Here is a 51,527-nt window from a genome sequence, read left to right on the forward strand (position 1 = left end):
GGGTGAAGGGGAGTGGGTGAATCGACAGGACCTAGGTTACTGGTTCCATTTCGATAAGGACAATGCATTGATTACATCTATTTGATAGATGCAGTCTATTGATGTGCGCTGAGCCGGCAATGAATCAGGCCACCTGCATCCTGCAACCCGCTGTATGACAAGGGAAATCATCAGCGGCTGCGGAAACCGGTCGATAGGTCTCTCATATCCCACCGCAGCGAATCCCGCCCCAGCGAACCTGAACGGTATCCAGACTCTACAATTGCGGGCCCACCGCCCGCGCCAGTGCCTGCCATGCCCGCCGATTCCGAACCGTCCCTGCGCCAGGTCGTGGCCGACGCCAGCGGCCGCCTGGGGGGCGTAGAGGCCCGTCATGAAGCGGAGCTGCTGCTGCTGCATGTGCTGCAGCGACCGCGCAGCTGGTTGTTCGCGCACGCCACCGATCCACTGCCCGCCGCCGAGCAGGCCGCGTTCGAGGCCTTGCTGGGCCGGCGCCTGGCTGGCGAGCCGGTGGCCTACCTGATCGGCCGTCGTGGTTTCTGGACCCTCGATCTGGAAGTCGACCCCGCCACCCTGATTCCGCGCCCGGAAACCGAACTGCTGGTGGAACTGGCGCTGGATCGCCTGCCGCCGGACCGTGCACTGCGGTTGGCCGATCTTGGCACCGGCAGCGGCGCGATTGCATTGGCCCTGGCCAGCGAACGACCGCAGGCGCAGGTGCTGGCCACCGACGCCAGTTCCGCTGCGCTGGCGGTGGCGGCCCGCAACGCCGCGCGCCACGAGCTGGGCAACGTGCGTTTTGCCGAAGGTGGTCACGACTGGTACGCGCCGCTGCACGGTGAACGCTTCGACCTGATCGCCAGCAATCCTCCCTATATCGCCAGCGACGACCCGCACCTGCAACAGGGCGACCTGCGCTTCGAGCCGGCCACGGCGCTGGCCTCGGGCGTTGATGGGCTGGACGACATCCGTCGCATCATCGTCGGCGGCGGCGACCACCTGCAGCCCGGCGGCTGGCTGCTGATCGAGCACGGCTGGGACCAGGGCGATGCCATCGGCGCGCTGTTCGAGCAGGCCGGCTACATCGACGTGCAGACCGTGCAGGACCTGGAGCAGCGCGACCGGGTCACCCTGGGCCGGCGACCGGCCTAGAATGGGGGTTCTCCTGCCAAGGGCAGGGCACCACCACGGAGCTGCAAGCATGCGTACGCTGTACCCCGCCATCACCCCTTACGACGTCGGCACCCTGAAGGTCGACGACCGCCACACGCTGTACTTCGAACAGTGCGGCAACCCGGACGGCAAGCCGGTGGTGATGCTGCATGGTGGGCCCGGCGGCGGCTGCAGCGACAAGATGCGCCAGTTCCACGACCCGGCCAAGTACCGCATCATCCTGTTCGACCAGCGCGGTGCCGGTCGTTCCACCCCGCATGCCGATCTGGTGGACAACACCACCTGGGACCTGGTGGCCGACATCGAGAAGCTGCGTGAGCACCTCAAGGTCGATCGCTGGCAGGTGTTCGGTGGCAGCTGGGGCTCGACCCTGGCGTTGGCCTATGCGCAGACCCATCCGCAGCGCGTGACCGAACTGGTGCTGCGCGGCATCTTCATGCTGCGCCGCTGGGAGCTGGAATGGTTCTACCAGGAAGGCGCGAACCGCCTGTTCCCGGATGCGTGGGAGCACTACCTCAAGCCGATTCCGGCGGTGGAACGCCACGACCTGATTTCCGCCTTCCATCGCCGCCTGACCAGCGAAGACGAAGCAACGCGCCTGGACGCGGCCAAGGCCTGGGCGGTGTGGGAAGGCGCGACCAGCTTCCTGCACGTGGACGACGACTTCATCAACAGCCATGAAGACCCGCACTTCGCGCTGGCGTTTGCCCGCATCGAGAACCACTACTTCGTCAACGGCGGTTTCTTCGAGGTGGAAGACCAGCTGCTGCGCGACGCGCATCGCATCGCCGATATCCCGGGCGTGATCGTGCACGGCCGCTACGACGTGGTCTGCCCGCTGGCCAATGCCTGGGACCTGACCAAGGTGTGGCCGAAGGCGAAGCTGGAGATCACCCCGGCCTCGGGGCATTCGGCGTTCGAAGCAGAGAACGTCGACGCGCTGGTGCGTGCCACCGATAGTTTCGCCTGATCGGGTGGTGGTGGTGCCGGCCGCTGGCCGGCAACGCCTTACCGGTAGCGCCGGGCCATGCCYGGCKGCTTTTGCRTTGAAACGYTCATCCACGCRYGGCGTGGATCTACYACGGCCCGGTAGCGCCGGGCCATGCCCGGCGGCTTTTGCGTTGAAACGYTCATCCACGCRYGGCGTGGATCTACCAATCCCCGGCCAACAACGCTTCGGCCAGCACCTGCAGTTTCGGTGAGTGCTGGCGCGAGGGCGGGTAGATCAACGACAGCGCGCGGCTGCGGCCTTCAAACGGCTGCAGCACGCGCTGCAGGCGGCCATCGGCCAACGCGTCGGCCACCGCGAAATCCATCACCTGCACGATGCCGATGCCCGCAATCGCTGCCTCCACCAACGGGTCGCCGCAGTCAAACACCATCCGCGTCGGCGGCGTGACTTGGCGCAGCTGCCCGTCCTGCAGGAACTGCCAGTCCACCAGCCGGCCGCTGCGCAGGTTGCGCACCGCCAGGCAGGCATGGTTCTGCAATGCCGCCACATTAGCCGGCTCACCCTGCGCGGCCAGGTAGGCCGGGCTGGCCACGGTCACCCAGCGCAGTGGCTTCAACGGACGCGCCACCATGCGCTGGTCGGCGATGGTGCCGGTGCGCAGGGCGGCGTCGAAGCCTTCCTCCACCAGATCCACCAGGCGGTCGCTGAGCACCGCTTCCACCTGCAGCTGCGGATGCTGCTGCAGCAACGGTCCCAGCAACGRCACCAGCACCTTGCGCCCGAACATCGACGGAGCGCTGATCTTCAACGTGCCCGATGGCGTGCAGGGGCGGTCGGCCAGCAGCCGCTCGGCGTCTTCCATCCCGCACAGCAACGGTCCCACCTGCTCGACGAACTGCTGGCCATCCGGGGTCAGCGCGACATTGCGCGTATTCCGCTGCAGCAGCTTTACCCCCAGCGAGGCTTCCAGCCGGCCGATCGCGCGTGACAGCCCGGACTGGCTCAAGCCGAGCTGGCCGGCGGCGACGGTGAAGCTGCGCGCCTCAGCCACCTGCACCAGCATGCGCACCGCGTTGAGGTCCATCGAGGATCCATTCATGCGAAAAATCATGACAGAAATCGCGCTGAGGGGGTTTATTGATTCACCTGCATCAATGAGACTGCCGTCCCCCCTCCGAACCGGGCGCCGCRTGCCTCCCCTGAAATACCCGCGCTGGGCGCTGACCCTGCTGGCCACCGCGCAGCTGATCATCGCTCTGGACGCCACCATCATCTTCGTCGCCCTGCACGACATGGGCCGCGCGCTGCAGATCAATGCGCAGCAGCTGCAGTGGGTGGTCAGCGCCTATACGGTGGCCTTTGGCGGCAGCCTGCTGCTGGGCGGGCGTGCGGCCGATCTGCTGGGCCGCCGCCGCTTCTACCGGCTGGGCATGCTGCTGTTCGCGCTGGCCTCGCTGCTGGGTGCGCTGGCGCCCAGTGCCACGCTGCTGATCGTGGCACGTGCGGCGCAGGGCATCGGTGCGGCGCTGCTGTTTCCGGCCACCCTGGCCCTGATCAATACGCTGTATGCAGAAGGCCCGGTGCGCAACCGCGCGCTGGCAATCTGGAGCATGGCCAGTGCGGCGGGCCTCGCGCTGGGGACGCTGCTGGGCGGCGTGCTGACCCAGGCGTTCGGCTGGCCGGCGGTGCTGGCGGTGATCGTGCCGTTGGCCACGGCCTGTGCGGTCGCCGCGGGCGCGTGGCTGCCGGCCGATGGCCCGCGCGTGCGCGGCCGTTCCTTCGATCTGGCTGGTTGCCTCACCGTCACCGCCGGCGGCAGCCTGCTGGTCACCACCCTGGTGCAGGGGCCGGAATGGGGCTGGGCCGCACCGGCCACGCTCATCTGCCTGTTGCTGTCAGCCGTGCTGCTGACGGTGTTCGTACAGATCGAAAAGCGCAGCCGCGACCCGCTGATGCAGTTCGCGCTGCTGCGCCTGCCCGGCCTGCGTGCAGCACTCGGCCTGACCTTCGCGTTCATGAGCAGCTATGGCGTGCAGTACTACTTCCTGGCGCTGTACTTCCAGGATGGCTATGGCTGGAGCCCGCTGCAGGCCGGCATGGCCTTTCTGCTGCCGACGCTGGTGTGCACCTTCGGCATCCGCATTGCCGAGCGCATGCTGCAGCGCCGTTCGCCGCGGCAGGTGCTGGCTTGGGGCTTCGCCGCCGGTGCAATCGGCATCACCGCGGTGGCGCTGGCGATGCCGCACGGCGCCAGCTACTGGCCGCTGCTGCCCGGCATCGTGGTGCTCAGCGTGGGCCAGGGCATGAGCTGGACGGCGATGTGGATCGTGGCCGGGCAGGGCGTGCCGGGGCCGCAGCAGGGTGTGGCGTCCGGCATGGCGGCTACCGCACAGCAGATCGGCGGCGCGTTGGGACTGGCAGTACTGGTGATGGTGGCCAACGCCGCACGCGGCACGCAGGCGGCAACCAGTCCTGATGCCCTGCAGGGCATGATCAATGCACAGTACGGCGCAGCGCTGTTTGCCGCGCTCGGCGTGGTCATCGCGCTGGGCCTGCGTCCGGCACGGGTAGACTGCAGCTCTCCCGACGCCCTGCCAAACGACGCATGATTGCACTGCTGGATCTTCGCCAGACGCTGGACGCGTTTGCCGCCTGCAATGACGACCACGACGTATGGGCGTCGTTCGGCTGGGTGCATGCCAGCGAGGGCGATCTGCTGGCGGCGCGTTTCTGGTTGCCGGCAGATGAAGACGCCGCGTTCGATGATGACGGTGAAGTGCCCGAGGCCGTGCAGGCGCTGGGCCTGTCGGCCTGCCTGGAACCGGCCACGTTCGCTGACGTACTGGATGTGCAGAAGCGCCAGCGTCCGCTCTCATCCCTGCAGGATTACGCCGAAGCGCTGGCGTACTACGCCGAGTACGACGCCTTCCTGCAGGTGGACGGTGTCGATGAAGCGCTGGGCGAGGCGGGTGCCGCCGAGCAGGACGCTGCGCGCGCAGCCGGTGTCGGGCCGGGCATCTTCGCCGCGTTCGAGTTGACGCTGGCGTGTGCGGGCGAACAGGTCAAGGCTGCGGCACAGCGCGTCGCGCAGCTGCTCGACATTCCGGTGGGCGAAGCGCTGGCACGCTGTCGCGCGCTGCCGGTGTTGCTGGGTGAAGCACTGGATCGGCGTCGTGCGCAGGCGATCAAGGACGATTTTGAAGCGATCGGCGTCCGCGTGCAGGTGCGCGGATTCAAACCGTTCCCGTGGATGGATGTTCCCGTGCTGCGTTGACGAAAATCATCCACGCATGGCGTGGATCTACTGGGAACCGGCCTCGTTCTTTCTTTTCGCCGAATGCGGATGTCCGCCAGCGCTGCAGTAGATCCACGCCATGCGTGGATGGGGGTTATCCCAACGCCAACAACTGCGGCTGCAAGGCGCTGAAAATACGCGCCAGCCGCTCCGCCCATGCATGCTGCCCGGCGGCATCGGCGATCAGGTCCTGGCGGATTTCCAGTTCCACATGCACCAGGCCGCGACCTTCGCCATGCACGGGCACCGCGTAGTCGCTGCTGCTGTTGACCGAATACGGTTCGTTGTCGCCCACCGCCAGGTCGCCTTCATCGCGCAGTGCCTGCAGCAAGGCGTGGGCAAAGCGTGTGTCCTGGTGGTACAGCACGCCGGCGTGCCAGGGGCGCTGCATGCCGTTCATCACCGGGGTGAAGCTGTGCATCATCACCAGCAGCGTCGGCCGTCCCGTATCGCGGCGCGCATCCAGTTCGGCATCGATGCGTGCATGGTAGGGCGCGTGGATCGCATCGATGCGCTGCTGCCGCTGCGCGGGCGACAGCCCGGCATTGCCCGGCACCAGGGTGTGGTCGCTGACCTCGGGAATCAGCGTGGGCGAAACCAACGGCCGGTTGCAGTCGATCAGCAGCCGCGAATAGGTCTGCTCGATCGCCCACGCATCCAGCCGCTCGGCCAATGCACGGGTGGTGCCGCCGATGCCGATGTCCCAGCCGATATGCCGGTCCAGTTCGGCCTGCGGCAATCCAAGGTCGGCCAGTGCACGCGGCACCTGCTRGCCGGCATGGTCGGCCAGCAGCAGGAACGGTGAGGCGCCCTGCGCACGGTGCACGCTGAAGATCGCCGGATCGTCGGCGCCCAGCAGTGCCTGCAGCATGTGCAGGCCGGCGTCAGCCACGGGGCCGGCCGTCCAGGTGGTGCTCGATCATCCACAGGCCGGCCCACAGCTTGGCATCGGCTTCATAGCCTTCGGCCATTTTCTGCACCAGCCAGGCGGCCGCCTGCGTGCGCGGCACTTCATGCACGGTGATGTCCTCGCTCTCGTCGCCGCCGCCTTCGCCGATGCGACGCAGGCCGGTGGCACGCACGAAGGCGATCTTCTCGCTGCTGGCACCGGAGGAGGTGGGGCCGATCATCAGCACTTCGGCGTGCTCGGCGGTCCAGCCGGTTTCCTCTTCCAGCTCGCGTACAGCGGAAACTTCGATGGACTCGCCCGCATCGATGTCGCCGACCAGCCCGGCCGGCATCTCGATGGTCGACGCCTGCAGCGGCACGCGGAACTGCTCGACGAACAGCACCTTGTCCTCGGGGGTGACGGCAATGATGATTGCGGCCAGGCCGCCGGCGTGGGTGCGTTCGCTGTATTCCCAGCTGCCACGCACGACCATGCGCTGGTACTTGCCTTCGTAGACGACACGCGGTGCTTCGGTGTTGCGCTGGCTCATGCGGGCTCGCTGGAAGTAGGGACGGGGTCGGAAATGCCGGCGGCACTGAACAGCCGGCGGCGGGTCATGGGGCCGAAGCGCAGGGTCTGGCACAGGCCGCCGAGCACCTCTGGATCGGCCGCCTGGCGCGGCATGCCGGGCTGGCAACCTTCCAAGGGTGCGTCCAGGGCGATGGTGGTCAGCTGGCGCCAGAGCTGGGCGTGCTCGCGCTGCTCGCGCAGGCGCACGGCCATCTGCGCCGCGCCGCGCAGGCGCAGGAACGGCACTTCGTCCAGGCGTTCGTACAGCACGTCCATGCTGCCGAAATGGGCCAGCAGCACGGCCGCCGACTTGGCGCCGACACCGCTGATGCCCGGAATGTTGTCGACCGCATCGCCGCACAGCGCCAGGTAATCGGCGATCTGGTGCGCGTGTACGCCGTGCCGGGCCTTGACCCCGGCCACGTCCCAGCGCTGGTTGCGTGCGTAATCCCATTGCTCGTCATGGTCGAGCAGCAGCTGCGACAGGTCCTTGTCGGCGGAAATGATCACGCCGCGATGGCTGCTGCGGTGGCCATGCAGGGCGCTGCCGATCAGGTCGTCGGCTTCGTAATCATGGTGGGCAAGCACCGCCAGGCCGAGCGCTGCGCACAACGCCTTGCAGTGCACGAACTGACGCTTGAGCGCTTCTGGCGCCGGGTCCCGATTGGCCTTGTAGGCCGGGTACAGGCGGTGGCGGAAGCCGCTGTCCAGTGCTTCGTCGAAGGCGATGGCGATGTGCCGGGGGCGTTCGCGCTCCAGCAGGTCCAGCAGGAAACGGGCGAAGCCGTGCACGGCGTTGGTCGGCCAGCCCTGGCTGTCCTGGAATTCGTCCGGCAGCGAATGCCAGGCGCGGAACACGTAGATGCTGGCGTCGACCAGGTACAGCGGCGGCGGTATCGCCACGGGAATCACGGCGTTCACTGGCCGGTCCAGTCCTGCAGCAGGGCCGCGGCATCGGGGCGCTCGCGCTCGGGGACTTCGGCCTTGGGCGTGCCGATGTGGATGAAGCCGGCAATGCCTTCGCCCTCGGCCAGCCCCAGGTGGGCGTGCACGGCAGGATCGAAGGCCATCCATGCGGTCAGCCACTGCGCGCCGAAGCCCAGCGCCTGTGCCGCCTGCAACAGAGCAAAGCACACACAGCCGGCGGTCATCAGCTGTTCCTGTGCCGGTACCTTCGGGTCCGGGCGGGGGCTGGCCACCACCACGATCACCAGCGGTGCATGGCTGAAGCGCTGGCGGTCCTTCTCGAACACGGCGTCGCCGGCATGCGGGTCGCGCTCACGGCTGCGCGCGGCCAGGAAGTCGCCCAGAGTGTGACGCGCATCGCCGGCGATCTTCAGGAAGCGGAACGGTACGCGCTTGCCGTGGTCGGGCACGCGGACCGCCGAGGTCAGCATCCGCTGCAGGGTGGCCGGGTCCGGTCCGGGCTCGCCCAGTTGCCGCGAGGGCACCGAGCGGCGGGCATCCAGGGCAAGCAGGGCGGCAGGGTCGGGCATGGAGTCTGAACCGGTCATCACGGGTCGCTGATTATAGTCGGGGAGGTAGATGACGCCGTTTGTGTCGCGTCAGACCCCTGAATAGCAAACTGTGATGAACATCATGCCACTGGCGGATCACGGAGCCCCGCTTCCCCTCGCCTCGCAGGCCCCGCACGGCTTACGATACGTAATATTGCCGGGCCGCCGTTCATGAGGTTTGAAGTGAGGACTGTTTCACTGTCCGCGATGGGCTGGGCGGCCTACCATCGAAGGACCGGTGCATGGGGTGTACCGGCCGTCGCGATGTCCATGATGTCTGTCGCACCAGAGAAGGTGGGGAGCCTTCCCGAATGATGAGCGCGCCCACTCCGATGGGATCGCCGGGCCGTGACCCGGCCCAGCTCCAGCTTGCCCGGGACATCGTCCTGCCGGCGTTGTGCCAGGCCTTTGGCGCGGCACTGGCCCGCTTCGACGATGCCCTGTTCGACCGTGCCGGCAATGCCGGCTCGTCGCAGTTGCTGTTCCTGGACGCGATGCGCGAGCTGCGCCGCCGCCGTGAAGAGATCGCCGGTGCTTTTGCCGCCCATCTCGGCCATGCCTGGGCCGGCCTGGCGGCGGGCGAGCCCGTCTCTGCCGAGCTGACCCTGGCCGGGCAGGCCCAGGATGGCCTGAGCCTGGTGCCGGAACATGTACTGGAATCACGGCTGGCGGTGCGCAACTTCGCCACCGTGCTGCTGCGCGACTTCAAGCCGGTGCTGGCGCGGCTCGACCGCCGCCTGGGCTGGCTGGGCGGCGGTATCGAACTCGACGCTGACCGCAACCCGATCAGCCCCGAGCATCTGGGCGTGGCCATCCACGAAGCCTTCGCCGGCTGCGAGCTGGCCCCGGAAGTACACCTGGTGCTGATCAAGCTGTGCGAGCGCGACCTGCGCGCGCCGGTGGGCCGCATCTACGAGAAGCTGGACGAGCACCTGGCTGCGGCCGGGGTGATGTCGCAGATGGGTGCGCCGCGCCGACCACTGGCGCCGGCCCCGGCGCAGCACGTTCCGCATGGCCTGGATGATCTGGTCGAGCAGCGCACGGCGCCGGGCGTTGACAACGAATTCAATGACGACGAACAGGCCGCGCCGGCCTGGGCGCAGCGATTTGCCGCGCGCTGGTCGGAGCGTCGTGGCCACATGCAGCAACATGCTGGTGGCGAAGAGAGCCCGTCCGGTGAAGCCTATTCCGGCCAGCAGGGCATGCTGCTGGAAGCCCTGCACGAACTGCTGCAGCAGACCCGCCACGTGCGCGACGACGCAACCTCTGCGGCGCAGGTCGCGGTCGGCCAGCATCGCCCGTTGAGCCAGCGCGAAATGATGTCGGTGCTGTCGCTGCTGCAGGCCACGCCCAGTGCGACCCTGCGTGCGGCGATCGGCGAGGACGGCGAATCGTTGGCGCAGCGGCTGAAGAGCGAAGTGCTGTCCAGCGCTACCCGGCTGGGCGTCGACCCGGGCCAGACCCGGCTGGACGCGCAGGACGAGGATGCGATCGACCTGGTCGGCATGCTGTTCGACGTGATGCTCGATGAGCGCGAACTGGAAGGCCGCTCGCGTGAGCTGATCGGCCGCCTGGTGGTTCCGTTCGTGAAGGTGGCGATGCTGGACCGCCGCATGTTCGTGCAGAAGACCCATCCGGCGCGCAAGCTGCTCAATTCGCTGGCCGAAGCCTGCGAGGGCAACACCGGCGAAAGCCAGGCCGAACGCATGCTGATGGCCAAGGTGGAGGAGATCATCGAGCGGCTGGTCGCCGAGTTCAACGAGAACCTGGCGATCTTCCTGACCCTGGAAGAAGAATTCCGCGATTTCCTGGTACAGCACCGCCGTCGCGTGGAAATCGCCGAGCGGCGGGCCGCCGAGACCCAGCGCGGCCAGGAAAAGCTGGAAATGGCCCGCACCCGTGCCGGTGCCGAACTGGATCGCCGCATCGGCGATGCCACCCTGCCGCCGGCCATCGCCGAGTTCCTGCGCCAGCCCTGGCAGCACCATCTGACCCTGGCGCTGCTGCGCGAGGGCGAGGAGGGTGCCTCGGTGGCCGAGGCGCTGACCCTGGCTGACGGCCTGCTTGAGGAAGTGGCCGAGGCCCGCCGGCAGATCGTCGGCAAGCCGTGGCTGCAGGCCTGGCAGCCGATGCTGGCCAAGGTGTTTGCCAGCGTCGGCGTGCATGGCGACGCAGCCACCGCAGCCATCGATGCGCTGCACGACACATTGCAGGGCATCGCCGAATCGCGACCGGAGCTGCAGCGCGCGTTGCCGGAGCTGCCGCAGGTGGTGCTGCCCGCGCCGCCGGCACCGGAAACGCCGGCAGTGGAACTGGGCGGTACYTTCAATACCGACGATTTCGACAATGCCGATGCCGACCGCTTCCGCCGGATGGAGATCGGCAACTGGCTGGACTTCGTCGACAAGGATGGCAAGGTGCAGGCGGGCAAACTGTCCTGGATCAGCCCGATTTCCTCGCGCCTGCTGTTCGTCAACCGTCGTGGCGTGCGCTTCTGCGTGGCCTCACCCGAGGAACTGGCGGTGATGGTGCGGCTGGGTCGCCTGCGTCCCCACATCGACGATGGCGCCTTCGACAGCGCCATGCAGGGCGTGCTCGACCGCCTCGACCCGGGTGGTGCGACGCTGCACTGAGCCACGTACGCCTGCTAGGATCGGACCCACTCACCGATCAGCGGGAATCTGCATGGCCGTGGCGTTGCTGGGGATCAAGGAGACCGCGCCGGGCGAACGACGCGTTGCGCTCACGCCGGAAACGGCGCGCAAGCTCGGTGCGCTGGGCATCACCGTGTGGTACCAGCCCGGTGCGGGCCAGGCCGCCGGTTTCACCGATGCCGCCTACGACGACGCAGGTGCCCGCGCCTTCGACGCCGCCCGTTGGGCCGAGATCGACATCCTGCTGTGCGTGCAGGCGCCACCGGCCGAGGTGCTGGCCCAGCTGAAGCCGGGCGCCAGTGTGGTCGGCCTGCTGACCCCGGCGGCCGACCCTGCGTTGGCCGCATTGGCTTCGGATGACCGCCTGCACCTGTTCCCGCTGCAGCAGTTGCCGCGCACCACGCGCGCGCAGGCGATGGACGTACTCAGTTCGCAGGCCGGCATGGCCGGCTACAAGGCGGCATTGATTGCTGCCGAACGCGCGCCGCGCTTCTTCCCGATGCTGACCACGGCGGCCGGTACCGTGCGTCCAGCCAAGGTGCTGGTGATCGGCGCCGGTGTCGCCGGCCTGCAGGCCATTGCCACCTCACGCCGCCTGGGTGCGCAGGTGGAGGGCTTCGACGTGCGCCCGGAAACCCGCGAACAGATCCAGTCGCTTGGTGCGCGCTTCCTCGACCTGGGGGTGAGCGCGGTAGGCGAGGGCGGTTATGCGCGGGCGCTGACCGATGAAGAGCGTGGTGAACAGCAGCGCCGTCTTGGCGACCACCTGCGCAGCGTGGACGTGGTGATCTGCACTGCCGCGGTGCCGGGACGTCAGGCGCCGACGATCGTCACCGCCGCGATGGTCGAAGGCATGGCTGCCGGCAGCGTGATCGTCGATCTGGCCGCCGAGAGCGGTGGCAACTGCGCGTTGACCGAGCCCGGCCAATGCATCGAGCACCAGGGCGTGACCATCGATGGCCCGCTGGGCCTGGCCAGCCGGGGTGCAACCCAGGCCAGCGAGATGTATGCGCGCAACCTGATGAACTTCGTCGCCCTGTTCGTGCGCGACGGCCAGCTGGGCTTCGACTGGGAAGATGAGCTGTTGGCGAAAACGCGCTGGCAGGCGTAAGCCGGTAGCGCCGGGCCATGCCCGGCGGGTGCAGCGACATCCGGTGAACCCGCGGGCATGGCCCGGCGGTCCGCCTTCGATGGCGGGTTACCGCGGCTTCGCCGGCGGCGGGTTGTCCCGCACCCATTCCCTGCGTTCGTCTGCGGTCATCTGCGACCAGCGCTCGCGCATGGCATCGCGCTGGGCCGGGCTGAGGTCACGCATCTGGCCGAACAACGCCCGGGCCTGCTCGCGCTGTTCCGGGCTCATGTGCTCGAAGCGGCGCAGGCCGCGGCGGGCCTTGTCGCGCTCTTCCGGGCTCATCGACTGCCAGCGCTGGCCGTGCGACAGCATGCGCTGGCGCTGCGCGGGATCGGCGCCGTTCCAGCGGTCACGCAACGGGGCCAACAGCGCTTCGCGCTGGGCCGGGCTCAGCTGTTCCCAGTTCGGCAGCGGCGCGGCAGCAGGTGCCGGCCGCGCGGCAGGCACCGGCGCGGTGGCCTGCGCCAGTGCCGATGCAGCGGGCAGCAGGGTCAGGGCGATCAGCAGGGGCAGGGAGGGGTATCGCAGCATGGTTCACTCCATCGCCAGGTCGTTGTCGCCCAGCCACAGGTACAGATCGGGATTCTCGTCGTACAGCACGCCATTGTCTTCTTCCGCAGCGACGATCGGCGTGCTGATCGCGCCCTGATGATCGCCCGGGCCGACGAACTGGACGCCGATGCCCAGCGCGATCACCAGCGAACAGGCGCTGGCCAGCCACCAGCGCCAGCGACCGGCGTGCGCCGCACCGGCGCTGTGACGGGCACTGCGCAGGCGTGCCAGGGTGGCCGGCGACAGCGCCTGCAGCGACTGCGCGTGCAGGCTGCGCAGGGCGTCATCGGAAGGCAGGGGGCGGTTCACGGGTGCATCTCCAGTTGATTCTGCAGCGCCTGTCGGGCGCGCGCCAGATGGGTCTTTACCGCGCCTTCGCTGCAGCCCATGGCGCGGGCGGTGGTGGCCCCGTCCAGGTCCTGCAGCACGCGCAGGGTGAATGCCTCGCGCTGGCGGGCGGGCAGGTCGCGCAGTGCCTGCACCAGCTGCTGGTACTGCTGGCGCTGCTCGTGCGCCTGCGAAGGGTCCGGTGCGGGGTCGGCCCAGTCGATCTCGCCGCCATCGGCATCCTGGTTGTCGCGCCAGAACGGCAGGCGGAAACGGCGGCGGCGCTGCAGGTCGATCACGCGCCGGCGCAGGATGCTCCAGAACAACGGCGCCCACTCGGCGGCCGGCTTGTCGGCATAGTCCAGCATGCGCAGCAGCGCGTCCTGCACCGCATCCAGCGCGTCATCACGCTGGCGCAGGCCGGCCTCGGCGAAGCGGAAGGCGCGCGGCCCGACGCTGGCCAGGAACGCTTCCAGCGAGGCCGGAACGGCGTCGGCATCGGTGGTTGAGGGGACAGGGCTGCTCACCAGCACAGGGTACGGTTCCTCGGCAGGGGTCACCATCGACAACGCGTGAGCGCGGCCGTGGTTGACCGGGACGCGCGCAGGGTTCAGCCCATGGTTATGATGGGGCGACGAAGACAGAGCAGGAGCGTTGCCGGTGAGTGACGGGTTCGTGGCGCTGTACATCTTCATGCTGGCCGCCATTGCCGGCCACGTGATCATTTCCCGGGTCCCGGTGATCCTGCATACCCCGTTGATGTCGGGCTCCAACTTCATCCATGGCATCGTGCTGATCGGCGCGATGGTGGTGCTGGGGCACGCACAGACGCCGTTGGAGAAGGTGCTGGGGTTCCTTGCCGTGGTGCTCGGCGCCGGCAACGCCGCCGGCGGCTATGTGGTCACCGCGCGCATGCTGGAAATGTTCAAGCCGAGCGTGCGCAAGGCCGGCAACGATGAACCGAAGGAGCCGCAGGCTTGAACATCAGCACCGTCGAACTGCTCGATTGGCTGGTCAAGGCCAGCTACCTGGTCGCCGCCACCCTGTTCCTGCTCGGCCTGCAGCGCATGGCCTCGCCGATGACCGCAAGCAGCGGTATCCGCTGGGCGGGGCTGGGCATGTTGCTGGCCACGGTGGCGACCTTCTTCCTGCCCGAACTGCACAACGTGCCGCTGATCCTGGTGGCACTGCTGCTGGGGGCCGGCCTCGCCTGGTGGTCGGCGGGCAAGGTCGCCGTCACCGACATGCCGCAGATGGTCGCGCTGTACAACGGCATGGGCGGCGGCTCGGCGGCCGCCATCGGTGCGGTGGAACTGCTGCGCTATGCCTTCCTGGCCAACCGCGATACCACCCACTGGAGTGCGCAGGCGCTGGCCGATCTGGCCGCGCGGCAGCCGTCCGGCACGGTGCTGGTGCTGGCGGTGGTGGGCGCGGCGATCGGTGCGGTGTCGCTGTCCGGCTCGGTGATCGCCTGGGCCAAACTCGATGGCCGCCTCGACAAGCGCGTGACCTGGCCGGGCCAGCAGGTGATGAACCTGCTGGTGGCGCTGGCCGTGGTGGTGCTGGGCATCATCGCCGCCAGCACGCTCAGCACCTGGGCGATCGTCGCCTTCTTCGTGCTGGCACTGGCGCTGGGCGTGTTGATGACGTTGCCGATCGGTGGCGCCGACATGCCGGTGGTGATCTCGCTGTACAACGCGTTCACCGGCCTGGCGGTGTCGTTCGAAGGCTACGTGCTGGGCAACGAGGCGCTGATCATCGCCGGCATGATGGTCGGTGCGGCCGGCATCCTGCTGACCCGGTTGATGGCCAAGGCCATGAACCGGCCGATCCGCAACGTGCTGTTCTCCAACTTCGGTGGTGGCGCCGGTGGTGAGGCGCAGGCGATTTCCGGTTCGCAGAAGCCCATCGAAGCGGCCGACGTGGCGGCGATGATGGGCTTTGCCGAACGCGTGGTGATCGTGCCCGGCTATGGCATGGCCGTGGCCCAGGCCCAGCACAAGATCTGGGAGCTGGCGCAGCGGCTGATCACGCGCGGGGTGAAGGTCAAGTTCGCCATCCACCCGGTAGCCGGGCGCATGCCCGGGCACATGAACGTGCTGCTGGCCGAAGCGGGGGTGCCGTACGACCTGATCGCGGACATGGACGACATCAATCCCGAGTTCGCCACCACCGACGTGGTGCTGGTGATCGGCGCCAACGACGTGGTCAACCCGGTGGCGCGCACCGATCCGGCCAGTCCGATCTACGGCATGCCGGTACTGGACGTGGTCAATGCCCGCAACGTGGTGGTGATCAAGCGGGGCAAGGGCACCGGCTTTGCCGGTATCGAGAATGCGCTGTTCTATGCCGACAACACCCGCATGCTGTACGGCGATGGTGCCGAGGCAGCGGCGTCGCTGGTCAGCGAGCTGAAGGCGCTCGACGGCGGGCATTGAGGGTTGGGGTCGGATCCCTTTCCGCAGGAAAGGGCTCTGACCCCGGATCCAACCACCCCATCCACGCATGGCGTGGATCTACCAGGGCATCACCGGCGCGATCAACGCGCCAGCCAGGCGCCTACGGCGACGCTCACCGCCAGCCACAGCCATTCGATCACGCCATTGGCCAGGGTGATCAGCGTCCAGGCCAGGTGCGGGCCCATCCGCAGCGAGGCGTCCCAGGGGTTCAGGCCCATCGAGCCGCCCATCCAGGCACTGGCGATCGCCCAGTTCGAGATCGCGGCCACCAGCAGCGTGCCCAGCACGACCAGGGCGATGCGCAGCTTGCCGGGACCGAGCGTGCCCAGACGCAGCATGAACACCAGTTCCAGGGCGGTCAGTACCGCCATCCAGCCGACCGGACGGCCGGTGAACAGGGCGATCAGCATCCAGGCGAGGGGGGCGGTGGCCAGCGCCAGCAACAACATGAAGGGCCAGAGCCAGGTAACGGTCCTGGCGCGTGCGGCATTGGAGGACATCGAAGCTCCTGAAGGTCGCCCACAGGATACTGTGGTTTGCCGCAGTGCACCGGCGAGGGCGGGGCGCCTACGCTAGAATGACCGCTTGCGTGGCTTATGCCGCAGCCCCATATCGGTCCCCATGTATTCCCGTAGCAGCGAACCTGTCCACTTCGAACGCGATTGCGAGGCCGTGATGGTCCCGCAGGGCGACACCGTGACCTTGCCCGCCGGCAGCTATGGGTACATCACCCAGGCGCTGGGGGGCAGTTATTCGGTGTTCGTCGAGGGCAATCTGTTCCGCATCGCCGGCAAGGATGGCGATGCCATCGGCAAGGAAGCGCCGGCACCGCTGGAACTGCCCGACGATGCCAGCGACGAGCAGGTCGAACAACTGGTCTGGCAGCAGCTGCGCACCTGTTTCGACCCGGAAATTCCGGTCAACATCGTCGAACTGGGCCTGGTCTACGAGGTGGAGATCAAGCACCTCGACGAAGGGCAGCGCGAGATCGACGTGAAGATGACCCTGACCGCGCCTGCGTGCGGCATGGGCGACATCCTGGTCGACGACGTGCGCAGCAAGCTTGAAATGATCCCGACGGTGGCCGAGGCCGACGTCGAGCTGGTCTTCGACCCGCCGTGGARCCAKCACATGATGTCCGAGGCCGCACGGCTCGAAACCGGCATGCTTTGACCCACGGCCCGCAGTGACGCGGGCCCGGCATTACCCGCAACCAGAACAGGAAATCTCCGGTGTCCCAGTCCATTCCCAGCTTCGCCGTCACCCGTTCGGACCACCCGCGCAGCGCTGAAGAGCGCGCCCAGATCCTGGAGAAGCCGGGCTTCGGCCTGCACTTCACCGACCACATGGTGGAAGTGCGCTGGGACAAGGATGCCGGCTGGCACAACGCCAACGTGCGCGCCTACGGTCCGTTGCAGCTGGACCCGGCCGCGGCCGTGCTGCACTACGGCCAGGAGATCTTCGAAGGCATCAAGGCCTACCGCCATGCCGATGGTTCGATCTGGACCTTCCGCCCCGATGCCAACGGCCGCCGCCTGCAGCGTTCGGCGCAGCGCCTGGCGCTGCCGGAACTGCCGGTGGAGATCTTCGTCGAATCGCTGAAGCAGATGATCGCCGTCGACAGCGCCTGGGTGCCGTCGGCCGATGAGTCGAGCCTGTATTTCCGTCCGTTCATGATCGGCGATGAAGCGTTCCTTGGCGTGCGCGGCGCGCACAAGGCCGGTTACTACGTCATCGCCAGCCCGGCTGGCCCGTACTTCGCCAAGGGCGTCGCCCCGGTGTCGATCTGGCTGTCCACCGAGTACGCGCGTGCGGCCAAGGGCGGTACCGGTGCGGCCAAGTGCGGTGGCAACTACGCCGCGTCGCTGTTGCCGCAGCAGAAGGCGCAGGCACAGGGCTGCTCGCAGGTGCTGTTCCTGGACCCGGTCGAAGGCAAGTACCTGGAAGAACTGGGCGGCATGAACGTGTTCCTGGTCTACAAGGACGGCACGCTGGTCACGCCGGAACTGTCCGGCAGCATCCTCGAGGGCATCACCCGCGAGAGCATCCTGCAGCTGGCCCGCGACCGCGGCATGAAGGTCGAAGAGCGCAAGGTCACCATCGATGAGTGGAAGCAGGGCGTGACCTCCGGCGAGATCGCCGAAGTGTTCGCCTGCGGTACCGCTGCGGTGGTCACCCCGATCGGCCAGCTGAAGGGCGAAGGCTTCTCGGTGGGCGACATCAATGCGCCGGCCGGCGAAGTGACCATGTCACTGCGCAAGGAACTGACCGACATCCAGTACGGTCGCCTGCCGGACCGCCACGGCTGGCTGGTCAAGCTGGGCTGATCGCCCACGCGAACGCGTAGCGCCGGGCCATGCCCGGTGACTTTTCGGAAAGCCCGTCCCCGCGACGGGCTTTCTGCGTTTCAGGCGTACGTCCGCCGGGCATGGCCCGGCCGGGCCATGCCCGGCGGCTGTTCGCCGATGTCGGCAAAGACATGGCGGGACAGGACATTCCGCAGTCAGGTACGTGCAGCTGACGCGAAAGTTCCTTCACCTTCACAAACCCTCGACCCGGAAAGTCTCAGATCCAACATTTCATCTTGCTGAAAAGACGCTGAAAATCTTGTGGTGTCCGGTTTGAGCCACTAGCGTCATCAACACAGCGGATGGTCAGGGGAATCCGCTGGCTCGCCGGACCCGAACCTCGCCATCGCAAGCCAGCCCACGGTTCAGGCCGGTGCTTCTGCCGATTCCGGCATTCCTACCATTAGAAGGGAAATCCGATGTCCCAGGTAACGCAACCGCGTGTGCGTCGTGTGTGGGTGGTCCTTGGTGCGTCCGTCCTGTCATCGCTGCTGCTGGCCACGCCTGCGCTGGCCGGTGATGTCCAGCTCAGCGGCCTGCAGTCCGCGCCGACCCACCAGCGCTTCATCGTGAAGTACCGCGACGGCAGTGCGCCGGTGGCCAACACCACCGCGCTGGCCTCTTCGCTGAAGACGGCCGCTGCCGGCATCGCCAGCAGCCAGGGCCGCGCGCTGGGCCTGCAGCAGGTCCGCAGGCTTGCCGTCGGCTCCACCGTGGTCAGGACCGACCGTGCGCTGGACCAGGCCGAATCCGAGCTGCTGATGCGCAAGCTGGCCGCCGACCCGAACGTCGAATACGTCGAAGTCGACCAGATCATGCGCGCGACGCTGACCCCCAACGACACCCGTTTCAGCGAGCAATGGGGCTTCGGTACATCCAACGCCTCGATCAACGTGCGTCCGGCCTGGGACAAGGCCACCGGCACCGGTGTGGTCGTGGCGGTGATCGATACCGGCATCACCAACCATGCCGACCTCAACGCCAACATCCTGCCCGGCTATGACTTCATCAGCGACGCGGCGATGGCGCGCGATGGCGGTGGCCGTGACAGCAATCCGAACGATGAGGGTGACTGGTACGGCGCCAACGAGTGCGGCTCGGGCATTCCGGCCTCCAACTCCAGCTGGCATGGCACCCACGTGGCCGGCACGGTCGCTGCGGTGACCAACAACRGCACCGGCGTGGCCGGYRYCGCCTWCAACGCCAAGGTCGTGCCGGTGCGCGTGCTSGGCMAGTGCGGCGGCTACACCTCCGACATCGCCGACGCGATCGTCTGGGCCTCCGGTGGCACGGTCAGCGGTGTGCCGGCCAACGCCAACCCGGCCGAGGTCATCAACATGTCGCTGGGCGGCGGCGGCAGCTGCTCGACCACTTACCAGAACGCGATCAACGGCGCGGTCGGCCGCGGCACCACCGTGGTGGTCGCTGCCGGCAACAGCAACACCAACGTCTCCAGCGCGGTACCGGCCAACTGCCCGAACGTGATCGCCGTGGCGGCCACCACCTCGGCGGGTGCGCGTGCCAGCTTCTCCAACTACGGCACCGGCATCGACATCTCCGCACCGGGCCAGAGCATCCTGTCCACCCTCAACAGCGGCACCACCACCCCGGGCAGCGCCAGCTATGCGTCCTACAACGGCACCTCGATGGCGGCACCGCATGTGGCGGGCGTGGTTGCACTGATGCAGTCGGTGGCACCGAGCCCGCTCAGCCCGGCGCAGGTGGAAAGCATCATCAAGAGCACCGCGCGTCCGCTGCCGGGTGCGTGCTCGGGTGGTTGCGGCGCCGGCATCATCGACGCCGATGCCGCGGTGACTGCCGCGATCAACGGCACCACGCCCAACCCGGGTGGCACCGTGCTGCAGAACAACGTGCCGGTTACCGGCCTCGGCGCAGCCAGCGGCGCATCGCTCAGCTATACCGTCAACGTCCCGGCTGGCAGCACGCAGCTGCGCGTGGCGATCAGTGGCGGCAGCGGTGATGCCGACCTGTACCTGCGCCAGGGCAGTGCCCCGACCGACACCGTCTACACCTGCCGCCCGTACCTGAGCGGCAACAACGAGACCTGCACCGTCAACAGCCCCACCGCCGGTACCTGGTACGTGCGGGTGAAGGCCTACAGCACCTTCTCGGGCGTGACCGTCAACGCCCAGTACTGAGCCCAAGCCCCTCTCCATGGGCACGCCCCGGCCTCGGCCGGGGTGTTTTTTTTAGGGGCGGCGAAGCGGAGAAAGCAATGTGCAGCAGTGCATTTGCTCTTGCTCTGCCCTTGACCTTGCTGGCCGCGCGCGATGATCTGTCAGGAGGGGGTGATCCCCCCGACGCAGGACCGTTGGCGCCATGGGCCCGAGGCATGCCTCGGGCGGGTTGGGCAGGACGCCCAACCCCGGTCTTGCCGTGTGCGCAGGACAGCGCACACGAGCAAGGCGCCATCGAGCCCCCAGGGATGGGTTTATGGCGTGTCCTGCGTCGGGGGGATCACCCCCTCAACCCAGCAGCAACCAAAACGCTGAACCCATCCGCGCGACGGCGCGCCTTCAATCCCTCAAACCGACTCGAACCGGTTCGCCGCCACGTTCTTGCGCACATGCTGCGGGTCGAAGATCCGGCCGTTCATTGCGATGAACACCCCCGCCGGCAGCGACTGCACCGCACCGATCGCACAGCCGATGTTGAACTCCGCATCCGAACCACGGAAACGCGCCGGGCTCARYGCACCGGTCATCACGATSGTCTTGTCSGKGATCGWCKYCARCACCTKGCCSGTCTGCACCATCGAATCGGTGCCGTGGGTCACCAGCACGTGGCGGGTGGGCTGCGCGGCGATCGTCGCGCGGATCAGCTCACGATCGTCGTCGTTGATGTGCAGCGAATCCTTGCGCAGGATCGGAATCACGTTGAAACGGAACGTGACCCCCAGTTCGCGCAGGATCATGCCGATCTGCGGGTCGCCGATCTGGTAGTCCGACTTGTCGTCGAAATAGATCTTGTCGATCGTGCCACCGGTGGTGACGACCAGGAGCTCTTCCATCATGTGCATGCGCGAAACCAAGGCAGGTACAGCGGCGCGGGGCCGGGAACGCAGATGATACGGCCCACCGGGCGCAGCGTCAGCGCCGCCGCCCGAAACGGGCGCGCAGGCCGGGCAGGCTGGCCGAAAAGATCACCAGCAGCGCCAGCACGATTTCGATCAGTGCCAGCCAGCGGGTCTCGGGATGGCTCCAGGCGCTCATCACGCCGTGGCTGAACCAGCCCAGGGCCAGCACCGCCGCCCAGAACCCGGCCTTGCGCCAGCCCAGCCGCAGGGCGATGGCCAGCGCCAGCGGCGGCGCAGTGAACACCAGCTGGGTGGCCAGCCAGTGCCTGTCGTTGATGAACCAGCCGGCAAACAGCGCCGCCAGCCCCATCAGGGCCAGCAGCAGCACGGTGCGCGGCGCGGTGCTCATCGCGCCAGCCGCTGCGCGATGTCGGCCACGCGCCGGCCCAGCGCCCGCGCCAGTACCGCCTCATCGTCGGTGGGTTGCGGGTCGTCGGCGGCGCCGGCCACGTGGCTGGCGCCATACGGCGTGCCGCCACTGGTGGTGTGGCTCAGCGCCGGCTCGGTGAACGGAATGCCGACGATCAGGCAGCCGTGGTGCAGCAGAGGTACCTGCATCGACAGCAGGGTCGACTCCTGGCCGCCATGCATCGACGCAGTGGACGTGAACACCCCGGCCGGCTTGCCGGCCAGCGTGCCGTTCACCCATTCGGCGCCGAGGCCGTCAAGGAAATGCTTGACCGGCGCGGCCATGTTGCCGAAACGGGTAGGGCTGCCCAGCAGCAGTCCCTGGCACTCCGCCAGGTCCTGCACGCTTACATAGGGCGCGCCATCGTCGGGTACCGGCGGCTGCGCGGTCTGGGTAACGGCAGCCACCGGCGGCACCGTGCGCAGCCGCGCTGCCATGCCCGGAACCTCGCCGATGCCCCGCGCGATCTGGCGCGCCAGCCGTGCCACCGAACCGCCGCGGCTGTAGTACAGCACCAGGATTTCGCCCATCGCGCCCAGCTCTCCTCATCGTGTGGACGCCAGTATGGCTATCCTGCACCGATTCCGCATCGGGTACCCTTGCGCCGATGGAACCTTTGGATACGCTCAATTTGTGGATGGAGCGCGCGCGGGATCGCGCACGCGCCGCCAGCTTCGGCCGCTTCCTGTGGCGCCGCTTCCTCGACGACCGCCTGTTCCAGGCCGCCGCCGCGCTGGCCTACACCACGGTGTTCGCGCTGGTGCCGTTGGCGATCGTGGTATTTGGCGTGCTCTCGGCCTTCCCGGTGTTCGATCGCTGGAGCGACCAGCTCAGCGACTACGTCTTCTCCAACTTCGTGCCCAATGCCGCGCGCGCTGCCGAAGGCTACCTGCGGCAGTTCTCGGCCAGCGCCGGCCAGCTCACTGCCGCCGGTTTCATCGCCCTGGTCATCTCGCTGCTGATCACCCTCAACAGTGTTGAAGAGACCTTCAACCAGATCTGGCGCGTCGGCAGCAGTCGGCCGCGGCTGACCCGCTTCCTGGTCTACTGGACGGTGCTGACCCTGGGCGCGATGCTCGCCGCTGCATCGCTGGCGGTGTCGGCGCGGGTGTTCGCGATGCCGTTGTTCGGCACGCAGGAGGGGCGCTGGCTGGCCGATCTCGCCTTGCGGCTGGCGCCGATCCTGATCGAATTCGTCTGCATCACCCTGATGTTCCGGGTGGTGCCACACCACACCGTGAAGTGGCGCCATGCGGTTCCGGGCGCGATTCTCGCCGCAGTGATCCTGGAGCTGGTGAAGTGGGGCATCGGCGCCTACCTGGGCAGCTTCCAGTCCTACCAGAAGCTGTATGGCACGGTGGCCTTCGTGCCGATCCTGCTGCTGTGGATCTACCTCTGCTGGGTGGCCGTGCTGCTGGGCGCGTCGTTGGCGTCGTCGATGGCGGCTTTCCGCTACCAACCGGTGGAACTGCGCCTGCCGCAGGGCTACGAGTTCTATGGCCTGCTGCGCCTGCTCGGGCGCTTCCAGCACGCACGCGCCAAGGGCAGGGGCCTGGCCGACGACGAGATCCTGCGGCTGGAACCGATGCTGACCGACTCGCTGCTGCAGGACCTGGCCTGCCACCTGGAGGGCATCGGCCTGCTGCGCCGCGATGAGCGCGGCGAGTGGCTGCTGGCCCGCGACCTGGACCAGGTCAGCCTGGGCGATCTGTACGAATGCACGCAGCTGCGCATTCCGGTGGCCGAACAACACCTGCCTTACCGCGATGACAGCCTCGGCCGGGCCGCCTTGGCCGCACTGGATGAACTGCGCCTGCCGCTGCGTGAACGCCTCAAGCGTCGCGTCAGCGACATCTACCCTGATTCTGGAGACGCCCCATGACCTGCAAGACCCCGTTGCTGCTGGCTGCGCTGCTGGCCCTGGCCGCCTGCAAACCCGCGCAGGAGCCGACCCCGGCCAGCAGCCAGCCGCCGGCACAGGCACCGACCCCGGCCGCGCCGGCGCCGGTGGAGGACACGCCCGCCGAACGTGTCACTGCCGAGTTCCCGACGCTGAAGATGAAGGCGGTCGATGGCAGCGATTACGACCTGGCCGCGCATCGTGGCAAGTGGGTGGTGGTGAATTTCTGGGCGACCTGGTGCGCGCCCTGCCGCAAGGAAATGCCCGAGCTGTCGGCGTTGCATGCCATGCGCAGCAACATCGAAGTGGTGGGCCTGGCCTACGAGGACATCGAGGTTCCGGAGATGCAGGCGTTCCTGACCAAGCATCCGGTGACCTATCCGATCGTGGTCGTCGATCCGTTCGACCCGCCGGCCGACTTCGCCACCCCGCGTGGCCTGCCGCTGACCCATCTGATCGACCCGCAGGGCAAGCTGGCCCACAGCTTCCTGGGCCCGGTCACCGCGGCGGACATCGAAAAGCAGATTGCTGCTGCCAAATAAGGGGAGGGGCAGGGCTGCGCCCTGCACCCACAGAAGCGGTAGTGCCGGCCGCTGGCCGGCAACCTCGACAGCAACAGCAACAGCAACAGCAACAGTCGAAGCAACAGCAGAAGCAGGTTTCCTGTGGGGAGGCGGGGTGGGTCCGGTTGCGGGGGACGCCGTAAATACGTCCCTGTAGGCTCGGTCGCCGCATCCATGCGGCTCACGCCCCCGCAACCGGACCCACCCCGCCTTCGACAATTCTCCGCAAGCTGCGGGAATTACATGGCCTGCTCTTGGTGGGTGTCGACCTTGGTCGACACGTAGATCCACGCCATGCTTGGATGCTCTTCGTTCAATTGTCGAAATATTCGATTTCGATGGACATACATTCACGCATGGCGTGAATCCATCAGCCACCGGAAATCTGTCGAAGGTGGGGCGGTGTCGGATTGCGGGGTGTCAGCCGCATGGGCCCGAGGCGTGCCTCGGGCGGGTTGGGCAGGACGCCCAACCCCGGCCTTGCCGTGTGCGCAGGACTGCGCACACGAGCAAGCGGCTGCCAAGCCTACAAGGACGTACTTGCGGCGTCCCCGCACTCCGACACCGCCCCGCCATCCCACGCAATGCAGCTTTTGACGTTGCTTTGGCTGTTGCCTGAAAGCAGCAGGTGCAGGGCCGCAGGCCCTGCCGACCAACCCTACTCCTTGACCGGGAAATCCTCGATCGGCTTCAGCACGCCGTAGTGCTCGCGATGCAGCTTGCCCTTCAGTTTCGGCAGCTCCGGCAAGGGCGCATCCACCCGCGTGTCCGGCAGCCGGTCCAGCAGGTTGCGGACAAGAGTCAGGCGACCCAGCCGCTGGTCGTTGAAATCCACCAGCGTCCACGGCGCACCGTCGCGATGGGTCGCGCGCAGCATCGCCTCGCGCGCTTCGGTGTACGCGCTGTACTTGCTGCGCGACTTCAGATCCACCGGCGACAGCTTCCACCCCTTCAACGGATCAAGATGGCGTTCGGCGAAACGCTTCTCCTGCTGCTCCTGGTCCACGCACAGCCAGTACTTGAACAACAGGATGCCGTCATCCACCAGCAGTTGTTCGAACACCGGTGCCTGATGCAGGAACTGCTGGTACTCGGTCTCGCTGCAGTAGCCCATCACCCGTTCCACGCCCGCGCGGTTGTACCAGCTGCGGTCCATCAGCACGATCTCGCCGGCGGCCGGCAGATGCGTGGCGTAGCGCTGGAAATACCATTGCGTGGCTTCGCGGTCGGTGGGCTTGGGCAACGCCACCACCCTGCATTGGCGTGGGTTGAGGTGCTGGCTGATGGCCTGGATCGCACCGCCCTTGCCGGCGGTATCGCGTCCTTCGAACAACACCAGCAGGCGTTGCCCGCTGTGCTGCACCCAGCGTGCCATCGCCGTCAGTTCCAGCTGCAGCGGCTGCAGCAGTTCGTCGTATTCCTTGCGCTTGAGCTTGGCCATCGTCATGCCACGCGGGAGGGAAGCTCGAGCGTAGCGCAGGGCGATGTCAGGGCGTGTCGAGGCCCTGCCAGCCCTGTTCGCGGGCCAGCTGCTGAAGCAGTGCGGACAGATCGCGCGCGAAGGCCGCCATGTCGAACAGGCCGCTGCGCTCGCGTGCCTGCGCCAGTTCGGCACGCAGGGCAGCCAGCGCGGCCGGGTCGTTGCCGAGTGCACTGGCGGTGGCGACGAAGGCCGCATCGTCGGCGACGTTCATGTGCTCGAGCCCCAGATGATGGTTGAGGCTGCCGGCCACGCGCGCGGCGAAGGTAGCGCCGGGGCAGGTCAGCACCGGGCAGCCGGCCCACAGTGCATCCGATGCGGTGGTGTGCGCGTTGTACGGGTTCGTATCCAGGAACAGGTCGGCCAGCTGATAGCGGGCCAGATACTGCGGATGCGGCAGCTTGGCCATGAACACCAGGCGCGCCGGATCCAGTCCTGCAGCCTTGGCGGCGGAACGCAGCCTTGCATCGGCCTGGCCGGGGCCGGACAGCAGCCACAGCACGCTGCCAGGTACCGCCTGCAGCACCGCGAACGCACGGCCCATGCTGCGCGGGTTGAGTTTGTAACTGTTGTTGAAGCAGCAGAACACCGTGCCCTGCGCGGGCAGCCCACACGCCGCACGGTCCGGCGCCGGTTCCAGCACGCGGGTGTTGTCGGAGGGCTGGAACGCGCGCGGCAGGCGCAGCACGCGTTCGCTGTAGTGCGGTTCCAGCGAGGACGGCAGCGCGAAGTCGTCAGCGATCACTGCATCCAGCCACGATGCACCGGAGGTGCCGGGGTAGGCCAGCCAGTTCAACTGCAGCGGGGCAGGGCGCATCGCCAGTACTTCCGGCGTGCCGCCACCTCCCCAGCCGCGCAGGTCCAGCAGCAGGTCGATGCCCTGTGCACGGATGCGCGCGGCCGTATCGGCGTGGCGCAATCCCACCACGTCATGCAGCCGGGTGGCGGCCTGCAGGCGTTGTCGGATGCGGCTGCCATCATCGGCATTGAGTGCGAACAGATGCAGTTGCAGGGCCGGGTCGCGGCTCATCTGCTCCAGCAACRCCACCGTCAGCAATCCGGTGGGATGGGCGCCGAAGCCGTTGGAAAGGAAGCCCACGCGAAGTGGGCCTCGTTCGCGCAGCTTCGCCGGCGGCAGTGGCCGCACCGATGCCGCCACCGCGGCGGCGCGTGCACGCGCGCAGGCCAGCTGTTCGGCCGCGCTGGCGTCTTCGCTGAGAAACGCGAAGGGTTCCACTACGCCCTGGCCGGACACCAGTGCACCGCGCACCTGATCGGCCAGCGCATCCACGTCCTGCCAATCGCACAGGCGACGCTGCCAGGCGAGGCGCTGCGCGGCGATATACGGCTCGTCGGGCATCAGTGCATGTGCGCGGCGATAGGCCGCTGATGCACCTTCGGCATCGTTGGCATCTTCCAGCGCGTGCCCCAGCCACAACGCGATGCCCGGGTGCTCCGGTGCCAGCGCCGAGGCCTGGCCCAGCAGCGTAGCGGCATCGGCATGCGCTCCTGCCATCCATGCCACCCGGCCGAGCCGGGCAAGCGCTTCAGGATGATTGGGCCGCAGCTGCAGCGCGCGTCGCGCAGCCTGCTCACCGGCCGCGATATCGCCGGCTTCCAGTTCCAGGTCGGCCAGCATCACCCAGGCGACGAAGTCGCCGGGCTGGCGCGTGATCGCCTGCTGCAGTTGCTGCCGCTGCTGCCAGGCCGACATGGTCAGCCCGCCGAAAGCTGGGCCAGGGCGTCGACCTGGTGCTCGTGGCTCAATCGCTGCAGCAGCGGATCGAGATCGCCGGCCAGTACGTTGGGCAGGTCGTACAGGGTCAGCCCTTCCACGCGGTGGTCGGTGATCCGGCCCTGCGGGAAGTTGTAGGTACGGATGCGCTGGCTGCGGTCGCCGCTGCCGACCTGCAGGCGCCGTGATTCTGCCTGCGCCGCGTCGTGGCGCTGGCGCTCGGCATCCAGCAGCTGCGCCTTCAGGCGTTTCATCGCCTTGTCCCGGTTGGCATGCTGGCTGCGTTCGGTCTGGCACTCCACCACCACGCCGCTGGGCACGTGGGTGATGCGGATCGCCGATTCGGTCTTGTTGACGTGCTGGCCACCGGCGCCGGAGGAGCGGTAGGTATCAATCCTCAGGTCAGCCGGGTTGATGACGATCTCATCGACTTCGTCGGCTTCCGGGATGATCGCCACGGTGGCCGCCGAGGTGTGGATGCGGCCCTGCGATTCGGTGGCCGGCACGCGCTGCACGCGGTGCGTGCCCGATTCGAATTTCAGGCGCGAGAACGCGCCCCGGCCGACCACGCGCGCCACCACTTCCTTGTAGCCGCCATGTTCGCCGGGGTTGTCCGATTCGATCTCGACCTTCCAGCCCTGTCGCTCGGCGTAGCGGGCATACATGCGGAACAGGTCGCCAGCGAAGATCGCCGCCTCGTCGCCGCCGGTGCCGGCGCGCACTTCCAGGAACAGGTTGCCTTCATCGCGCGGGTCGCGCGGCACCAGCAGCAGCGCCAGTTCCTGCYCCAGTTCCTGCAGGCGGGCCTGGGCGGCGGCGATCTCCTCGTCGGCCAGTTCGCGCAGATCCGGATCGGTGCGCATGCTTTCGGCCGCAGCCAAGTCGGCCTTGGCACGCACTTCATCGGCCAGCGCGGTGGCGATCGGTTCGAGCTGGGAAAACTCACGCGAAAGATCGCGGAAGCGCGCGTTGTTGGCGACCACCTCCGGTTCGGCGAGCAGACGTTCCAGTTCTTCGCGGCGCTCGGCCAGCGCTTCCAACTTACGGCGCAGGGTCGGCGTCATCGGTTCTCACAGGTGGGTGGTGGTAACCCGGCGCAGCCGGGAACAGGCGCTCGGCGGCGCGGGTCAGGTCGGCGTCGCCGCTGAGCGCGGCCGCGCGCAGGGCGGCGGTCGGCGGGTGCAGCAGGCGGTTGGTCAATCCATGGGCAAGCAGTTCCAGCACTTCGTCGGCCGGCTTGCCGTTGGCCAGCTGCTGGCGGGCGCGTTCCAGCAGTTCGGCACGGGTGGCCTCGCCGAAGGCGCGCAGTTGCCGCAGCGGTGCCTGGTGGGCACTGGCCTGCAGGGTTTCGACGAAGCGCGAGACCTGCAGGTCGATGATCGTTTCCGCTTCGGCGGCCGCCTCGCGGCGGCTGCGGCGGTTGTCTTCCACCGCGCGCTCGAGGTCGTCCACGGTGTACAGGAACGCATCGTTGAGACTGGCAACGTCGGCCTCGATGTCGCGCGGCACGGCCAGGTCGAACAGCAGCATCGGCTTGTGCCGGCGTGCGCGCAGGGCGTTGGCCACTGCAGCACGGTGGATCACCGGTTCGCGGGCGGCGGTGGCCGAGAACACCACATCGGCCTCGGCCAGGTGACGCTCCAGTTCGGTCAGCGGCAGCGCCACACCGCCATGGCGGCTGGCCAGTTCCTGCGCATGGGCGAGGGTGCGGTTGGCGATCAGCAGCCGCCGCACCTTGCCCTCGCTGAGGTGGCGTGCGGCCAGTTCGATGGTCTCGCCGGCGCCGACCAGCAGCACGGTGGAATCGTCAAGACGGGCAAATGCATTCTGCGCCAGGCGCACCGCTGCCGAGGCCACCGATAYCGGGTTGGCACCGACCTGGGTATCGGTACGCGCGCGCTTGGCCACCGAGAACGTCTGCTGGAACAGGCGGTCCAGGCGTTGGCCGAGCAGGCCGTGGTCGCGCGCGGTCGACCAGGCGTCCTTCACCTGGCCCAGGATCTGCGGCTCACCCAGCACCATTGAATCCAGCCCCGTCGCCACCCGGAACAGGTGGCGCACGGCATCGGCATCGGCGTGCTGGTACAGGTAGCCCTGCAGGTCGCCGGCCTGGCTCTGCAGCCACTGGTCCAGCGCCTGCGCGGACTCTGCCACGGCATACAGTTCGGTGCGGTTGCAGGTGGACAGCAGCACCGCCTCGGCGATCTGCGGGGTATCGCGCAGCGAACCGAGCGCGCGCGGCAACGCGTCACCGGCGAAGGCTGCGCGTTCGCGCAGTTCCACCGGTGCGGTCTGGTGATTCAGTCCGAGCACCCACAGGGTCATTGTTCAGTTGCTTGCGATAAGCTGCTGGCCATTGGACGACATTTTAAGGCCCCGATGCCGACGATGCCCGCATTGATTCGCATCCCCAGTGTTCTGCTGCTGTCTCTGGCCTGTGCGCAGGCCCTGGCGGCGGTGCCCGCCAAGGCGCCTGCACGGCCTGCGGTGACTGAGGAACTGGCGCTGGAGCCGGTGCTGGCCGGCGAGTTCGCCCTGCAGGCGGGCAAGCTGGCCGAGGCCGCGCGCTGGTACCTGCAGGCGGCCCAGCAGACCGACGGCGACGCCGGCCTGGCCGAGCGGGCGACCCGTATCGCCATGCTGGCCAACGAAGATGGCGCCGCGGCCAAGGGCCTGGCCCTGTGGCAGCAGCGTGCGCCGCGCTCATTGGCGATGCGCAGTGCCGCCGGTGCGCTGGCGATGCGCCAGGGCGACGTGAAGGCTGCGCGCAGCGAGCTTCAGGCCTTGTTGCAGGACCCGGGGGATGAGGGCTGGAAGTTCGCCCTGGGCGCCTTGATCGGCGGTGGCCGCGATCCGGCCGTGCCGGCCCAGGTGCTGGGCGAGCTGGTCGATGCCAACGCCATTCCCCAGAAGATCGAGGCCTGGCAGGAGTTTGGACGCCTTGCACTGCGCATGGAGAAGCCCGAGCTGGCACGGCGCATGATTGATGAGGTGGTCAAGCGCTTCCCCGAGGAGCCACGCGTGGCGTTGCTGCGCGCCAGCCAGCTGCAGCAGGCCGGCCAGACCGACCAGGCGCTGTCGCTGCTGCATGGGGTGGAGCCGAAGACCCGTCAGGACCCGGATCTGCGCAACGCGGTGGCCATCGCCTATGACAGCCTCGGCCAGCCGGCAGCGGCCGAGCGCGTGCTGGCGGTCGGTCCCCAGGATGTGCAGACGTGGGGCATGCGCGCTTCGCTGCTGGCCAAGCAGGGCGACAAGGCCGCGCTGTCCAATCTGTACAACGAACTGTCTCGGCAGGCGGCCAAGCCGGACCCGGCGCAGCGCCTGTTGCTGGGCAAGATCGCCGAGTACCTCAAGCGCTACCCGGAGGCGGTCAACTGGTATCACAGCGTTCCTGGCGGCGATGAGCTGAATGAAGCGCGCCTGCGCGCGGCCAATGCGCAGGGTCTGGCGGGCCGGCAGTCGCTGGCGCTGGATGAAGTGCATGCCATCCAGTCCGATGCCAGCGTGGATGACGATGTGCGGCGCGATGCGTATCTGCTGGAAGCCGAGCTGCGCCAGCGCGCCGACGACCTTCCCGGCGAGATCGACGCACTGGCCCGTGGCCTGGCCGCGTATCCGGACGAAAACGGCCTGTTGTATGCCCGTGCGCTGGCCTGGGAGCGCCGCGATGACATCGCCCGTGCCGAGGCCGACCTGCGCAAGATCCTGGTGACCGAGCCGGAGAACGTGCCGGCATTGAACGCACTGGGCTACACCCTGGCCGACCGGACCGGTCGCTACCAGGAAGCGCTCGAACTGATCGACCGCGCGCGCGTGGCCGAACCGGACAACGCCGCCATCGTCGACAGTTATGGCTGGGTGCTGTATCGGCTGGGGCGCAACGCCGACGCGCTGGTACAGCTGCGCCGCGCCTGGACGCTGGCCAAGGACCCGGAAATCGCCGCCCACGTAGGCGAGGTGCTGTGGGTGCTGGGCAAGCACGATGAAGCCCGTCACTTCTTCGAGGAAGCGGCCAGGCTCGACCCTGAAAACCGCGCGCTGCTGCGCGCCCGCGAGAAATTCAACCCATGAGTGTTTCCACGATACGGCCGTTGCTGCTGGTGGCCATGACCCTGGCCCTGAGTGCCTGTACCACCGTTGGCCGGCAGAAAACGCCGGCGCCGGCCGTGGTCACCACCGTTTCCGCCGAAGCGACCGCCGCCGAGGCCGCACGCGTGGACGCGCTGCGATCGGCGTCGGAGTGGAATTTCCAGGGCCGGGTGGCGGTCAGCAAGGGCAAGGATGGTGGCAGCGGCCGCATCGACTGGAAACAGGAAGGCCAACGCTATGTCGTCGAACTGAGCGCGCCGGTCACCCGCCAGAGCTGGAAGTTGAGCGGTGATAGCCATCATGAAGCCGGCCGTCTGGAAGGACTGGCCGGTGGTCCGCGAGACGGTGAAGACGCGCAGGCCCTGTTGCTGGAAGCCACCGGCTGGGATATTCCGGTCAACCAGCTGCCGGACTGGGTACGCGGCTTGGTCGCCGGCGACAGCGCTGGGCCGGAAAAGATCGAGCGTGATGCCGATGGCCGTCCGCGGCGCATGCAGCAGATGGGGTGGGTGATCCAGTATCTGGACTGGTATCCGGCCGAAGCCGGGCGTCCGGCTCTGCCGCGCAGGGTCGAGGCGGTCAATGGTGACGCCAAGGTGCGCCTGCTGGTCGACCAGTGGGGGCAGGGCGCGCCATGAACGCGCGGGTGGATGACGCGGGCTGGTCCTGGTGGCCGGCCCCGGCCAAGCTGAACCTGTTCCTGCATATCACCGGCCGCCGTGCCGACGGCTACCACGAGCTGCAGACGGTGTTCCGCCTGCTCGATTGGGGCGACCGGATCGGCCTGCGCCTGCGTGAAGACGGCCAGGTGCGGCGGCAGGGCGATGGCCTGGCCGGTGTCGCGGAGGCGGATGATCTGGCGGTTCGCGCGGCGCGGTTGCTTAAAGAGGTGGCGAATGTCGAGAAAGGTGTCGATATCGTCGTCGAAAAGCACGTTCCTGCGGGCGGCGGTTTCGGCGGCGGTTCGTCCGATGCGGCCACCGTGCTGGTGGTACTGAACCGGCTCTGGGGCGCGGGGCTGGACGAAAATACGCTGGCGGCGCTGGGCTTGCGCCTCGGCGCCGATGTGCCGGTGTTCGTGCGTGGCCACAACGCCTGGGCCGAGGGGGTGGGCGAGCGGCTGCGGCCGATCACCCTGCCGCAGGCCTGGTATGTGGTGGTCGAACCGGGCGTTCATGTGCCGACCCCGGTGCTGTTCGCAGATCCGGATTTGACGCGCGACAGTCCACAGGCGAAAATAGAGGACTTCGCTTCCGGCACGCTGGTCGGGAACGTGTTCGAACCGGTGCTGCGCCGCCGTGAGCCTGCCGTCGAGGCGGTGCTTGCTGCGTTGAGCGACATCGGCACGGCACGACTGACCGGTTCGGGAAGTGGTTGTTTCGTCGAGTTCGATTCGCAGGCTGCCGCCGAGCAGGGACGAGCGAAGTTGTCGAAGGAGTTGCGGGCAAGGGTGGCTGCGGGCGTTGCACGTTCGCCACTGCTGGATGCACTCGAGCAACACTGATTCATCAATGCAGGGGCGTCGCCAAGAGGCCCAAGGCACCAGGTTTTGATCCTGGCATTCGGAGGTTCGAATCCTCCCGCCCCTGCCAATGCGGCTGCGTCCGCGCCTTCCAGCGCATCACCTGCGCGGGACGTGGGAACAGCCGCGGTGTTGTCAGCAGCAGGGGCCGACGTGGTCCTTGCCGCTACCGGATCCCCGCCACTCGTCCCCGCCCGAGACAATCATGATGCAAGAGTCCCCGAACCTGCTGGTCTTTTCCGGCAACGCCAACAAACGTCTGGCGCAGAACATCTGCAAGGAACTGGGAGTCCGCCCGGGCAAGGCGCTGGTCTCGCACTTCTCCGATGGTGAAGTGCAGGTGGAAATCGAAGAGAACGTTCGCAAGCAGGACGTGTTCGTGATCCAGCCGACCTCGGCGCCGAGCGCGGAAAACCTGATGGAACTGCTGGTGCTGATCGACGCGCTCAAGCGCGCATCGGTGGCCAGCGTGACCGCCGTGGTGCCGTACTTCGGCTACTCGCGCCAGGATCGCCGCATGCGTTCCTCGCGCGTGCCGATCACCGCCAAGCTGGCGGCGAAGATGTTCAGCACCGCCGGCGCTGATCGCGTGCTGACCGTCGACCTGCACGCCGACCAGATCCAGGGTTTCTTCGATATTCCGGTCGACAACGTGTATGCCTCTCCGCTGCTGCTGGCCGACATCTGGCGCGCCTACGGCACCGAGAACCTGATCGTGGTGTCGCCGGACGTGGGCGGCGTGGTCCGCGCCCGTGCAGTGGCCAAGCGCCTGGATGACGCCGACCTGGCGATCATCGACAAGCGCCGTCCGCGCGCCAACGTCTCCACCGTGATGAACATCATCGGTGACGTCGAAGGCAAGACCTGCGTGATGGTCGATGACATCGTCGATACCGCCGGCACCCTGTGCGCCGCTGCTGCTGCCCTGAAGGCGCGCGGTGCGCTGAAGGTCGCCGCCTACTGCACCCACGCGGTGCTGTCGGGCCCGGCGGTGGACAACATCACCAATTCCCAGCTTGATGAGCTGGTGGTGACCGACACCATCCCGCTGAAGGACGCCGCGCGGGTGTGCAGCAAGATCCGCCAGCTGAGCGTGGCGGAAATGCTGGCCGAAACGATGCGCCGCATCGCCTTCGGCGAGTCGGTCAGCTCGCTGTACGTGGATTGATTTTTCGTCCCCGCCGGCAACGGCAGGGACACACCGGGCGCTTCTGGTCGCGGAAGTGCCTTCAACCGCCAAGCCGCAAGGCAAGGCAACAACCGAGTAGTCGAAAATGTCGAAGACCCATGAAATCAAGGTCACCAAGCGTGAACTGCAGCGTAAGGGTGCGAGCCGCCGCCTGCGTACCGCTGGTGTGATCCCGGCGATCGTGTACGGCGGCAACGCCGAACCGGTCGCCATCAGCCTGGACCACAACGAAATCTGGCTGGCCCAGCAGAACGAGTGGTTCTATGCCTCGATCCTGGACCTGAACCTGGACGGCCAGGTGCAGAAGGTGCTGCTGCGTGACATGCAGCGCCATCCGTACAAGCAGCTGATCATGCACCTGGACTTCCTGCGCGTGAACGAGAACGAGAAGCTGACCGCTTCGGTTCCGCTGCACTTCATCAACGAAGACACCTCGCCRGCTGGCAAGGCTGCCGACGTCGTGGTCGCCCACGAACTGAAGGAAGTGGCCATCAGCTGCCTGCCGAAGGACCTGCCGGAGTCGATCGAAGTCGACCTGGGCGAGCTGAAGGCTGGCGACGTTGTGTACCTGTCGGACATCAAGCTGCCGAAGGGCGTGGAAATCCCGGCGCTGGCGCTGGGCAAGGACCACGACGACGCCATCGTCACTGCCAAGCACGGCAAGCAGGATGCTGCCGACGCTGAAGAAGCAGCGGCCGAGTAATACCCCGCGGCGCCTGTCCTTCGGGGCAGGCGCCGTATCTGGATGGAACGATGGCAGGATTGCGACTGATCGTCGGTCTGGGCAACCCCGGATCGGAGCACGCCCGGACCCGGCACAATGCCGGGTTTCATTTCGTTGAGGCCCTGGCTGAAAAAGCCGGTGCACGATGGAACGTGGACAGCAAGTTGTTTGGCGAGACCGCCAAGGTCGACATTGCCGGACAGACCGTGTGGCTGCTCAAGCCGGCCACCTTCATGAACCTCAGCGGCAAGTCGGTCACCGCCGCACAGCGGTTCTGGAAGATCGAGCCGGAGGACACCCTGCTGGCCCACGACGAACTGGACCTGGCGCCCGGCGTGGCGCGGTTGAAGTTCGACGGTGGCCACGGTGGACAGAACGGCCTGCGCGACACCATCCGCCTGCTCGGCCACGGCAGGTTCCATCGCCTGCGCGTGGGCATCGGCCATCCCGGCCACAAGGACCGCGTGGTGGGCTGGGTGCTGGGACGCCCCTCCAAGGACGATGAAGTACTGATCTCCCGCGCCATCGACGATGCGATCGACGTGCTGCCGTTGGCGGTGCAGGGCGATTTCAGCGAAGCGATGAAGCGGCTGCACACCCCGAAATAACCGGTAGTGCCGGCCGCTGGCCGGCAACGGGTACCAACCGGCCCCGGTAGGTGCCAACCGGCCCCGGTAGGTGCCAGCCGGCCTCGGTAGGTGCCAACCGGCCCCGGTAGGTGCCAACCTTGGTTGGCACAGATGTTGATCGACGACACCGAGATGGATTGGCCAAGCGGCGCGTGCGCTGTTTCACCAATCACTTTCACCCCAGAGAGCTGTCACCCATGGGTATCAAATGCGGCATCGTCGGCCTGCCCAACGTCGGCAAGTCGACCCTGTTCAACGCGCTGACCAAGGCGGGCATCGCCGCGGCGAACTTCCCGTTCTGCACCATCGAGCCCAACGTCGGCATCGTGCCGGTGCCGGATCCGCGCCTGAACGAGCTGGCGGCGATCATCAACCCGCAGAAGGTCATCCCGACCGCGGTGGAGTTCGTCGACATCGCCGGCCTGGTGGCCGGTGCGGCCAGTGGCGAAGGCCTGGGCAACAAGTTCCTGGCCCACATCCGCGAAGTGGATGCGATCACCCACGTGGTGCGTTGCTTCGAGAACGCTGACGTCATCCACGTCAACAACAAGGTCGACCCGATCTCGGACATCGACACCATCGATACCGAGCTGGCCCTGGCCGACCTGGACAGCGTCGAGAAGGCACTGAACCGCGCCGAGCGTGCGGCCAAGGGCGGTGACAAGGACGCAGCGGCACGCAAGCCGGTGCTGGCCAAGCTGCAGGCTGCGCTGGCCGACGGCAAGGCCGGCCGTTCCGCTGGTCTGGACGAGGAAGAGAAGGCGCTGGTGCGCGATCTGTTCCTGCTGACCCTGAAGCCGGTGATGTACATCGCCAACGTGCTGGAAGACGGTTTCGAGAACAACCCGCACCTGGATGCCGTGCGCGCCCGTGCCGCCGAAGAAGGCGCGCAGGTGGTGCCGGTGTCGGCGGCGATCGAAGAAGAGCTGTCGCAGCTGGATGACGAAGACCGCGATACCTTCCTGGCCGACCTTGGCCTGACCGAGCCTGGCCTGAACCGCGTGATCAACGCGGCCTACAGCCTGCTCGGCCTGCAGACCTACTTCACTGCCGGTGTGAAGGAAGTCCGCGCGTGGACCGTGCGCAAGGGCGCCACCGCGCCGCAGGCTGCCGCGGTCATCCATACCGACTTCGAGAAGGGCTTCATCCGCGCCGAAACCATCGCGTATGACGACTTCATCAAGTACAAGGGCGAAGCCGGTGCGAAGGAAGCCGGTCGCCTGCGCCTGGAAGGCAAGGAATACCGCGTGCAGGAAGGTGACATCCTGCATTTCCGCTTCAACGTCTGATCGACGACGCAGCGCAGTGATTGTCCACAGGACCCCGCAATGCGGGGTCTTGTTGTATCGGGCGCCTGTCAGAAGGGGCGCACGAGCAGTGCCGCTGCGCGCTTCTGCTGCGGAAGCGCCAGCGCAGTGCTGCCGGTGGCCGTGGACAGAAATTCACCACGCCTTGAAACGCTTGCCGTGCAGGGCTCGCAGCTACTTGTCCACACCAAACCCCCACGGCTTTCCACGCGATGTGTGGAAAACCATCGAAGCGCCTGGACAAAAAACAGCCACACCCTGAAACGCTTGCGGCATAACGTTCAAGCCGGGTTGTCCACATCAAGTCCGCAGCGCTTTCCACCTGCTGTGTGGAAAACATGCACCTGCGGGCGCGGTAGATTAATTGGATAAAAAATGACCAGAGCTGAAAACGCTTGTCGTGCGTGGCTCATGGCCACTTGTCCACATCCAACYCCCATCGATTTCCACGCGTGGTGTGGAAAACAACAAGGGGTCCGACGACGCATCGCCGGACCCCTCGCTGGGATCACCCGTCGCAGCGCTTACCAGCGGTAAGAGACGCCCAGCTGGCCGCTGGTATCGCGGAAGCCCATGCCACCGGTCTGGTGGCTGATCTCACCCCAGCCGCGCCAGCCGCCCGACAGATTCACCTGCACGCCGGCCTTGGCTTCGTAGATGTCACGCGGCAACTGCCGGCGCAGGCGTTCTCCGTCCACGGCGATGGTCGCGTCGTTGCCACCGGACCACCAGTTCACCGCGACGAACGGCTGTACCTGCCCCTGGCGCTGCGTCAGCGAACGCGTGTACAGGCGCAGTCCCACACGCGTGGTGGTGCTGTCCTTGTCGCGTCCTTCAACCACCGTGCCGTTGGCCTCGACCACGCGGTCRGCGTCGTAGCGGCTGTGGATCACCTGCAGCTGTGGCTCCAGGTAGACACCGCGCTGGGCCGTACGCTGCACGGGAAGCACGTAGCCTGCCTCGGCCGAACCGGTCCAGCTGTGCGAACGATAGTGCTCCTTCTGCAGCCCTTCGCCCTGCACGCTGTTGCGGAAACGCCCGTACTGCAGCCAGCCGTCCACATACGCACCGTGCTCCATCCGCGCGTCCTGCAACCAGGTCGCATACAGGCCCAGGCTGGTGCCGTTGACCACACCGTGCGCGGTGTAACCGGTCACCTGCGAGCGACTGTCATTGCGTGCCCGGCCATGGCCGGCCATCACACCTGCCTGCAGCTGGCCGCCGGCATTGGCTTCGAAGCGACGACCGATGCCCAGCAGCAGGCTGTTGAGCTCGCTGTCCACATTCACCTGGTGGCCGCGGCTGCCGGGCGCGCTGCTGCGCACCTGTGCCCAAGCAATGGCGTCGCTGCCACCACCGGTCGCCTCGGCAGGATCACCGCTGCGGTCGTACAGGCTGTGCCGGAACATGCCCAGCGCACCGCTCTGGTTGGCCATGTATACCGCCGGCTCCGGACGCTCCACGCGCGGCGGTGCCGGCGGCAGTGGCGGATCGACCGGCGGAACTACCGGCGGATCGATCGGCGGAGCAGGCGGATCGATCGGCGGAGTCGGCGGATCAATCGGCGGATCGGGCGGTTCCGGCGGGTCGACCGGCGGGACGTATTCCGAGCGCAGGTACCAGTTGCCGTCATCCGGGGTGGAGACGCCGCCCTTGTACAGGAAGTAGTCGTAAGCGCCGGCCACCGCGCGTCCCTGCAGCGAGAACTGCGCATCGGACTGGCCGCCCACGCTGATCAGGCGGATGCCTTCGCTGGTCAGGGCACCGGCGCCCCCTGCGTTGCGCACGCTGACGGAGGCGGTGCCACTGCTGTTGCCCTGGATCACCAGCTGGTCACCCAGCGAGGCATCGTCGCCCAGCGCGCGGTTGAACAGCCAGTGGCCATCGTTGCCGACATAGTCGCCGGTGACGGTCAGGGTCTTGAAGTCGTCGGTGGTGGGGGCGACGAAGGCGATGGTACCGGCATGGTCCAGCGAGCCGACGCTGGAACTGGAACGCACGTTCCATTGGCTGCTGCCGTCCATCGCCAGCTGCGCGACCTGGTAGCCCGAATCGTTGCGCAGCGCGCCGTTGAACACGGTGCCGTTGCGCAGCGTCATCTGCACGTTGGCGGTGGCGCTGTCGACCACGACATCGCCGGTCAGGCGGCTGTTGTCGGCAGTGAACAGAATGTCTGCGGTGGCGACTGAACTTCCATCGGTGAACACCGTATCGCTCACCCGCAGCAGGCGGCCACCGTCGAGGTTGCCTTGCTGGCGCGCGACGACATCGGTGTTGTTGAGCGTGAGCTCGTGGTTGCTGCCCTGCAGCCACAACGCGGGGCCGTCCTGGGTCTGCAGGGTGCTGTTGTTGAACACCAAGCGGTCCCAATAGGGCCCGAACACGGTGATGTAGGAGCGATAGACACCCGAATTCGTGCCCTGCGCATGGATGCTCAGGTTGTCGGCGGTGAGCTTGGCCGTGTTCATCTGCACGATGCCGAACGAGGATGCACCCAGTGTGGTGATCGAGCCTCCGTCCARCTGCGCATCGGCCGTGCTGCCGCCAAGGAAGACGCCGCCACCGCCGGTGCCATGGGTGGTGATGTCCAGGTTCTTGGCGCGGATGCGCGAGTAGGGCGTCGGCGGATTGCTGCCCGAGGCACGCAGGCCGTAGACCCCATCGCCGTGGGTATCGATGCTGCCGCCGGTGATCGTGGCGGTACCACCCCAGACGTCCACGCCATGGCCGTAGCCGTTGTCGCCATAGGTGCTGATCGTGGTATCGGTAAGGTCGGCCAGCGAGTCCGCGCCGGACAGCCAGATGCCGGAATAGCCGTCGCGCACGGTGAAGTGGGCACCGTTGATGGTCAGCTTGGCCCAGCTGTTGACGTTGACGCCGTAGCCGCCGACGGTCTCGAAACGGCCGCCGGTGATATCGGCGGTGGAGTACACGCGGTTGCCACTGTTGCCGAGCAGGCGGATGCTGCTGCCGCTGCTGCTGGCACTGCCGCCCACGATCTGCAGCGTGCCACCGTTGTCGATGTCGAAGTAGCCGTTGACCACGTCCACGTCGCGCAGCGACAGCACGCTGCCGCTGCCGCCGGAGGACAGACGGCCGCTGTAGCCGCTGCTGGCTTCGTCGAAGGTCATCTTCAGCGATTCCAGCGACAGCAGCGCGCCACCCTCGGCGTACACTGCGCTGTTGGCACCGTTGTTGATCTCCGTACCGGTCACGTGCAGTTCGCTGCCACGCCCAGTGGAGTACAGCGCGTTCCCGCCGCTGCTGACACGGCCACCGTTCAACCACACCTTGCCGCCACCGGTGGCATTGACCGTGCCGTAGCCGGAGCCATTGCGGAAGGCATTGATGACCAGGTTGTTGGCGCGGATCACGCTACCCGCACCGCTGGCGTTCAGCGCATAGCCGACGGTGGTGCTGCCGTTGCCGATCTGCAGGATGCCGCCCTCGATGACGACGCTGCCACCGGCGCTGGCAAGGATGCCGCTGCCGCCGCCGGTGCTCGAGATCCAGCTGCCATCGACCGTAATGGTGCTGCCCACACCATTGGCCTCCAGCGCGTAGCCGCCTGCACTGTGCTGCAGGGTGTCGTCGGCGCCCAGCTGCAGGCTGCCACCATCGGTAACCTTCAACGGCCCCTGCAGTTCGGCCGCATGCACGGGCAGGGCGGCCCACAAGGCGCTGGCCAGCAGGCTGGGAATCAAGGGAAGGCGCGCCACGCGCGCGCAGGCGGGCGCACGGCGGCGCCGTGGGGGAGAGGCGTTCATGCTGTTGGATTCCTGTGGCAGGGCGCAGCGCGGCTGCGCGATCTGGCGCGGCAGGGCCGCGTCGCTGTGGAAACCGCGTGCGATGGCCGCTGCAGGCGCCATCCGGTTTCCCTCCCGCCGGTAACGCGATGACGATGGGACGTCGTCACCGTGGCGGGATGCATCCAGACTAGAAATCAGCCCTGTCCTATGGAATCAGGCGTTTCCTAAAGCACTTCGTGCCCGGCGCATGGGCCGGGCACGGTTCAGCGTTGTGGACGCCTCAGGCGAACAACGAGGCCTGCAGGCAGTACTCGATCAGCGCCTGGTCGCTGTCCACGCCCAGCTTGCGCATCGCGCTGATTTTCTGGGTGCTGACCGTCTTCGCGCTGCGCTGCAGTTGGCGGGCGATGTCGCCCACGCTCATGCCGCCGGTGAACAGGCGGATCACTTCCAGTTCCCGTGGAGAAAGGCGTGCCAGCACCACCGCGGCATCGGCCGGTTCCGCCGCGGCAACCGGCATCAGTCCGGGCGGGCGATAGATGCGGTCGGCCAGCACCGTGCGCAGCGCCTGCACCAGGCTGCCCAGGCCGTGGCTCTTGAGCACCACGCCGCCCGCGCCAGCGGCATACATGGCTGCCACCAGCGAAGGATTGGAGACCATCGTCAATACCAGTACATGCGTGTCCGGGAAGCTGCGGCGCAGGAACGAGATCAGCTTGATGCCATCGCCGAAGCTGTCACCACCGGGCATGCTGTAATCGGTGATCACCGCATGGGGCTGGGTGCTCGTCATCAGCTCGATCAGGGTCGCCGGATCGGCGGCCTCGCCGACCACGTCCAGGTCCAGTTCGCCGGCCAGGACATCGCGGATGCCGGCAAGCACGATCGGGTGGTCGTCAGCGATGAGGATGCGGGTGGTCATGGCAGTGTCGGTTTGCGGGAAGGTGAGGGGGCGGCGACGTGCGTCAATGGTTCCAGCAGCCGCTGCAGGCGCCGTTGGAAATGGTCGAGCGCCCCGGCCAGCGCAGGCAGCGTGTCGCCGTCGCCGATCTGTTGTTCGATCTGCTGGCCGTGTGCCACCAGTGCCGGTGCGCCGACGATCACCAGTGCGCCGCGGATGCGGTGCAGCACCTGTGCCACGCGTTCGGGCGAGACATCGCCGATCGCCCGCTGCAGGCTGTCCAGGTCGGCCTGCATGGTCTGCACGAACAACGCCTGCATCTTTTCCGGAACCTGCAGCGGAGCATCGGCATCGGCATCGTGGTCGCTAGGTTCGCTGTGCGGCCCGGCCGTGACCTGGGTCAGCAGGCGCTGCAGTGCTGCCAGGGTGATCGGCTTGACCAGCACCCCCTGCATCCCTGCCTCGTGGCAGCGTTGCCGTTCGGCCGGGTCGGCGTTGGCGGTTGCGCCATGGATCGGTACGCCAACCCCACGCGCGCGCAATGCACGGGCCAGACCGTAACCGTCCAGTCCCGGCATGTTGAGGTCGGTCAACACCAGGGCAAAAGGACGCTGTGGCCAATAGCGCAGGGCCTCATTGCCGTCGCCGGCGACCACGGCGTGGCAGCCGAGCTGCTCCAGCTGGTCACGCAGGATCGCCTGGTTGATCGGGTTGTCTTCGGCGACCAGCACCTGCAGCCCGCCGAACCTGCGTGTCGCGGGCAGACGCCCGTTGACCTCGGCGGGCAGTGCTCGCCCGGCTGCAGCCGCCAGCGCCATCACGATCGCATCCAGGCGATGCACGCCGACCTGCCAATGTCCCTGCACCTGTTGCGGCTGCATTCCGCCTTCGCGGCAGGCCACCACCTGCGGTCCACTCCACGCAGGCGCACCCTCGTCCAGCACAAGGTCGAGCATCACCGTGCCAGGGTCGACAAGCGCCGGCGCATCCTCGCGGTGCACGCTGGCCTGTGCGCCACGCTGCTGCAGCCGATCGCATATCGATTGTGCAAACTCGCGAACGCTGCCGCGAACCTGCACTGGCAGCCCTGCCGGCATCTGCGGTGAAGCCGCCTGCAGCGGATCGGGTATTGCCTCAGGCAGCGGCAGTTCGACCGAGAAACTGCTGCCCAGGCCGCTTTCGCTGACCACCCGCAGGTGGCCGTCCATCATCGCGGTCAGGTGTGCACAGATCGCCAGGCCCAGTCCGGTGCCACGCATGGCATCGGTGCCCGGGTTGGCCTGGAAGAAGGGTTCGAACAGATGTGCCTGGTGCTCGCTGGCGATGCCGATGCCGGTATCGGCCACCTGCCAGCGCAGCCAGCAGCGATCATCGATGTGCTGTGCACCCAGGCGCACCACGACCCGACCGCTGTCGGTGAACTTCAGCGCATTGCTGATCAGGTTGTTGAGGATCTGGCGGATGCGCGCGGCATCACCATTGACCGCAGCCGGCACGTCCGGGTCGATGCAGGCGTAGAACTGCAGGCCCTTGTGTGCGGCGGCAGCGGCGTAGGAGTCCAGTGCGTCCTCGGTCAACCGCACCGGATCGAACGCGCCGGGTTCCAGGCTCAGCTGGTCGGCCTCGGCCTTGCTGACATCCAGGATGTCGCTGATCAGCTGCATCAATGTCGATGATGAGCGCTGGATCGTGTCCAGGTAGTCCTGCTGGCGCGCATCCAACGGGGTCAGGCCAAGCAGCTCCAGCGTGCCGAGCACGCCGTACAGCGGGGTGCGTATCTCATGGCTCATGGTGGCCAGGAACTGGCTTTTGGCGCGGTTGGCCTGGTCGGCCGCACGCCGTGCCTGCTGCAGCACCTGTTCGGCCTCGTGCTGGCTGCTGAGATCGATGAACAGGCACAGCACAGCCGGTTCGCCGCGATAGCGCGCGGGCGTGGCGGTGATCAGCAGGTGGCGGTTGTCCGGCGTGGTGTAGGCCAGGCCGTCGCCCGCGGCAGTGCCACCGGCGGCGAGCACGCTGCGTCGCCAGGGCCCGTGCCAGCCACCCTCGTCGTGGTTTTCCCCCAACCACTGACGCGCCAGCGCGTTGTCCAGCAGCACGCGGCCATCGGTGCGACGCAGCAGGCACAATCCGATCGGTGCGTTGTCGAGGATGGTGCGGCTGAAGGCTTCGCTTTCCAGCAACCGCGCATGGTTGCGGCGCAGTGGTTCGATCACCGAACGCCGGTAGGCACGCAGGATCAGCACGCCACCGGTGGCCAGCAGCAGTGCCACCACCATGCTGCCCAGCAGGGGCCCGCGCGGGTGCTGGAACACCTGTTGCCAGCCCACGTGATACACCGCCAGCCAGCCGTGTTCGCTGCGCATGCGGAACAGCAGGCCGTCCAGTCCCGCGCGCCAGGACGTAGCGGCGCGGCTGGCATCGCTGGCATCACCGAGCAGCAGGCGGCCGTTGCCATCGAACAGTGACATCCGTTCGAACACCGGCGTACCCATCACCTGGCGGTAGTCATCGACGCGGCCGGGATCCAGCAGGCAGGCCACGGCGGCCAGTGACTCGTCCTCGTTCTCGCCCCACAGGCGGGCATCCTGCGGCGCGTGCGCGATGGCAAGCAGCCGGGTCTGGCCTTCGCGCCAGGCCACCGGTGTCCAGACCACGCTGCCGCGGCGCAGCGCTGGACGTTCGCGCAGGACCTGGTGGATGGCGGCCAGTGCCGGATGCAGGTGATGCGGGCTGCTCTGGCCCGGATCACCACGCGTTGTCTGGATCGGCGCAAGCAGGCCACGGCGGCCCTGGCCATCGACCAGCAGGCATTGCGGAGGCGGAAACCGGGAGGCCGCCCAGAAAGCGCCGTAGAAGCGCAGGAAGCGGTCGCCCAGTTCGTCCGCTGCCTGTGCCGAAGCGCCGCTGTCGGCACCGATCCGGGCGAAACTGGCGAACAAGGGGCTGGACGGCGCACGCGAGGCAGATTCGTCCCCTGGCTGCCCGCGACTGCCTACGTCATGCAGGCGCCATTGCCGCAGGAAGCGGTCCTGTTCCTGCAGCGTGCCGTCCAGGCGACGGAAGTGATAGCGGATCTTGCTCTGTTCTTCGTTGAACAGCTGGCTGCCGGTGGACAGCAGCAGGCCGGCCTGCAGGGTTGCCAGCACCACCACGCCAATCAGCAGGGCATGTACGCGCAGGGAGCGGCGGGCGAGTCGGCGTACGGGAGCGGCCTCGGCCGGCATGGGCAGGTCTCGGAGCAGTAGGCGGTCGATGGCGGCCCGAAGGGCCCGGGGCACGGCCGGTACCGCCGCGCAGAGAGGATCGTCAATGACTCTTGATGGGATTGTGAAGCCTTTCAGCCTCGACTGTCAGCGCGATGCTGCACGGCTGCTGCGCGCGCCCTCATCCGGAGCATCTTCGTCCAGCAGTCGGGTGAAGTCGTCCGAGGGCAGCGCCTGCGAAATCAGGAAGCCCTGTACCTGGTTGCAGCCGAGCTGGCGCAGCGCGGCCAGATCGGCATCGCTCTCCACGCCTTCGGCAACGATGGTCAGGCCGAGCTGGTTGGCCAGCGCGATCACGGTGGTCAAGGTCAGGTGCAGGGCGGGATCACGCGCGCAGCCGCTGACCAGCGCACGATCGATCTTGACCTCGGTGAAGGGGGTGTTGACCAGGTTGTGCACCGAGCTCAGGCCTTGGCCGAAGTCGTCCTGCGCCAGGCCGAACCCCTTCATCCGCAACCGGCACGCGCCTGCATAGAAGTCGCTCACGTGGCGGGTGGTGCTGTTCTCCATCAGTTCGAAGCACAGGTCAGCCGGATTGCCGCCCGCGGCCAGGGTCAATGCCAGCAGCTCATCGGGAAGATTGGACTGCTCCAGCAGATGCGGCGGCAGGTTGATCGATACCGGCACGCGGAATCCCTGGGAGCGCCAGCGCGCCTGCGCCTGGATGCTGGCGGTGAGCATCGCGCGCAGCAGTTCGCCCTCCAGGCCATGACGGCACAGTGCCGGCAGGAAGCTTCCAGGCGCCAGTGTTCCGAGCTGCGGATGGCGCCAGCGCACCAGTGCCTCGGCGGCAACCACGCGCCCGGACTGCAACGACTTCTTCGGCTGGAACCAGGCAGTCAGGCTGCCGTCGGCCAGCGCCTGCCGCAGCTGCACCGCGTCCGGCTCGGGTGTCAGCGCGGCCGGGCTGGTGCGCACGGCTGGCCGGGTCTGCGCCAGTGCATCGAGCAGTGCATCGACATCGCTGGCGGCGACCGGCTTGGCCAACAGCCCGACCACGTCCAGGCCCAGTGATTCAGCCATCAACCGTGCCGAACTCATCATCCGCCGCGAGGCTGCGCTGACCACGGCAAGCCGAGGCGGACGCGGCTGCGCGGCCAGTGCCTGGATGAACTGGATGCCATCCTGGCCGGGCATCAACAGATCGCTCACCACCAGGTCATAGGCCTGGCAGGCACACAGGGCGATAGCCGCATCGACGTCTTCGCAGGCGTCGACCTGCACGCCGGCGCGCGCGCTGAACAGATTGACGAGATAGCCGCGTTGGAACGGCTGGTCTTCCAGGATCAGGACACGGCGGGTCATGCAGGATCTCCTTGGCGAACGGCGGAAAGCGCCTGACGCAGGCGTGCGATGTCGATGGGTTTGCTCAGATAGCCCTGCATGCCACTGGCCAGGCAGCGCTCGCGCTCCTCGGCGGTAGCGTTGGCGGTGGCGCCGATCACCGGCAGCAGAACGCCTTCCGCCCGCAGCCGGCGTGCCAGGGTGTGGCCGTCCATGCGCGGCATGTTGATGTCGGTGACCACCAGGTCGAAGTCATGGGCCTGGCACAGCTGCAACGCCTCGACACCATCCTGCGCAAGCTCCACCTCGCAGCCCAGGGCCTGCAGCTGTTCGGCCAGGATCACCCGGTTGATGGGATTGTCTTCCACGGCCAGCACCCGCAGTCCCAGCGGGCCTGGCTGCACATCGCGCGCTGCGGTCGGCAGCGTTGCGCATTGGCGCTGCTGGCGTGCCACCGCCAAGGCGATCGAGGACATGCCATGCAGGGTGACCAGCAGCGCGCCATCGGCGGCAGGTGCCGGTTGGTCGCCACCATCGATCGAGGCCAACACCCGCGGTCCCTGCCAGGCCAACGGCTGTTCCGCCTCGCCATCCATCAGGATCGCGCCGGCGTGGTCGAGCAGGGCAGGATCGCCCTGCAGCGGCTGCGCATTGGCACCCCAGCGGCGCAGCCAGCCACAGGCACTGTCGACCAGCTCGCGATCGCGGCCGCGCACGTATACCGGCGGTTCGGCCAGCAATGCGGGGCCATCCTCGGTCGCCGCCAGCACCGGCAAGGGCAGGCGCACGGTGAAGCTGCTGCCCAGTCCCGGCTCGCTGACCACGCGCAGTTCGCCACTCATCAAGCGCACCAGGCGGTCGCTGATCGACAGGCCCAGCCCGGTGCCCTGCGCACTGGCAGCGCCACGGACTTGACGGAAGGGCTCGAACAGGCGTGCCTGTTCCTCGGTGGCGATGCCCACGCCGGTATYGGTGACCTGCCAGGCCAGCACGCTCGACTCGCCTTCGCGCTGCACCAGTCGTACGCGCAGCACCACCCGGCCATGCTCGGTGAACTTGATGGCATTGCTGAGCAGGTTGCCCAGCACCTGGCGGATCCGGTCGGCATCACCGAGCACCCGTGTCGGCAACCGGGGATCGGTGCAGACCAGTACCTGCAGGCCCTTGCGCGTCGCCGCAGCGGCGAAGCTGCGCAGCACGCTCTCGGTCAGCTCGCGCGGCGAGAACGATGCCGGCTCCAGGCTCAGCTGGCCCGACTCGATCTTGGACACATCCAGCACGTCGCTGATCAGCTGCAGCAGCACCGACGAAGAACTCTCGATGGTGCGCAGGTACTGCGACTGGCGCGCATCCAAGGGCGTGCGGCCGAGCAGCTCCAGCGTGCCAAGCACCCCGTACAGCGGCGTGCGGATCTCATGGCTCATGGTCGCCAGGAACGCGCTCTTGGCCTGGTTGGCGGCGTCGGCTGCCTGCCGCGCCGAGGACAGCGCCGCCTGCGCCTGGCGATGGCGTGAGATGTCATGGAACACGCACAGCAGCACGTCGTCATCCTGGTAACGGCAGGCCGCATGCAGCACCTGCAGCTGGCGACCGTCGCGTGCGGTGAACTCCAGCCCGCGACCGCGTTCGCCGGCATGCCCGCGCCACGGTGCCTGCCAATCGCTGTCCGTGCCTTCCTCGCCCAGCCAGTCGCGCAGCAGCTGGTTGGACAGCAGCAGCTGGCGGTCGCTGCGGCGCAGGACACAGATGCCGACCGGCGCCAGGTCGATCACCGTGGAACTGAAATCCAGGCTTTCCAGCAGGCGCCGGTGCTGCAGCAGGGCCGGCTGGATCAACTGGCGGTCGACGCGATGCCGCAGCAGGCGCAGCGCGATGCCCGCCAGCAGCAGCAACGCACTGCTGATCAGCAGCGAGGTCGCCATGTCGCCGAGCAGCAGGCGTGGAGGCAGGTGATAGACCAGCCGCCAGCCGTCATTGCCTACGCCCTTCACCAAGGCCACGCCGCGTGGCAGGCCTGTGCTCCAGAGCACGCCGAAACTGTCGTCCTGGCGCTGCTGCAGTGCTTTCCAGCCTGCGCTGTCCAGGCGCGGAGCCAGGCTCGACAGGGCGGGCTGCCCGTCGCGGTCCAGCAGGGCGTAGCCGCCGATGCCCTGGCCATCGATCATGTCCGAGGCGGCCGCACTGTCCAGCAGCAGCATCAACCACTGGCCCGGTTGCGGTCCGGCCTGTACCGGTTGTGCCAGAGCGACCCCGGCGTCGCCCGCGCGCAGCCAGTACACCGGATCGGTACCGGCAAGCGTGCCGCTGCGCTGCTGCAGTACATGCAGCGTGGGCAGGCCGGCGATGTCCACGTCGGCCTGGCCGCCGGCCAGCCAATGSGTTCCCTGCGCGTCGACCAGCAGCAGATGGGTCTGCAGGGTCTGCAGCGTGTGTTCTGCGCGCGGCGACAGCAGCAGGCGCTGGCCCGGCTTTCCACCCGGCCCGTCCAACGGCAGCTGGCGTACGCCCTCGCTGGACGGCGCCGACGGATCACCCACCACCACCGAATCGCCCAGATAGCGCAGCAGGGCCTCACGCTGGTCGAAGTAGATCTGCGCCCTGTACGCGGCGGCATTCATGTCGCGGCGGTGGCTGGAGATATCTTCGGTCAACGCGGTCAGCAGGTAGAAGCCGGTGGCGGCAGCCAGGCACAGGAACACGCACACCGTCAGCCAGCGCAGCAGCACCGAAGCGGTGGTCGGCGGTGCGACCAGGGGCAGGGAAGGGCGAGGGAATCGGAACATGCACCGATCCTAGGGACGACGGTCACCCGCCCGGAATCAGCCATGTCCTAAAAAGCGGCGCGCCCGCCGTGGAGGCCGCCGCCGGCGGGGAACCGTTCAGGCTGGGGCAGCGGCAGGCGGTCAAAAAAAGACCCCCGCCGAAGCGGGGGTCTGTGGCGAGCCAGCAGCAGGGCGTCCTTACAGCGCGCTGCCACCGAACTTGTGGGTGTACTGCAGGTTGATGGTACGGCCGACGCTGTCGAACCAGGACACGTCGTAGTACGGGTACGCCGTATAGGTCTTGTCCTTCGGCGGCATCTTGTTGAACACATTGACCACCGACAGCGACAACCGCGAGTGATCGTCGAAGCGGTACTGCAGCGAAGCGTTGTAGCGGTAGGTCGCCTTGATCCACGGGCTGTCGCCGCTTTCCTCGTCGAACACCTGGTCGTAGCTGTCCGAGGTCGGCAGCTTGCCCAGGCGCGAGCCGTACACGGTGGCCGACCAGGCGTCCTTTTCCCAGGTCACGCTGACGCTGGTCTTGGTGCGGGGAATATCGAAGCCGCTGTTGATCGCGAACTGGTCTTCGGTCACATCGCCGGCATAGCGCTGGAAGTCATGCTTCTTCACCCAGGTGTGGGTGCCATTGAAGATGAAGTCGCCGATGCCGGTCTGCAGGCGGTAGCGCAGGCCGACGTCGATGCCGGAGGTGGACTCGCGCGCCACGTTGATCGGATTGACGTGCACACCGTACAGACGGCCGTCGGCGGTGCGGGTGATGCGGGCCAGAGCATCCACGCAGGTCGGCGAGCCGATGTCGGCGCTGCCCAGCCGGCAGTTCGCTTCGCTGGCCAGGATCGTACGCACGTCCATGTCCTGCACCTGGTCGCGCATGTCGATGTTGAACCAGTCGGCCGACAGGTCCAGGCCGGCGGCCGGCGACCACACGAAGCCCGCGCTCCAGGAGGTGCTGGTTTCCGGTTCCAGCTCGCGGTTGCCACTGCGGCTGCGGATCACGTTGCGCTCGTAGTCGGCGCAATCATCGGCGGCGTCGGCGCGGCAGTTGTACAGATCTTCCGCGCTGGTCTCGTCGTTGCCCGGGCCGGCGAATACATAGTGCAGGTCCGGCGCACGGAACGCGGTGCCGTACGAGCCGCGCACCAGCAGCGTGTCGATCGGGCGCCATTCCAGGCCGCCGCTCCAGGTCGCCTTGCCGATGGTGTGGCCCGAATAGCGGTACTGGTCGTAACGGCCGGCCACGCTCAGGTTGACCGTCTCATGCAGCGGCATGCGCAGCTCGGCGGCAGTCGCCCAGCGGTTGCGCGAGCCCTTGCCGTCCGAATCCTTCCAGCTGTAGTAGTAATAGCCGGTCGCCAGCGGGTCCGGGTTGAGCGCGTAGGCCTGCTGGCCCACTTCCACCGTCGCGGCAAAGCCGGCATCGCCGCCGGGCAGGGTGAACAGCGACCCATTGGTCAGGGTCAACGCAGCCGTCTCGGTACGCGACTTCGGCGTATAGGTGGTGCGTGCGGCGATCGAATCGTACTCGGCACGGGTCAGCGGCCGGTACAGGCGCGACGGATCGGCGTTGTAGATCGGGAAGCCGTCCTCGTCCTCGCCCAGCTGCGGGCCCAGGAACAGGTCGTTGGCCTTGGATGCGATGATCTGCGCCCAGCTGATCCGCGACTGGTACTGCGAATGGCTCAGTGCTGCTTCGTAGTCCCAGTTGCTGGTCAGGTTGCCCTTGAAGCCGGTGGTCACGCTGAAGGTCTTCTGCGTGCTGCGCACCATCGCATTGTCCAGCCCGCCCATTTCCTCGGGCGAGAACTGGCGCTGCCAGAACTCGATCTCGCCGGTGGCTTCATTGTTGAAGTAACCCGACTCATCACCGTCGGCGGCCATGCGGCCCCACTTGGTGACATCGCGCATCAGCGACATCGTGTGGTAGCCCAGCTGCACGTCGGCGAACCACTGCTGGCCGTTGTCGAAGTCGTAGCTGAGCGAGGCATAGCCGTTGGCGCCGCGGCGCTTGCTGAGGATCGTGCCGTAGCCGATCGAGCTGTCGCTGCCGCAGTAGTAGCCGTAGCGCGGACGGAACGCGCGGTAGGTGCTGCCCTGGTTCTGCCCGGCCAACGCCTCGCAGGTCGCCGCGCCCGGGTCCAGGTAGTCATCGTTGTAATCGGTGCGCAGGTAGGAACGACGGGCGATGCGCGCGCCTTCGGTCGGGCCGTCCTGCGTCGAGTCCTGGATGTCGCGGTCGTAGGCCCACAGCGGCGTCTGCGACTGCAGTTCGACGCTGTACACCGCGTTGAAGTTGCCGCTGCTGAAGCCGCTGGCCAGACTCATGTCGAACGACTCACCACCGCCTTCGGTAGTGGTGCCCATGCGCATGTCGATGGTGGTGCCATCGGCCTTCTTCTTCAGGATGAAATTGACCACGCCGGCGATTGCATCCGAGCCGTAGATCGCCGACGCGCTGCCGGTCAGCACTTCAATGCGATCGATCATGCCCAGCGGAATGTTGGACACATCGGTGAAGTTGCTGCGGCCCTTGAACGGCATCGGGAAGTCGGCGATGCGACGGCCGTTGACCAGCACCAGGGTGTGGTTCGGGCCCAACCCGCGCAGGTCGACCTGCTGCGCACCCGGCGAGAAATCGGCCCCTCCGGAGGACTGCTGGCTCTGCGTCTCACCGCCGTTCTGGGTCATCGCGCGCAGCACGTCCGGCACGGTGGTGAAGCCGCTGGAGCGGATCTGCTCTGCGTTGATGACAGTGATCGGCGCCGGTCCTTCCACCTGGGCGCGCGGGATGCGTGAGCCGGTCACCTGCACCGCATCCAGCTGTTGTACCGAAGAGGAAGCGGGAGTCTGTGCCGCCGCCGAAGCAGCAACGCCCATCAACGCCAGCTGGATCGACCACGCCATCGCCTGTCTACGCATGAGAAATTCTCGGAAGTAATGCCGGCCCACAGAGGAGGGGCCCTGTCCCCCATTCACATTTCAGGAATGGGCGCGCGCATTTAACGCCTTTTTCATGTCCTTGACTACTGGGG

42 protein-coding genes and 1 tRNA gene are annotated in these 51,527 nt (G+C 67.4%); 21 read left to right on the plus strand and 22 right to left on the minus strand.

The features are described from left to right. Positions 1-294 precede the first annotated feature (294 nt). Positions 295-1,152 (plus strand): peptide chain release factor N(5)-glutamine methyltransferase, encoded by an 858-nt coding sequence (gene prmC, locus AC1DJN_RS04605; protein WP_442252034.1) that lies wholly within the window; start codon positions 295-297, stop codon positions 1,150-1,152. A 49-nt stretch (positions 1,153-1,201) separates the two neighbouring features. Then, complete coding sequence (gene pip / locus AC1DJN_RS04610) at positions 1,202-2,143, plus strand: prolyl aminopeptidase (protein ID WP_032977488.1); 942 nt, start codon at positions 1,202-1,204, stop codon at positions 2,141-2,143. Between the two features lie 181 nt (positions 2,144-2,324). Here the strand turns inward: pip and AC1DJN_RS04615 are convergent, their stop codons facing one another. Continuing rightward, positions 2,325-3,209, minus strand: a complete 885-nt coding sequence (locus AC1DJN_RS04615; protein WP_478038936.1) for a LysR family transcriptional regulator — start codon at positions 3,207-3,209, stop codon at positions 2,325-2,327. A gap of 106 nt (positions 3,210-3,315) precedes the next feature. On the opposite strand from AC1DJN_RS04615, the gene AC1DJN_RS04620 reads away from it, so the two are divergent. Then, complete coding sequence (locus tag AC1DJN_RS04620; RefSeq protein WP_442252035.1) at positions 3,316-4,734, plus strand: MFS transporter; 1,419 nt, start codon at positions 3,316-3,318, stop codon at positions 4,732-4,734. Further along, positions 4,731-5,399, plus strand: a complete 669-nt coding sequence (locus AC1DJN_RS04625) for a DUF7716 domain-containing protein (protein ID WP_032977482.1) — start codon at positions 4,731-4,733, stop codon at positions 5,397-5,399. The genes AC1DJN_RS04620 and AC1DJN_RS04625 overlap by 4 nt, the downstream gene beginning before the upstream one ends. Positions 5,400-5,514: 115 nt before the next feature. Here AC1DJN_RS04625 and AC1DJN_RS04630 read toward each other — a convergent pair whose 3' ends face one another. Genes AC1DJN_RS04630 through AC1DJN_RS04645 form a run of 4 tightly spaced genes read right to left on the minus strand, consistent with a single transcriptional unit; the run spans position 5,515 to position 8,375 of the window. Further along, the gene (locus AC1DJN_RS04630) at positions 5,515-6,312 is read right to left on the minus strand and encodes an N-formylglutamate amidohydrolase (protein WP_478038928.1); all 798 of its coding nucleotides are present in this window, start codon (positions 6,310-6,312) and stop codon (positions 5,515-5,517) included. Further along, positions 6,305-6,859 (minus strand): NUDIX hydrolase, encoded by a 555-nt coding sequence (locus tag AC1DJN_RS04635; protein WP_025877960.1) that lies wholly within the window; start codon positions 6,857-6,859, stop codon positions 6,305-6,307. Before AC1DJN_RS04635 ends, AC1DJN_RS04630 begins: the two co-directional genes overlap by 8 nt. Next, positions 6,856-7,812, minus strand: coding sequence for a 5'-3' exonuclease (locus tag AC1DJN_RS04640; protein WP_442252038.1), 957 nt, complete (start codon positions 7,810-7,812; stop codon positions 6,856-6,858). Before AC1DJN_RS04640 ends, AC1DJN_RS04635 begins: the two co-directional genes overlap by 4 nt. Continuing rightward, positions 7,797-8,375, minus strand: a complete 579-nt coding sequence (locus AC1DJN_RS04645) for a nitroreductase family protein (protein WP_025877963.1) — start codon at positions 8,373-8,375, stop codon at positions 7,797-7,799. The genes AC1DJN_RS04640 and AC1DJN_RS04645 overlap by 16 nt, the downstream gene beginning before the upstream one ends. Positions 8,376-8,707: 332 nt before the next feature. On the opposite strand from AC1DJN_RS04645, the gene AC1DJN_RS04650 reads away from it, so the two are divergent. Then, the gene (locus AC1DJN_RS04650; protein WP_140224692.1) at positions 8,708-11,029 is read left to right on the plus strand and encodes a DUF1631 domain-containing protein; all 2,322 of its coding nucleotides are present in this window, start codon (positions 8,708-8,710) and stop codon (positions 11,027-11,029) included. A 52-nt stretch (positions 11,030-11,081) separates the two neighbouring features. Beyond that, a complete protein-coding gene (locus tag AC1DJN_RS04655; protein WP_279208899.1) occupies positions 11,082-12,161 on the plus strand; it encodes an NAD(P) transhydrogenase subunit alpha in 1,080 nt (359 codons plus the stop codon). Positions 12,162-12,248: 87 nt separating this feature from the next. Here the strand turns inward: AC1DJN_RS04655 and AC1DJN_RS04660 are convergent, their stop codons facing one another. From AC1DJN_RS04660 to AC1DJN_RS04670, 3 genes are read right to left on the minus strand one after another with little or no spacing between them, the layout of a single operon-like run. Then, positions 12,249-12,713 (minus strand): DUF3106 domain-containing protein, encoded by a 465-nt coding sequence (locus tag AC1DJN_RS04660; RefSeq protein WP_032977476.1) that lies wholly within the window; start codon positions 12,711-12,713, stop codon positions 12,249-12,251. 3 nt (positions 12,714-12,716) lie between these two features. Further along, positions 12,717-13,043 (minus strand): hypothetical protein, encoded by a 327-nt coding sequence (locus AC1DJN_RS04665; protein ID WP_025877968.1) that lies wholly within the window; start codon positions 13,041-13,043, stop codon positions 12,717-12,719. After that, a complete protein-coding gene (locus tag AC1DJN_RS04670; protein ID WP_080149966.1) occupies positions 13,040-13,624 on the minus strand; it encodes an RNA polymerase sigma factor in 585 nt (194 codons plus the stop codon). Before AC1DJN_RS04670 ends, AC1DJN_RS04665 begins: the two co-directional genes overlap by 4 nt. Before the next feature lie 97 nt (positions 13,625-13,721). Here AC1DJN_RS04670 and AC1DJN_RS04675 point away from each other — a divergent pair, with 97 nt between their 5' ends. After that, on the plus strand, positions 13,722-14,042 hold the full coding sequence (locus AC1DJN_RS04675) for an NAD(P) transhydrogenase subunit alpha part 2 (protein WP_025877970.1): 321 nt from the start codon (positions 13,722-13,724) through the stop codon (positions 14,040-14,042). Further along, positions 14,039-15,499 carry an NAD(P)(+) transhydrogenase (Re/Si-specific) subunit beta gene (locus tag AC1DJN_RS04680; RefSeq protein WP_025877971.1) on the plus strand — a complete coding sequence of 487 codons (1,461 nt, stop codon included), beginning with the start codon at positions 14,039-14,041 and terminating at the stop codon, positions 15,497-15,499. Before AC1DJN_RS04675 ends, AC1DJN_RS04680 begins: the two co-directional genes overlap by 4 nt. A 101-nt stretch (positions 15,500-15,600) precedes the next feature. Here the strand turns inward: AC1DJN_RS04680 and AC1DJN_RS04685 are convergent, their stop codons facing one another. Beyond that, positions 15,601-16,020 (minus strand): hypothetical protein, encoded by a 420-nt coding sequence (locus AC1DJN_RS04685; protein ID WP_442252036.1) that lies wholly within the window; start codon positions 16,018-16,020, stop codon positions 15,601-15,603. Positions 16,021-16,141: 121 nt separating this feature from the next. Here AC1DJN_RS04685 and sufT point away from each other — a divergent pair, with 121 nt between their 5' ends. From sufT to AC1DJN_RS04700, 3 genes are all read left to right on the plus strand, one after another. Then, positions 16,142-16,693, plus strand: coding sequence for a putative Fe-S cluster assembly protein SufT (gene sufT / locus AC1DJN_RS04690; protein ID WP_478038929.1), 552 nt, complete (start codon positions 16,142-16,144; stop codon positions 16,691-16,693). A gap of 59 nt (positions 16,694-16,752) precedes the next feature. Continuing rightward, positions 16,753-17,847 carry a branched-chain amino acid aminotransferase gene (locus AC1DJN_RS04695; RefSeq protein WP_025877977.1) on the plus strand — a complete coding sequence of 365 codons (1,095 nt, stop codon included), beginning with the start codon at positions 16,753-16,755 and terminating at the stop codon, positions 17,845-17,847. A gap of 440 nt (positions 17,848-18,287) precedes the next feature. Then, positions 18,288-20,027, plus strand: coding sequence for a S8 family peptidase (locus AC1DJN_RS04700; protein WP_478038930.1), 1,740 nt, complete (start codon positions 18,288-18,290; stop codon positions 20,025-20,027). A gap of 386 nt (positions 20,028-20,413) precedes the next feature. On the opposite strand, the gene AC1DJN_RS04705 is transcribed toward AC1DJN_RS04700, so the two are convergent. The 3 genes from AC1DJN_RS04705 to wrbA form a co-directional block, all read right to left on the minus strand. After that, positions 20,414-20,899: an asparaginase domain-containing protein gene (locus AC1DJN_RS04705; protein ID WP_478038931.1), complete on the minus strand. Its 486-nt coding sequence runs from the start codon at positions 20,897-20,899 to the stop codon at positions 20,414-20,416. A gap of 79 nt (positions 20,900-20,978) precedes the next feature. Further along, positions 20,979-21,314, minus strand: coding sequence for a DUF2069 domain-containing protein (locus AC1DJN_RS04710; RefSeq protein ID WP_025879136.1), 336 nt, complete (start codon positions 21,312-21,314; stop codon positions 20,979-20,981). Then, positions 21,311-21,904 (minus strand): NAD(P)H:quinone oxidoreductase, encoded by a 594-nt coding sequence (wrbA, locus tag AC1DJN_RS04715; protein ID WP_025879137.1) that lies wholly within the window; start codon positions 21,902-21,904, stop codon positions 21,311-21,313. The genes AC1DJN_RS04710 and wrbA overlap by 4 nt, the downstream gene beginning before the upstream one ends. A 77-nt stretch (positions 21,905-21,981) precedes the next feature. Between wrbA and AC1DJN_RS04720 the strand changes: the two genes are divergently transcribed. Both AC1DJN_RS04720 and AC1DJN_RS04725 read left to right on the plus strand, forming a co-directional pair. Further along, positions 21,982-23,256, plus strand: a complete 1,275-nt coding sequence (locus AC1DJN_RS04720; protein ID WP_032977469.1) for a YihY family inner membrane protein — start codon at positions 21,982-21,984, stop codon at positions 23,254-23,256. After that, positions 23,253-23,816, plus strand: coding sequence for a TlpA family protein disulfide reductase (locus tag AC1DJN_RS04725; protein WP_033830417.1), 564 nt, complete (start codon positions 23,253-23,255; stop codon positions 23,814-23,816). Before AC1DJN_RS04720 ends, AC1DJN_RS04725 begins: the two co-directional genes overlap by 4 nt. Positions 23,817-24,495: 679 nt before the next feature. Here the strand turns inward: AC1DJN_RS04725 and ppk2 are convergent. The 4 genes from ppk2 to hemA are packed head-to-tail and all read right to left on the minus strand — an operon-like array spanning position 24,496 to position 29,377. Next, positions 24,496-25,278 carry a polyphosphate kinase 2 gene (gene ppk2, locus AC1DJN_RS04730; RefSeq protein WP_080149964.1) on the minus strand — a complete coding sequence of 261 codons (783 nt, stop codon included), beginning with the start codon at positions 25,276-25,278 and terminating at the stop codon, positions 24,496-24,498. Between the two features lie 46 nt (positions 25,279-25,324). Next, positions 25,325-27,031, minus strand: a complete 1,707-nt coding sequence (locus AC1DJN_RS04735; protein ID WP_478038932.1) for an O-linked N-acetylglucosamine transferase, SPINDLY family protein — start codon at positions 27,029-27,031, stop codon at positions 25,325-25,327. Between the two features lie 2 nt (positions 27,032-27,033). Then, positions 27,034-28,116, minus strand: a complete 1,083-nt coding sequence (gene prfA / locus AC1DJN_RS04740) for a peptide chain release factor 1 (protein WP_478038933.1) — start codon at positions 28,114-28,116, stop codon at positions 27,034-27,036. Beyond that, complete coding sequence (hemA, locus tag AC1DJN_RS04745) at positions 28,094-29,377, minus strand: glutamyl-tRNA reductase (RefSeq protein WP_478038934.1); 1,284 nt, start codon at positions 29,375-29,377, stop codon at positions 28,094-28,096. The genes prfA and hemA overlap by 23 nt, the downstream gene beginning before the upstream one ends. Before the next feature lie 63 nt (positions 29,378-29,440). Between hemA and AC1DJN_RS04750 the strand changes: the two genes are divergently transcribed. From AC1DJN_RS04750 to ychF, 8 genes are all read left to right on the plus strand, one after another. Then, on the plus strand, positions 29,441-31,126 hold the full coding sequence (locus AC1DJN_RS04750; RefSeq protein ID WP_025879144.1) for a tetratricopeptide repeat protein: 1,686 nt from the start codon (positions 29,441-29,443) through the stop codon (positions 31,124-31,126). Beyond that, entirely contained in the window at positions 31,123-31,782 is a 660-nt protein-coding gene (gene lolB, locus AC1DJN_RS04755; protein ID WP_442252021.1) for a lipoprotein insertase outer membrane protein LolB, read from the plus strand. Before AC1DJN_RS04750 ends, lolB begins: the two co-directional genes overlap by 4 nt. Then, positions 31,779-32,648: a 4-(cytidine 5'-diphospho)-2-C-methyl-D-erythritol kinase gene (gene ispE / locus AC1DJN_RS04760; RefSeq protein WP_442252022.1), complete on the plus strand. Its 870-nt coding sequence runs from the start codon at positions 31,779-31,781 to the stop codon at positions 32,646-32,648. The genes lolB and ispE overlap by 4 nt, the downstream gene beginning before the upstream one ends. Before the next feature lie 11 nt (positions 32,649-32,659). After that, positions 32,660-32,736: transfer RNA gene (locus tag AC1DJN_RS04765), tRNA-Gln, on the plus strand. A 138-nt stretch (positions 32,737-32,874) separates the two neighbouring features. Beyond that, a complete protein-coding gene (locus AC1DJN_RS04770; protein WP_025879147.1) occupies positions 32,875-33,834 on the plus strand; it encodes a ribose-phosphate diphosphokinase in 960 nt (319 codons plus the stop codon). 106 nt (positions 33,835-33,940) lie between these two features. Continuing rightward, entirely contained in the window at positions 33,941-34,558 is a 618-nt protein-coding gene (locus AC1DJN_RS04775; protein WP_025879148.1) for a 50S ribosomal protein L25/general stress protein Ctc, read from the plus strand. A gap of 50 nt (positions 34,559-34,608) precedes the next feature. Continuing rightward, a complete protein-coding gene (gene pth / locus AC1DJN_RS04780; RefSeq protein WP_025879149.1) occupies positions 34,609-35,187 on the plus strand; it encodes an aminoacyl-tRNA hydrolase in 579 nt (192 codons plus the stop codon). Between the two features lie 218 nt (positions 35,188-35,405). Then, complete coding sequence (gene ychF / locus AC1DJN_RS04785) at positions 35,406-36,497, plus strand: redox-regulated ATPase YchF (RefSeq protein ID WP_025879150.1); 1,092 nt, start codon at positions 35,406-35,408, stop codon at positions 36,495-36,497. A gap of 542 nt (positions 36,498-37,039) precedes the next feature. On the opposite strand, the gene AC1DJN_RS04790 is transcribed toward ychF, so the two are convergent. The 6 genes from AC1DJN_RS04790 to AC1DJN_RS04815 form a co-directional block, all read right to left on the minus strand. Beyond that, entirely contained in the window at positions 37,040-40,282 is a 3,243-nt protein-coding gene (locus AC1DJN_RS04790) for an autotransporter outer membrane beta-barrel domain-containing protein (protein WP_442252024.1), read from the minus strand. A 262-nt stretch (positions 40,283-40,544) separates the two neighbouring features. Further along, positions 40,545-41,186, minus strand: coding sequence for a response regulator (locus AC1DJN_RS04795; RefSeq protein WP_025879152.1), 642 nt, complete (start codon positions 41,184-41,186; stop codon positions 40,545-40,547). Then, the gene (locus AC1DJN_RS04800) at positions 41,183-44,392 is read right to left on the minus strand and encodes a hybrid sensor histidine kinase/response regulator (protein WP_478013640.1); all 3,210 of its coding nucleotides are present in this window, start codon (positions 44,390-44,392) and stop codon (positions 41,183-41,185) included. The genes AC1DJN_RS04795 and AC1DJN_RS04800 overlap by 4 nt, the downstream gene beginning before the upstream one ends. A 126-nt stretch (positions 44,393-44,518) precedes the next feature. Beyond that, complete coding sequence (locus AC1DJN_RS04805) at positions 44,519-45,736, minus strand: EAL domain-containing response regulator (protein WP_442252027.1); 1,218 nt, start codon at positions 45,734-45,736, stop codon at positions 44,519-44,521. Next, entirely contained in the window at positions 45,733-48,498 is a 2,766-nt protein-coding gene (locus AC1DJN_RS04810) for a response regulator (RefSeq protein ID WP_478038935.1), read from the minus strand. Before AC1DJN_RS04810 ends, AC1DJN_RS04805 begins: the two co-directional genes overlap by 4 nt. A 177-nt stretch (positions 48,499-48,675) precedes the next feature. After that, on the minus strand, positions 48,676-51,414 hold the full coding sequence (locus AC1DJN_RS04815) for a TonB-dependent receptor plug domain-containing protein (protein ID WP_442252028.1): 2,739 nt from the start codon (positions 51,412-51,414) through the stop codon (positions 48,676-48,678). Between the last annotated feature and the right edge of the window lie 113 nt (positions 51,415-51,527).

The organism is Stenotrophomonas sp. 05L414_2 (assembly GCF_056397905.1).

Excerpts from the sequence above, each read along its gene's own strand:
- AC1DJN_RS04670 (WP_080149966.1), bottom strand. The coding sequence starts at position 13,624 with ATGGTGACCCCTGCCGAGGAACCGTACCCTGTGCTGGTGAGCAGCCCT.
- AC1DJN_RS04660 (WP_032977476.1), bottom strand. The coding sequence starts at position 12,713 with ATGCTGCGATACCCCTCCCTGCCCCTGCTGATCGCCCTGACCCTGCTG.
- AC1DJN_RS04720 (WP_032977469.1), top strand. The coding sequence starts at position 21,982 with ATGGAACCTTTGGATACGCTCAATTTGTGGATGGAGCGCGCGCGGGAT.
- AC1DJN_RS04815 (WP_442252028.1), bottom strand. The coding sequence starts at position 51,414 with ATGCGTAGACAGGCGATGGCGTGGTCGATCCAGCTGGCGTTGATGGGC.
- AC1DJN_RS04625 (WP_032977482.1), top strand. The coding sequence starts at position 4,731 with ATGATTGCACTGCTGGATCTTCGCCAGACGCTGGACGCGTTTGCCGCC.
- AC1DJN_RS04685 (WP_442252036.1), bottom strand. The coding sequence starts at position 16,020 with ATGTCCTCCAATGCCGCACGCGCCAGGACCGTTACCTGGCTCTGGCCC.
- pip (WP_032977488.1), top strand. The coding sequence starts at position 1,202 with ATGCGTACGCTGTACCCCGCCATCACCCCTTACGACGTCGGCACCCTG.
- ychF (WP_025879150.1), top strand. The coding sequence starts at position 35,406 with ATGGGTATCAAATGCGGCATCGTCGGCCTGCCCAACGTCGGCAAGTCG.
- AC1DJN_RS04725 (WP_033830417.1), top strand. The coding sequence starts at position 23,253 with ATGACCTGCAAGACCCCGTTGCTGCTGGCTGCGCTGCTGGCCCTGGCC.
- AC1DJN_RS04710 (WP_025879136.1), bottom strand. The coding sequence starts at position 21,314 with ATGAGCACCGCGCCGCGCACCGTGCTGCTGCTGGCCCTGATGGGGCTG.
- AC1DJN_RS04770 (WP_025879147.1), top strand. The coding sequence starts at position 32,875 with ATGCAAGAGTCCCCGAACCTGCTGGTCTTTTCCGGCAACGCCAACAAA.
- lolB (WP_442252021.1), top strand. The coding sequence starts at position 31,123 with ATGAGTGTTTCCACGATACGGCCGTTGCTGCTGGTGGCCATGACCCTG.
- AC1DJN_RS04655 (WP_279208899.1), top strand. The coding sequence starts at position 11,082 with ATGGCCGTGGCGTTGCTGGGGATCAAGGAGACCGCGCCGGGCGAACGA.
- AC1DJN_RS04750 (WP_025879144.1), top strand. The coding sequence starts at position 29,441 with ATGCCCGCATTGATTCGCATCCCCAGTGTTCTGCTGCTGTCTCTGGCC.
- ppk2 (WP_080149964.1), bottom strand. The coding sequence starts at position 25,278 with ATGGCCAAGCTCAAGCGCAAGGAATACGACGAACTGCTGCAGCCGCTG.
- AC1DJN_RS04645 (WP_025877963.1), bottom strand. The coding sequence starts at position 8,375 with ATGCCCGACCCTGCCGCCCTGCTTGCCCTGGATGCCCGCCGCTCGGTG.
- AC1DJN_RS04800 (WP_478013640.1), bottom strand. The coding sequence starts at position 44,392 with ATGCCGGCCGAGGCCGCTCCCGTACGCCGACTCGCCCGCCGCTCCCTG.
- prmC (WP_442252034.1), top strand. The coding sequence starts at position 295 with ATGCCCGCCGATTCCGAACCGTCCCTGCGCCAGGTCGTGGCCGACGCC.
- AC1DJN_RS04795 (WP_025879152.1), bottom strand. The coding sequence starts at position 41,186 with ATGACCACCCGCATCCTCATCGCTGACGACCACCCGATCGTGCTTGCC.
- AC1DJN_RS04635 (WP_025877960.1), bottom strand. The coding sequence starts at position 6,859 with ATGAGCCAGCGCAACACCGAAGCACCGCGTGTCGTCTACGAAGGCAAG.
- pth (WP_025879149.1), top strand. The coding sequence starts at position 34,609 with ATGGCAGGATTGCGACTGATCGTCGGTCTGGGCAACCCCGGATCGGAG.
- AC1DJN_RS04805 (WP_442252027.1), bottom strand. The coding sequence starts at position 45,736 with ATGACCCGCCGTGTCCTGATCCTGGAAGACCAGCCGTTCCAACGCGGC.
- ispE (WP_442252022.1), top strand. The coding sequence starts at position 31,779 with ATGAACGCGCGGGTGGATGACGCGGGCTGGTCCTGGTGGCCGGCCCCG.
- wrbA (WP_025879137.1), bottom strand. The coding sequence starts at position 21,904 with ATGGGCGAAATCCTGGTGCTGTACTACAGCCGCGGCGGTTCGGTGGCA.